General features: G+C 33.1%; 52 protein-coding genes and 1 tRNA gene (2 of these 53 running past the window's edge). 27 read left to right on the forward strand and 26 right to left on the reverse strand.

Annotated features, from left to right (window positions below; translation table 11 throughout):
* Positions 1-130 carry the end of a gliding motility protein GldC gene (gene gldC / locus Q0856_RS14340; protein WP_298479265.1) on the forward strand. The gene continues 212 nt to the left of window position 1, outside the view, so 130 of the gene's 342 nt are visible here — the last part of the coding sequence; its start codon lies off the left edge, out of view; it ends in the stop codon at positions 128-130.
* A 55-nt stretch (positions 131-185) separates the two neighbouring features.
* On the opposite strand, the gene Q0856_RS14345 is transcribed toward gldC, so the two are convergent.
* Positions 186-965: a universal stress protein gene (locus tag Q0856_RS14345; RefSeq protein WP_298479261.1), complete on the reverse strand. Its 780-nt coding sequence runs from the start codon at positions 963-965 to the stop codon at positions 186-188.
* 193 nt (positions 966-1,158) lie between these two features.
* On the opposite strand from Q0856_RS14345, the gene Q0856_RS14350 reads away from it, so the two are divergent.
* Positions 1,159-1,524 (forward strand): GTPase, encoded by a 366-nt coding sequence (locus Q0856_RS14350; protein ID WP_298506135.1) that lies wholly within the window; start codon positions 1,159-1,161, stop codon positions 1,522-1,524.
* Here Q0856_RS14350 and yihA read toward each other — a convergent pair.
* On the reverse strand, positions 1,516-2,142 hold the full coding sequence (yihA, locus tag Q0856_RS14355; RefSeq protein WP_298479255.1) for a ribosome biogenesis GTP-binding protein YihA/YsxC: 627 nt from the start codon (positions 2,140-2,142) through the stop codon (positions 1,516-1,518). The genes Q0856_RS14350 and yihA overlap by 9 nt on opposite strands.
* Before the next feature lie 10 nt (positions 2,143-2,152).
* Entirely contained in the window at positions 2,153-2,917 is a 765-nt protein-coding gene (locus tag Q0856_RS14360) for an alpha/beta hydrolase (RefSeq protein ID WP_298506137.1), read from the reverse strand.
* Between the two features lie 261 nt (positions 2,918-3,178).
* Here Q0856_RS14360 and Q0856_RS14365 point away from each other — a divergent pair, with 261 nt between their 5' ends.
* The 16 genes from Q0856_RS14365 (at position 3,179) to Q0856_RS14440 (ending at position 21,179) form a co-directional block, all read left to right on the forward strand.
* The gene (locus tag Q0856_RS14365) at positions 3,179-3,652 is read left to right on the forward strand and encodes a division/cell wall cluster transcriptional repressor MraZ (protein ID WP_298479249.1); all 474 of its coding nucleotides are present in this window, start codon (positions 3,179-3,181) and stop codon (positions 3,650-3,652) included.
* Entirely contained in the window at positions 3,639-4,535 is an 897-nt protein-coding gene (gene rsmH, locus Q0856_RS14370; RefSeq protein WP_298506139.1) for a 16S rRNA (cytosine(1402)-N(4))-methyltransferase RsmH, read from the forward strand. The genes Q0856_RS14365 and rsmH overlap by 14 nt, the downstream gene beginning before the upstream one ends.
* A gap of 2 nt (positions 4,536-4,537) precedes the next feature.
* Positions 4,538-4,867 (forward strand): FtsL-like putative cell division protein, encoded by a 330-nt coding sequence (locus Q0856_RS14375; RefSeq protein ID WP_298506142.1) that lies wholly within the window; start codon positions 4,538-4,540, stop codon positions 4,865-4,867.
* Entirely contained in the window at positions 4,868-6,877 is a 2,010-nt protein-coding gene (locus Q0856_RS14380; protein ID WP_298479243.1) for a penicillin-binding protein, read from the forward strand.
* Entirely contained in the window at positions 6,874-8,337 is a 1,464-nt protein-coding gene (locus tag Q0856_RS14385; protein WP_298506144.1) for a UDP-N-acetylmuramoyl-L-alanyl-D-glutamate--2,6-diaminopimelate ligase, read from the forward strand. The genes Q0856_RS14380 and Q0856_RS14385 overlap by 4 nt, the downstream gene beginning before the upstream one ends.
* A 15-nt stretch (positions 8,338-8,352) precedes the next feature.
* A complete protein-coding gene (mraY, locus tag Q0856_RS14390) occupies positions 8,353-9,573 on the forward strand; it encodes a phospho-N-acetylmuramoyl-pentapeptide-transferase (protein ID WP_298479235.1) in 1,221 nt (406 codons plus the stop codon).
* On the forward strand, positions 9,573-10,907 hold the full coding sequence (gene murD, locus Q0856_RS14395; protein WP_298506148.1) for a UDP-N-acetylmuramoyl-L-alanine--D-glutamate ligase: 1,335 nt from the start codon (positions 9,573-9,575) through the stop codon (positions 10,905-10,907). Before mraY ends, murD begins: the two co-directional genes overlap by 1 nt.
* Before the next feature lie 2 nt (positions 10,908-10,909).
* Positions 10,910-12,112 carry an FtsW/RodA/SpoVE family cell cycle protein gene (locus Q0856_RS14400; RefSeq protein WP_298506151.1) on the forward strand — a complete coding sequence of 401 codons (1,203 nt, stop codon included), beginning with the start codon at positions 10,910-10,912 and terminating at the stop codon, positions 12,110-12,112.
* Positions 12,099-13,190, forward strand: a complete 1,092-nt coding sequence (gene murG / locus Q0856_RS14405; protein WP_298506153.1) for an undecaprenyldiphospho-muramoylpentapeptide beta-N-acetylglucosaminyltransferase — start codon at positions 12,099-12,101, stop codon at positions 13,188-13,190. The genes Q0856_RS14400 and murG overlap by 14 nt, the downstream gene beginning before the upstream one ends.
* Position 13,191: 1 nt before the next feature.
* Entirely contained in the window at positions 13,192-14,544 is a 1,353-nt protein-coding gene (gene murC / locus Q0856_RS14410) for a UDP-N-acetylmuramate--L-alanine ligase (protein ID WP_298506155.1), read from the forward strand.
* On the forward strand, positions 14,534-15,253 hold the full coding sequence (locus Q0856_RS14415; RefSeq protein WP_298506158.1) for a cell division protein FtsQ/DivIB: 720 nt from the start codon (positions 14,534-14,536) through the stop codon (positions 15,251-15,253). Before murC ends, Q0856_RS14415 begins: the two co-directional genes overlap by 11 nt.
* 6 nt (positions 15,254-15,259) lie before the next feature.
* Positions 15,260-16,591, forward strand: coding sequence for a cell division protein FtsA (gene ftsA, locus Q0856_RS14420; protein ID WP_298506160.1), 1,332 nt, complete (start codon positions 15,260-15,262; stop codon positions 16,589-16,591).
* Positions 16,592-16,638: 47 nt separating this feature from the next.
* Complete coding sequence (ftsZ, locus tag Q0856_RS14425) at positions 16,639-18,549, forward strand: cell division protein FtsZ (protein ID WP_298506162.1); 1,911 nt, start codon at positions 16,639-16,641, stop codon at positions 18,547-18,549.
* 89 nt (positions 18,550-18,638) lie between these two features.
* Positions 18,639-19,088: a GatB/YqeY domain-containing protein gene (locus Q0856_RS14430; RefSeq protein ID WP_298506164.1), complete on the forward strand. Its 450-nt coding sequence runs from the start codon at positions 18,639-18,641 to the stop codon at positions 19,086-19,088.
* An 11-nt stretch (positions 19,089-19,099) separates the two neighbouring features.
* Positions 19,100-19,173 (forward strand) — tRNA-Arg (locus tag Q0856_RS14435).
* A 299-nt stretch (positions 19,174-19,472) separates the two neighbouring features.
* Entirely contained in the window at positions 19,473-21,179 is a 1,707-nt protein-coding gene (locus Q0856_RS14440; protein ID WP_298506166.1) for a PQQ-dependent sugar dehydrogenase, read from the forward strand.
* Between the two features lie 75 nt (positions 21,180-21,254).
* Here the strand turns inward: Q0856_RS14440 and Q0856_RS14445 are convergent, their stop codons facing one another.
* From Q0856_RS14445 to Q0856_RS14490, 10 genes are all read right to left on the reverse strand, one after another.
* Complete coding sequence (locus Q0856_RS14445; RefSeq protein ID WP_298506167.1) at positions 21,255-21,863, reverse strand: zinc-ribbon domain-containing protein; 609 nt, start codon at positions 21,861-21,863, stop codon at positions 21,255-21,257.
* A 43-nt stretch (positions 21,864-21,906) separates the two neighbouring features.
* On the reverse strand, positions 21,907-22,293 hold the full coding sequence (locus tag Q0856_RS14450) for a hypothetical protein (protein ID WP_298506170.1): 387 nt from the start codon (positions 22,291-22,293) through the stop codon (positions 21,907-21,909).
* Between the two features lie 114 nt (positions 22,294-22,407).
* Entirely contained in the window at positions 22,408-23,052 is a 645-nt protein-coding gene (locus tag Q0856_RS14455; RefSeq protein ID WP_298479202.1) for a response regulator transcription factor, read from the reverse strand.
* On the reverse strand, positions 23,049-25,004 hold the full coding sequence (locus Q0856_RS14460; protein ID WP_298506173.1) for a sensor histidine kinase: 1,956 nt from the start codon (positions 25,002-25,004) through the stop codon (positions 23,049-23,051). The genes Q0856_RS14455 and Q0856_RS14460 overlap by 4 nt, the downstream gene beginning before the upstream one ends.
* Before the next feature lie 187 nt (positions 25,005-25,191).
* On the reverse strand, positions 25,192-26,157 hold the full coding sequence (locus Q0856_RS14465; protein ID WP_298506176.1) for a YpdA family putative bacillithiol disulfide reductase: 966 nt from the start codon (positions 26,155-26,157) through the stop codon (positions 25,192-25,194).
* Positions 26,157-26,816, reverse strand: a complete 660-nt coding sequence (gene rpe / locus Q0856_RS14470; RefSeq protein ID WP_298506181.1) for a ribulose-phosphate 3-epimerase — start codon at positions 26,814-26,816, stop codon at positions 26,157-26,159. The genes Q0856_RS14465 and rpe overlap by 1 nt, the downstream gene beginning before the upstream one ends.
* Positions 26,817-26,883: 67 nt before the next feature.
* Positions 26,884-27,333: a tRNA (cytidine(34)-2'-O)-methyltransferase gene (locus Q0856_RS14475; protein ID WP_298506184.1), complete on the reverse strand. Its 450-nt coding sequence runs from the start codon at positions 27,331-27,333 to the stop codon at positions 26,884-26,886.
* 5 nt (positions 27,334-27,338) lie between these two features.
* Positions 27,339-27,578 (reverse strand): VF530 family protein, encoded by a 240-nt coding sequence (locus Q0856_RS14480; RefSeq protein ID WP_298506186.1) that lies wholly within the window; start codon positions 27,576-27,578, stop codon positions 27,339-27,341.
* Between the two features lie 164 nt (positions 27,579-27,742).
* A complete protein-coding gene (locus Q0856_RS14485) occupies positions 27,743-28,606 on the reverse strand; it encodes a sigma-70 family RNA polymerase sigma factor (protein ID WP_291870356.1) in 864 nt (287 codons plus the stop codon).
* Positions 28,607-28,881: 275 nt separating this feature from the next.
* Complete coding sequence (locus Q0856_RS14490) at positions 28,882-30,252, reverse strand: glycosyltransferase family 2 protein (RefSeq protein ID WP_298506188.1); 1,371 nt, start codon at positions 30,250-30,252, stop codon at positions 28,882-28,884.
* A gap of 267 nt (positions 30,253-30,519) precedes the next feature.
* On the opposite strand from Q0856_RS14490, the gene Q0856_RS14495 reads away from it, so the two are divergent.
* Positions 30,520-32,400 carry a hypothetical protein gene (locus tag Q0856_RS14495; RefSeq protein WP_298506190.1) on the forward strand — a complete coding sequence of 627 codons (1,881 nt, stop codon included), beginning with the start codon at positions 30,520-30,522 and terminating at the stop codon, positions 32,398-32,400.
* 113 nt (positions 32,401-32,513) lie between these two features.
* Here Q0856_RS14495 and Q0856_RS14500 read toward each other — a convergent pair whose 3' ends face one another.
* From Q0856_RS14500 to Q0856_RS14520, 5 genes are all read right to left on the reverse strand, one after another.
* Complete coding sequence (locus tag Q0856_RS14500) at positions 32,514-34,760, reverse strand: polyribonucleotide nucleotidyltransferase (protein WP_298479135.1); 2,247 nt, start codon at positions 34,758-34,760, stop codon at positions 32,514-32,516.
* Positions 34,761-34,971: 211 nt separating this feature from the next.
* Positions 34,972-35,241, reverse strand: a complete 270-nt coding sequence (rpsO, locus tag Q0856_RS14505) for a 30S ribosomal protein S15 (RefSeq protein WP_298479133.1) — start codon at positions 35,239-35,241, stop codon at positions 34,972-34,974.
* Positions 35,242-35,342: 101 nt separating this feature from the next.
* A complete protein-coding gene (gene accD, locus Q0856_RS14510; protein WP_298479131.1) occupies positions 35,343-36,209 on the reverse strand; it encodes an acetyl-CoA carboxylase, carboxyltransferase subunit beta in 867 nt (288 codons plus the stop codon).
* A 36-nt stretch (positions 36,210-36,245) separates the two neighbouring features.
* Positions 36,246-37,313 (reverse strand): class II fructose-bisphosphate aldolase, encoded by a 1,068-nt coding sequence (gene fbaA / locus Q0856_RS14515; RefSeq protein ID WP_298479129.1) that lies wholly within the window; start codon positions 37,311-37,313, stop codon positions 36,246-36,248.
* A 151-nt stretch (positions 37,314-37,464) separates the two neighbouring features.
* On the reverse strand, positions 37,465-40,029 hold the full coding sequence (locus Q0856_RS14520; RefSeq protein WP_298506192.1) for a BamA/TamA family outer membrane protein: 2,565 nt from the start codon (positions 40,027-40,029) through the stop codon (positions 37,465-37,467).
* 24 nt (positions 40,030-40,053) lie between these two features.
* On the opposite strand from Q0856_RS14520, the gene Q0856_RS14525 reads away from it, so the two are divergent.
* Complete coding sequence (locus Q0856_RS14525) at positions 40,054-40,782, forward strand: TrmH family RNA methyltransferase (RefSeq protein ID WP_298506194.1); 729 nt, start codon at positions 40,054-40,056, stop codon at positions 40,780-40,782.
* Between the two features lie 105 nt (positions 40,783-40,887).
* Here Q0856_RS14525 and Q0856_RS14530 read toward each other — a convergent pair whose 3' ends face one another.
* The gene (locus Q0856_RS14530; RefSeq protein WP_298479123.1) at positions 40,888-41,631 is read right to left on the reverse strand and encodes a porin family protein; all 744 of its coding nucleotides are present in this window, start codon (positions 41,629-41,631) and stop codon (positions 40,888-40,890) included.
* Between the two features lie 32 nt (positions 41,632-41,663).
* Positions 41,664-42,392 (reverse strand): bifunctional demethylmenaquinone methyltransferase/2-methoxy-6-polyprenyl-1,4-benzoquinol methylase UbiE, encoded by a 729-nt coding sequence (gene ubiE, locus Q0856_RS14535; protein WP_298479120.1) that lies wholly within the window; start codon positions 42,390-42,392, stop codon positions 41,664-41,666.
* A 260-nt stretch (positions 42,393-42,652) separates the two neighbouring features.
* Between ubiE and trkA the strand changes: the two genes are divergently transcribed.
* Together trkA and Q0856_RS14545 are read left to right on the forward strand one after the other, a co-directional pair.
* Entirely contained in the window at positions 42,653-44,002 is a 1,350-nt protein-coding gene (gene trkA, locus Q0856_RS14540; RefSeq protein ID WP_298479118.1) for a Trk system potassium transporter TrkA, read from the forward strand.
* 1 nt (position 44,003) lies between these two features.
* Positions 44,004-45,494, forward strand: coding sequence for a potassium transporter TrkG (locus tag Q0856_RS14545; protein WP_298506197.1), 1,491 nt, complete (start codon positions 44,004-44,006; stop codon positions 45,492-45,494).
* A 154-nt stretch (positions 45,495-45,648) separates the two neighbouring features.
* On the opposite strand, the gene Q0856_RS14550 is transcribed toward Q0856_RS14545, so the two are convergent.
* Both Q0856_RS14550 and Q0856_RS14555 read right to left on the reverse strand, forming a co-directional pair.
* On the reverse strand, positions 45,649-46,836 hold the full coding sequence (locus tag Q0856_RS14550) for a pyridoxal phosphate-dependent aminotransferase (protein WP_298506199.1): 1,188 nt from the start codon (positions 46,834-46,836) through the stop codon (positions 45,649-45,651).
* A 109-nt stretch (positions 46,837-46,945) separates the two neighbouring features.
* The gene (locus tag Q0856_RS14555; RefSeq protein WP_298479109.1) at positions 46,946-48,046 is read right to left on the reverse strand and encodes an acyl-CoA desaturase; all 1,101 of its coding nucleotides are present in this window, start codon (positions 48,044-48,046) and stop codon (positions 46,946-46,948) included.
* Between the two features lie 117 nt (positions 48,047-48,163).
* Here Q0856_RS14555 and rsmG point away from each other — a divergent pair, with 117 nt between their 5' ends.
* Positions 48,164-48,799: a 16S rRNA (guanine(527)-N(7))-methyltransferase RsmG gene (rsmG, locus tag Q0856_RS14560; RefSeq protein ID WP_298479107.1), complete on the forward strand. Its 636-nt coding sequence runs from the start codon at positions 48,164-48,166 to the stop codon at positions 48,797-48,799.
* 154 nt (positions 48,800-48,953) lie between these two features.
* Here the strand turns inward: rsmG and pruA are convergent, their stop codons facing one another.
* From pruA to Q0856_RS14580, 4 genes are all read right to left on the reverse strand, one after another.
* The gene (gene pruA / locus Q0856_RS14565) at positions 48,954-50,582 is read right to left on the reverse strand and encodes an L-glutamate gamma-semialdehyde dehydrogenase (protein ID WP_298506203.1); all 1,629 of its coding nucleotides are present in this window, start codon (positions 50,580-50,582) and stop codon (positions 48,954-48,956) included.
* A 239-nt stretch (positions 50,583-50,821) separates the two neighbouring features.
* Positions 50,822-51,208, reverse strand: a complete 387-nt coding sequence (gene apaG, locus Q0856_RS14570) for a Co2+/Mg2+ efflux protein ApaG (RefSeq protein WP_298479103.1) — start codon at positions 51,206-51,208, stop codon at positions 50,822-50,824.
* A gap of 5 nt (positions 51,209-51,213) precedes the next feature.
* Positions 51,214-52,332 (reverse strand): DUF3667 domain-containing protein, encoded by a 1,119-nt coding sequence (locus Q0856_RS14575; RefSeq protein ID WP_298506204.1) that lies wholly within the window; start codon positions 52,330-52,332, stop codon positions 51,214-51,216.
* Between the two features lie 25 nt (positions 52,333-52,357).
* Positions 52,358-53,602: a DUF5103 domain-containing protein gene (locus Q0856_RS14580; RefSeq protein ID WP_298506207.1), complete on the reverse strand. Its 1,245-nt coding sequence runs from the start codon at positions 53,600-53,602 to the stop codon at positions 52,358-52,360.
* Positions 53,603-53,756: 154 nt separating this feature from the next.
* Between Q0856_RS14580 and Q0856_RS14585 the strand changes: the two genes are divergently transcribed.
* The 4 genes in view from Q0856_RS14585 to Q0856_RS14600 are tightly spaced (at most 6 nt apart) and all read left to right on the forward strand, a layout consistent with a single transcriptional unit that may run on beyond the window.
* Positions 53,757-55,109, forward strand: a complete 1,353-nt coding sequence (locus tag Q0856_RS14585) for a Na(+)-translocating NADH-quinone reductase subunit A (RefSeq protein ID WP_298506210.1) — start codon at positions 53,757-53,759, stop codon at positions 55,107-55,109.
* Positions 55,109-56,335, forward strand: coding sequence for an NADH:ubiquinone reductase (Na(+)-transporting) subunit B (locus Q0856_RS14590; RefSeq protein WP_298506212.1), 1,227 nt, complete (start codon positions 55,109-55,111; stop codon positions 56,333-56,335). Before Q0856_RS14585 ends, Q0856_RS14590 begins: the two co-directional genes overlap by 1 nt.
* A gap of 2 nt (positions 56,336-56,337) precedes the next feature.
* Positions 56,338-57,081 carry a Na(+)-translocating NADH-quinone reductase subunit C gene (locus Q0856_RS14595; RefSeq protein ID WP_298479097.1) on the forward strand — a complete coding sequence of 248 codons (744 nt, stop codon included), beginning with the start codon at positions 56,338-56,340 and terminating at the stop codon, positions 57,079-57,081.
* A 6-nt stretch (positions 57,082-57,087) separates the two neighbouring features.
* Positions 57,088-57,671, forward strand: the 5' portion of a protein-coding gene (locus Q0856_RS14600) for an NADH:ubiquinone reductase (Na(+)-transporting) subunit D (RefSeq protein ID WP_298479096.1). 61 nt of this gene lie beyond the right edge of the window; the window shows 584 of its 645 coding nt (coding positions 1-584); the start codon lies at positions 57,088-57,090; its stop codon lies off the right edge, out of view.

Below are 57,671 nucleotides of genomic sequence, written 5' to 3' on the forward strand. Positions count from 1 at the left end.
TTTTCACCAAACTCTTGTGGCTATGTCCGATACGTTTATGAAAGCAACTCAAGACGAAAAGATGACCGCTACAATGAAGGACTTTTGCGATTATTTTGCAGAAAAGTTAGAGTTAAAGAAAGGAAAATAATTAGATTAGATTAATAAAAAAATAACCGCTATAAGCGGTTATTTTTTTATTTTACTTAGTTTATAGCTAATAGTGGTGCTTTGGATTGTAGTGTAAGAGCTTCGGTTAATTTGCCTTTTGAGTGGGTGTTATTCTCTTGGTTACTTGGTAGAATAGATATAAGGTCTATTGCTTTTTCAGAAACGTAATTAGATATGCCTTCTACCACATCTTTATTTTCTATAAACATATGGTCTTGGTAAAATGACTCAAGGTAGTATTCTAATAAGTTTTCATTTTTTTCATCTGTAGAAGAATAACCATACATTCCTGGTTCGTTTTCTATAGTTAAAACATGAACTTTAGCATTGAATTTACGAGCAACATCTAAAAGGGTACTTAGTGCCTGTTTATTGTTAATTTCGTCTTTTCCTAAAACAAGAGCTATGTTTTTTAATTGAAAATCTTCAATAGTGTTAGGAACAACTAAAACGGGGCAATTTGCTGCTTTTACTAATTCTGAAGTATTACTTTTTGTAATAGAAGACTTGCTGGGAGCGGAAGTACCCATAATGATTAAGTCTATTTGTCGACTTTTTTGTACCTCTAATACAGAATCGGTTATAGATCCATTCTTGTTTATTAATTCTATCGGAGAACGTAGTGTTTTTGAGTGTTTTAGTTTTATTTCTTCAAACCTTGCATTTATGCTATCGGACTCGCTGGATTCGGAAATATGTACTAGTATTAATCTCATATTGGTTTTTAGCCCAATAAAATCCACAGCATAATCCAAAGCTTTTTCAGCTAAAGGAGAAAAATCAAAAGGTACTAATAGGGTTGAGATTTTGTCCATGATATAAAGTTTGTTGTTTCTAATGTCAAAGCTAGTACCCGCCTTCGATGAAAAATATGACGCTTATCATATTTCGTTTTTTTTATGATTGGACAAACAAAAAACAAAGAGAATGTTGTAAAATTGTCTCTTGTTGTGTAAGTTTTACGGTATAGGGGCGATTAATATTGTAGCCTTGTAGAAGCTATATAATATGGAAAAATTAATTTTTGTCTATAATGCGAATTCTGGATGGCATAATAGTGTTCTAGATAGTCTTCATAAAGTAGTAAGTCCTAATACCTATGCTTGTAGTTTGTGTGATGTTACGTATGGTGCTTTTTCTGAAAATGAAATATGGAAAAAATTTAGGGAAAGGAGTACTGTAAAAATGGAATTTTTGCATAAAGATGAATTTGTGAAAAAATATAAAGTCCCTAAAGTAAATGTGTACGACTATCCGGTAATATTAAAAAGTGTAAATGGAGAGTTGGAGTCTTTTGTTAATGCAAGCGAAATAAATGACTTAAAAAAAGCACAAGATTTAATTAATGTGCTACAAGCTAAATTTTTAAACTAAGTTTTCTTTCTTGTTTTTAAAGTAATCAAAGTTTATATTTTCTATAAAATAAAGAACTTCGTCTCTGCCTAATCTTTTGCTAGATGAGGTTACAAAATGCATGGGAGCTTCTTCCCAAATATCCTCTAATAATATTTTTAAATACTGATTTACTTGTTTTTCTATAGCTTTTGGTTTCAGCTTGTCTGCCTTCGTGAATATAATACAAAAGGGAATACCGTTTTCGCCCATCCATTGCATAAATTCCATATCTATTTTTTGTGGGCTATGTCTTATATCTACTAAAACAAAAGAACAAACGAGTTGTTCTCTTTGCGTAAAATAATTAGTAATATACTTTTGAAAAGTATTTTTTTCTTTTTTAGAAACTCTGGCGTAGCCATATCCGGGTAAATCTACCAAAAACCAGTTTTCGTTTATTTTAAAATGATTAATTAACTGTGTTTTTCCTGGTCTTCCGGAAGTTTTTGCAAGACTTTTTCGTTCCGTTAACATATTAATTAACGAAGATTTTCCAACATTAGACCTACCGATAAAGGCGTATTCTGGCAAAGGTTCTTTGGGACACCTAGAAACATCTGTGTTGCTAATTACAAAGTCTGCAGACTTTATTTTCATTGAAAAATATTTAGAAATTTCTTTTTTCTAACCAGGAATCTAAAATAGTGTTGAATTCATCTGGGTGTTCCATCATAGGTGCGTGCCCGCATTTTTCTATCCAAAATAAATCAGAATCAGGTAATAGTTCGTGAAACTCATTAGCTACATTAGGCGGGGTAACATTGTCATTTTCTCCCCAAATAATGCAAACAGGAGTATTCATTTTTGGTAAATCTTTAGCCATATTGTGTCTAATAGCACTTTTGGCTATTGCTAAAGTTTTTACCAATTTTATTCGATTGTTTACAGTGCTGAATACTTCATCAACTATTTCTTTTGTAGCTACAGCGGGATCATAAAAAACATCTTGTGCTTTTTTCTTTATAAATTCATAATCTCCACGTTTTGGATACCCATCACCCATGGCGCTTTCGTATAAACCGGAGCTTCCAGTAATAACTAAAGCTTTAACATTTTGAGGATACAATTTGGTATGCAAAAGTCCAATGTGTCCTCCTAGTGAGTTCCCTAAAAGAATAACATCTTTTAATCCTTTAAATTTTATAAAATTATCCAGGTATTTTGCAAAATTCTTAACAGTGGTCTTGATTAGGGGCATGTCATAAATTGGCAATTCAGGAACTAATACTTTATATCCTTTTTCAGGAAAATATTCTGTAACTCCTTGAAAGTTGCTTAAACCGCCCATTAGACCATGTAGTATGATAATTGCAGTGCCTTCCCCTTTTTCTATATACCTGTATTTTCCTTCAGTAATTATTTCTTCTTCCATTAAGGATGCTTCTGGTCTTAAGTGACAAATATAGGCAAATATATAGAAAAGCTAATTACGCTCTTGTGCATATTAAAACTTAAATGTCGCGTATGTAAAGTATAAAATTAAAGAAATTATTTATTTAAAAAGAATCGATTTTCTTGTTTTTGAGCTCTAATGAATGAAAAATAACTAGAATTTATTAACAAAGTGGTATTTTGTGGTAAATAGTGGTAATAAAATATATATATTTGAGTTGTAAAAGGTAAATACAAGACTTTGGATATTTTTTTCTTTGGGGTTTTTAATTGTAAAGCAGATGCTAAGGGCAGGGTAATGTTACCTGTGAGCCTAAGGAATCAGATTGCGCCTGTATTGAATAATGGTTTTGTAATTAAACGATCTTACTATGAGGATTGTTTAGAGTTGTATCCTATGAACGAGTGGAATACGGTAATGCGAGAGCTTAATGAATTAAGTAGGTACGAAGAGGAGAATATTGATTTTATAAGAAAATACACAGCTAGTCTAAGGCAAGTGGAAATTGATGCTAATGGTAGGTTGTTAATTCCTAAAGATGTTATTACGGCAGTAGGTATTACAAAAAACGTTGTGTTAGCGCCTATAGGAAAACGTATTGAGATTTGGGATAAAGACCTTTATGATGCTAGAATTTCAGCTTCGAAAGAAGAGAAGGTGAGTCTTGCGAGAAAAGTACGAAACACAGATAAATCTACTAATGAGTTATCATAATCCAGTATTGCTAAAGGATTCCGTTGATGGATTAGCTGTAAAAGAAGATGGTGTCTATGTAGATGTAACTTTTGGTGGCGGCGGACATTCTCGTGAGATATTGAGTAGATTAGGTAGTGAGGGTAGGTTGTTTGCTTTTGATCAAGATGAAGATGCTTTGGCTAATGCGATAGATGATGAAAGGTTTACGTTAATTAATGAGAATTTTAGGTATATAAGACAGTTTTTAAAGTTCTATGGTGTTCGGAAGGTAGATGGGATTTTGGCAGATTTTGGTGTTTCTTCTCATCAATTTGATAAAGCGGAAAGAGGTTTTTCGACTCGTTTTGATGCAGATTTGGATATGCGGATGAGTAAAAAAAATACTATTTCAGCTTATAGTGTAGTTAACGAGTATGTGTTTGATGATTTGAGGAGAGTTTTGTTTCAATATGGCGATTTGCGAAATGCAAATGCCATGGCAAATAAAATTATAGAGAAGAGATCGGAGAGTGAGATAAGAACAACGGAAGAGTTAAAGGAGGTTTTGAGGTCTTTTTTGCCAAAACATAAAGAACATAAAATACTAGCGCAGATATATCAGGCAATTAGAATTGAGGTAAATCAAGAAGTGCAGGTTTTGGAGGAATTTTTATTGCAAACACCAGATTTGCTTCATAAAGCAGGTAGGTTAAGCGCAATAAGTTATCATTCCTTAGAAGATAGATTGGTGAAGAGATTTATAAGAGCTGGACAATTTGAGGGAGAGCCAGAAAAAGATTTTTACGGTAACATAGATGTGCCTTTTAAAAAGGTGGGTGGGTTAATAGTTCCGTCAAGAGAAGAAATTAAAGAGAATAATAGAGCAAGGAGTGCTAAACTTAGAATAGCGGCTAAAATATGAAAATGAAAAAAGGCTTATTAGATATCCTAAAGGGGAAATTCCTAGTAAGTGGAGATGCCCCAAAAAATTGGCTCTTCATCATTTTTGCTTCGTTTTTGGCTACAGTAATGATAGGTAGTTCACATAGCGCAGATACCAAGGTGCATAAAATAGCAGCATTAAATGAGCAAGTACGCGAGCTAAGAAGTGAGTTTGTGGATGTACGTTCCGACGTTCAAAGGTTAAAGTTAGAATCTAAAATAACAGAAATACTGGCGGAAGAAGATTTGTATCCATCAGAAACGCCGCCAAAAAAAATAAGAGTTAAATCGAACATCAATAAAAATCTCTAGATGCCTACCACGGACAAAGGAATTTTAACTAGACTATATGTTGTTGCAGGAGCATTTTTTGTTTTTGCAGGAATTGTTATGTTTAAGATGGTGAGTATTCAAATGGTGCACGGAGATAAGTATAAAGATATTGCGGATAAGCGGACCTCGAAAATGTTTACTATAGCTCCTAATCGTGGAAACTTGTATTCTGATGATGGTAGCCTTTTGGCAACTTCGGTATCTAGATATACTATTCGTTTCGATGCCGTTACTGTAAAGGAGAAGACTTTTAATGAAAACGTAAAGCCATTAGCAGCAGCTCTTGCTAAGTTGTTGGGCAATACGCCATCTCATTATCAGCAAATATTACGTAAGGCAAAGGCAAATAAAAATAGGTACACCTTGTTGGCAAGGAACCTGGATTATTCCGATTATATGGAAGTGAAAAATTTTCCTTTGTTAAAATTAGGTCCATATAAAGGTGGGATAATAGTAGAGCAGAAAACGGTAAGAGAACACCCGCTAGGTAAAATCGCGGAGCGAAGTGTTGGGTATGAGCGTGTAGATGAAAATGGATACTATACGAGGGTAGGTTTAGAAGGCGCTTTTGGTCAGTATTTAGGAGGGGTAGAAGGTAAGCGTTTAAAGCAAAAAATAGCCAAAGGACAATGGAAGCCTATAGGTATGGATAATATTGTAGAGCCGCAAGATGGTTATGATGTTATCTCAACGATAGATGTAAATATTCAGGATATAGCGCATCATGCTTTACTAAAGCAATTAGATTATTACAAAGCGGATCACGGATGCGTTATTGTAATGGAGACTAAAACAGGAGAGGTAAAGGCAATTTCAAATTTAGGAAGAACCAAAGAAGGTAAATATTATGAGCGTCTTAATTATGCTATAGGAGAGTCTCATGAACCTGGTTCTACTTTTAAGTTAATGAATATTGTAGCTGCTTTAGAAGATGGTATAGTAGATACTAGTACTATAAAGGATACGGAAAAAGGAGTTTGGAAAATCTATAAACATCGTGTGAGAGATTCTCATAGAGGGGGTTACGGTAAAATTACTATGTCTAAAGCTTTTGAAGTTTCTTCTAACACGGCATTTGCTAAAATGATTCATAATGGCTATAAAGAGGATCCAGAGAAATATGTGAATAGGTTAATGAACATGAACTTACATAAGGAATTGGGAATGCCTATTAAAGGAGAAGGAAAACCTGTTATACGCTATCCTGGAGACAAAGGTTGGTCTGGTCTTTCCTTGGCGCAAATGGCTTATGGTTATGAAGTTGCGGTAACACCAATGCAAACCTTGGCGTTTTATAATGCTATTGCTAATGATGGTGAAATGGTGAAGCCAAGATTAATAAAAGAAGTAAAAGAATGGAATAGAACTGTAGAGGTTTTTGATAAAGAAGTTCTTAACCCGTCAATATGTTCTAAGGAAACAATTTCTAAGGTAAGGCAACTATTAAAAAATACAGTTGAGAAAAAACATGGTACCGGACATGGGTTGTATTCGTCTAATTTTTCTATGGCAGGTAAAACAGGAACATGTCAAAAAGATTACGTTTCTAAAGATCCAGATAAATTAAAATACATATCCACATTTGCAGGTTACTTCCCGGCAGATAATCCTAAATATTCTTGTATTGTGGTTATTCATGAACCAGATAAAAGTGTGGGTTATTACGGGGCGGATGTTGCTGGACCTGTATTTAAATCTGTTGCTCAAAAAATTTATGCTACATCGCCAATGGTAGATGAGATTGATATGGAAAATGCTCAGGATGAAAATTTAGAGAAAGCCTATCAACAATTTTACACCCAGGCTCAGAAAAAGCAAAGTACTGTGCCAAATGTAAAAGGGATGAGTGGAATGGATGCTGTGGCAATTTTAGAAAATTTGGGATTACGTGTAGAGGTAAAGGGGAATGGCAGAGTAAAAAAACAATCCGTATCTCATGGTACAGATATTAATAAAGTAGAACATAAAATAGTATTGGTGCTTTCATGATGTTGCTAAAAGACATATTGTTTGGGGTAAGTTTGTCTGCGGTTAGTGGAGACACTACCTGTTTGGTAAATGTGGTGTGTTTTGATTCTAGAGAAGTAAGCTTGGATGATGTTTTTGTGGCTATAAAAGGTACATTAACAGATGGTCATAAGTTTATTGAAAAGGCAATAAATTCTGGAGCTAAAGCTATTATCTGTGAAACATTACCTGAGGTTCTGGTAAATGGGGTTACTTATGTAGAGGTGGATAATGGAAATAAGGCCTTAGCAATAATGGCTTCTAATTACTACGGAACGCCTTCAAAAAATTTGAAACTTGTTGGTATAACAGGAACTAATGGAAAGACAACTATTAGTAGTTTGTTATTTCAATTGTTTAAAAAGGCAGGTTTTAAAGTAGGGTTGATATCTACCATAAAAATTATGGTAGATGATAAGAATTATGCGACAACACATACCACGCCAGATGCTTTAACTATAAATAAGTATTTAAGTTTAATGAATGATGCTGGGGTGGAGTATTGCTTCATGGAAGTAAGCTCTCACGGTATTCATCAAAAAAGAACAGAAGGTTTAGTTTTTGAAGGAGCAATTTTCACCAATCTATCCCATGATCATTTAGATTATCATAAAACCTTTGCAGAATATAGAGATACAAAAAAAGTATTGTTCGATAATTTAGGTAAAAAAGCTTTTGCTCTAACCAATGTAGATGATAAGAATGGAGGGGTAATGCTTCAAAATACAAAAGCAAGGAAATATTCCTATGCCTTAAAGTCGTTTGCAGATTATAGAGCACAGATTCTAGAGAATCGTTTTGATGGTCAATTACTTAAGGTAAATGATCAGGAGTTATGGACAAAATTAATCGGTCATTTTAATGCCTATAACATGCTGGCCATTTTTGCTACGGCGGAGTTATTGGGACTAGAAAATTTGGAGACACTTAGATTGTTAAGTGAGTTAGATAACGTAGATGGCAGATTTCAATATTTTATATCTAAAGAAAAAATTACGGCTATAGTGGATTATGCCCATACGCCGGACGCCTTAAAAAATGTCTTGGAGACAATTCAGACATTGAGGACTGGAAATGAAAACGTCATCACCGTTGTGGGGTGTGGTGGCGATAGAGACAAGTCTAAGCGTCCGGTAATGGGTAATATCGCAGCTGAAATGAGTAACAAAGCCATTTTTACATCAGATAACCCTAGGACAGAAGTTGCTAGTGTTATAATTGAGGAGATGGAAGCGGGCGTGGAGCCGCAAAATTTTAAAAAAATCCTTTCTATAGAAAATCGTAAACAGGCTATAAAAACTGCTTGTCAATTTGCGGAAGCGAACGATATTATTTTGGTGGCGGGAAAAGGACATGAGACCTATCAGGAAACCAATGGTGAAAGAGTGGATTTTGATGATTTTAAAATAGTAAAGGAGTTATTAGAAAGCTTAAATAAGTAAAAGAATAATAAAAGAATGCTGTATTATTTATTTGAATATTTAGAAAAACAATACCAGTTTCCTGGAGCAAGCCTGTTTCAGTTTACCACATTTCGTGCGGCAATGGCTATTCTTTTTTCTTTAATAATAGCAACGGTTTATGGTAAGCGTATTATCCTGTTTCTTCAGAAAAAACAAATAGGGGAAACGGTGAGAGACTTAGGTTTAGATGGTCAGAAACAAAAAGCAGGAACACCAACAATGGGTGGCTTAATTATAATTATGTCCACCTTAATACCAGTTTTGTTATTTGCTAAATTGGATAATATATACATCATCTTATTAATAGTAACCACTGTTTGGATGGGTGTCATTGGCTTTATAGATGATTATATAAAGATTTTTAAAAAGGATAAGGAGGGTTTAAAAGGCCGTTTTAAAATATTAGGTCAAGTAGGTTTAGGTTTAATTGTTGGAGCAACACTTTATTTTCATCCAGAAGTAACAATGCGAGAGCATAATAAAACAGTAATAACAGAAAATTATACGGTAGAAGAAGTTCAAGGGCAAGATATAAAGTCAACCATGACGACAGTTCCTTTTTTTAAGAACAATGAACTGGACTATAGTAGTTTTATTTCATGGATGGGAGATGGGGCTAAGGAGTATGCTTGGTTAATATTCATTCCAATGATTATTCTTATTGTTACAGCGGTTTCCAATGGGGCTAATCTCACGGATGGTATTGATGGTCTTGCGGCTGGGAACTCTGCAATTATTGTGTTTACTCTTGGTGTTTTTACTTGGGTTTCTGGTAATTATTTTTTTTCAGATTATTTAGATATTATGTTTATTCCGCGAGCAGGTGAATTGCTAGTTTTTGTAACTGCGTTTGTTGGGGCATTAATTGGTTTTTTGTGGTACAATGCTTTTCCTGCCCAAGTTTTTATGGGAGATACAGGGAGTTTAACTATAGGGGGTGTTATTGCAGTTATTGCTATAATTATAAGAAAAGAATTGTTGATACCTATTTTATGTGGCATCTTTTTCGCCGAGTCAATTTCTGTAATGTTACAAGTGGGTTACTTTAAGTATACAAAGAAAAAGACCGGAGAAGGAAAACGTATTTTCTTAATGGCTCCATTGCATCATCACTATCAAAAGAAAGGATATCACGAGAGTAAAATAGTAACTCGTTTTTGGATTATAGGAATTTTGTTGGCAATTGTAACGGTTGTTACTCTTAAAGTAAGATAATGCAAAGGCTAGTAATATTAGGGGGTGGAGAAAGCGGTGTTGGAACTGCAATTTTGGGAAAGAAGAAAGGATATGAAGTTTTTGTTTCCGATAAAGGGAAAATAAAGAACAAATATAAAGACGTTCTTAAACATTTTGAGATTGATTGGGAAGAAGAAAAGCATACAGAGGCTAAAATATTAAATGCCGATGTGGTTATGAAAAGCCCTGGAATACCAGATAAAGTTGCTTTAATACAAAACATAGCAGGGCTAGGTATTCCTGTAATTTCTGAAATAGAATTTGCAACTAAATATACCGATGCTACTATTGTTGGTATAACTGGGAGTAATGGTAAAACTACGACAACTATGCTTGTAAATCATCTTTTTAAAGAAGCAGGTTTACATGTAGGTATGGCAGGTAATATTGGGGATAGTTACGCTAAAATGGTTGCAGAAAATAACTACGATTATTATGTTTTAGAGATTAGTAGTTTTCAGTTAGATGGTATTATTGATTTTAAGCCACATATCGCAATATTAACCAATATTACACCAGATCATTTAGATCGCTATGATTATAAGTTTGAAAACTACATAGCTTCTAAATTTAGAATAGCAAAAAATCAAGGACCAGAAGACTTCCTTGTATATGATGCCGATGATGAAGTAATCGTAAAATGGTTACAAGAAAACCCAATACAATCGAAATTAATTCCTTTTTCAATAACTAAAAAGTTAGAAGAAGGAACATATTCAGAAGACAAGAAAATTAAAATAAAGACACAAAATAATACTATAGAAATGAATACAGATACCTTGGCCTTAGAAGGGAAGCATAATCTTAAAAATACAATGGCGGCATCTACTGCAGCTAAATTGGTGAGCATAAGAAAAGAAACTATACGTAATAGTATAGCTACTTTTCAAGGTGTTGAACACCGATTGGAAAAAGTTCTAAAAATAAACCATGTGCAATACATTAACGATTCTAAAGCAACAAATGTTAATGCAACGTATTATGCTTTAGATAGCATGAAAACGTCTACGGTATGGATAGTGGGTGGTGTAGATAAAGGTAATAATTACAAAGAGTTAATGCCTTTGGTTAGAGAAAAGGTAAAAGCTATTATTTGTTTAGGAGAAGATAATTCTAAAATTAAAGATGCTTTTGGTAATGTAGTAGATTTAATGGTAGAAACATATGCCATGGAAGAAGCTGTGAAAGTAGCTTATAAAATTGCAGAACGTGGAGAAGCTGTTTTGCTTTCACCAGCATGCGCAAGTTTCGATTTGTTTAAAAATTACGAAGACAGAGGAAATCAATTTAAGGCGGCGATTAAAAATTTATAAACGTGTTAAAACTTTTAAATACTATTAGTGGAGATAAGGCTATTTGGGCAGTTGTTGCTCTTTTGGCTCTATTTTCGTTTTTGCCAGTATATAGCTCTAGTAGTAATTTAGTTTATGTGGTTGGTAACGGTACTACTATGGGGCATTTAGTGAAACATGCTCTGCTTTTATTTTTAGGTTTTGGTATTATTTATGGGGTGCATAAAATTCCAACACATTTCTTTAAAGGATTGTCCCTTATAGCAATGCCAGTAGTTTTAATGCTTCTTGTGTTAACATTGGCGCAAGGAACCTCTAGTGGAGGTACTAATGCTAGTAGGTGGATTCGTTTGCCACTCGTTGGTTTAGGTTTTCAGCCATCTAATTTGGCGGCAGTGGTTTTAATGATTTATGTAGCAAGGTATTTAACAAAAATAAAGGATAAGGTAATTACTTTTTCGGAAAGTATACTCCCGTTATGGATTCCTGTTTTTTTAACGATTGTCTTAATTCTTCCAGCGAATTTCTCTACGGCAGCAATAATATTTTCTATGGTATTAATGCTTTGTTTTTTAGGAGGATATCCTATAAAATATTTACTAGGAATTATTGGTACAGGTGTTGCATTTTTAGCCATTTTTATATTAACAGCTAAAGCAGCTCCAGATTTATTCCCGAATAGAGTAGATACTTGGATGAGCAGAATAGATAACTTTGCTAATCCAGAGGACACAGAAGCGGACTATCAAATAGAAAAAGCAAAAATAGCCATAGCTACTGGTGGGGTGTTTGGTAAAGGAGCAGGTAAGAGTGTACAAAAGAATTTTTTACCGCAAAGTTCTTCCGATTTTATTTATGCAATTATAGTAGAAGAATATGGCCTTGTTGGAGGATTTGTATTGATGTTTTTTTATCTATTACTGCTTTTTAGAATAATAGTAGTAGCAAATGGGAGCACAACAATATTTGGAAAATTACTGGTTTTAGGAGTGGGTTTGCCAATTGTTTTTCAAGCTTTAATTAATATGGCTGTAGCAGTAGAATTATTTCCTGTTACAGGGCAAAACTTACCATTAGTTAGTATGGGAGGAACCTCTAGTTGGATGATATGTTTGGCTATAGGTATTATACTAAGTGTTAGTAATAAAGACACCGAAATAGAAGAAAGTGTGTCTGATGATATAGATGAGACAAACCCTTTAGAAATATTAAGTGGACAATTATAAATTTATTCTTTCTGGAGGTGGTACTGGCGGACATATTTATCCGGCTATCGCTATTGCTAATGAGTTAAAGAAAAGATATCCAAATGCGGAATTTCTTTTTGTTGGTGCAAAGGATAGAATGGAGATGGAAAAAGTGCCCCAGGCAGGGTATAAAATAGAAGGTTTGTGGATTACTGGGTTACAACGTAAGTTGACCTTTAAAAATTTAATGTTTCCTTTTAAACTAATAAGTAGTTTGTTAAAAGCGCGTAAAATAGTGTCTAAATTTAAACCCAATGCCGTAATAGGTACCGGAGGTTTTGCTAGTGGACCGCTTTTAAAAATTGCATCAGGAAGAAAAGTACCTTGTTTGTTGCAAGAACAAAATTCGTATGCGGGTATAACCAATAAGTTGCTAAAAGATGCAGTTGCAAAGATTTGTGTGGCTTATGATGGTATGGAAAAGTTTTTTCCTGCTCATAAAATTATAAAAACAGGAAACCCAGTTCGTGAAGATTTAATAAAGATGGACGCTACAAAAGAAGAAGCGTTGCATTTTTTTAAGGGGAGTACAGGTAAAAAGACAGTACTTGTTTTGGGAGGTAGTTTAGGAGCTCGTAGAATAAATCAACTAATAGAGCAAAAGCTAGATTATTTTAAAGAATTAGGAGTGCAATTGTTGTGGCAATGTGGAAAACTATACTTTGAAGAGTATAAAAAATACAACTCAGATACCGTAAAAGTAATGGCTTTTATTAATAAAATGGATTTTGCATATGCGGCCGCAGATTGTATTATATCTAGAGCTGGGGCAAGTTCTGTTTCTGAATTGAGTATAGTTGGGAAGCCAGTTGTGTTTATTCCGTCGCCAACGGTGGCAGAAGATCATCAAACCAAAAATGCGATGGCTTTAGTCCGTGAGAACGCTGCTATAATGATTAAAGAAAAAGAATTGAATGCTAATTTTAATTCTGTTTTTTCAGAGGTAATTACATCTAAAGAAAACCAGGAAGAATTAGGAGTAAATATTAAAAAGATGGCATTACCAAATGCTACAAAAGATATTGTGGATCAGGTAGAATTATTGTTGCAAAAGTAAAATGGATTTAAAGCAAGTACATAACGTTTATTTTATAGGTGTAGGAGGCATAGGAATGTCTGCTTTAGCTCGTTACTTTAAATTCATAAATAAAAATGTAGCAGGTTATGATAAAACGGAAACACCATTAACAAAAGATCTTCAGAATTTAGGTATAACAATACATTATGAAGATGATAAAAAAAATATTGCTACAGAATATTTAGATGCTTCAAAAACCTTAATAGTATATACACCTGCAGTGCCAACTAGTCATGAAGAATATCAGTATTTCTTAAATAATGGTTTTGCGATAAAAAAACGCTCAGAGGTATTGGGGCTTATTACAAAAGATACTTTTTGTTTCGCAGTGGCTGGCACACATGGAAAAACTACAACGTCGAGCATTTTGGCTCATTTGTTAAAAGAAACGGGAACTCCAATAACTGCTTTCTTAGGAGGTATATCCGAAGATTTTAATAGTAATTTCCTTTTAGAAGGGGTGGATTATTCTGTGGTAGAAGCGGATGAGTTTGATCGCTCATTTTTACAATTATCGCCCAATGTTTCATGTATTACTTCTATGGATGCAGACCATTTGGATATTTATGGAACAGAAAAAGAATTACAAAATTCATTTAACGATTTTGCAAAACGTTTAAAGCCAAATGGTAAATTGTTTGTGCGTAATGGGTTGCCAATTAATGGTATAACCTATGGAATAGAAGACGATTCGGATTTTTGCATCCGAAATTTAAAAATAGAACATGGTGCCTACATTTTTGATTTGGGAACTCCTGATACGCTTATAACAGGGGTTACTTTTAACAAGCCAGGAAGACATAATTTGTTAAATGGTTTAGTTGCTTTTGCGATGGCGATACAAGCTGGTTCCCCTGCTGATCGCCTTGCTAGAGCATTAGGTACATTTAAAGGAGTGCAAAGAAGGTTTTCTTATCAAATTAAAAATAAAAATTTAATTTATATAGATGACTATGCGCATCATCCTACGGAAATTAATGCGGTAAATAATGCGGTTTATGAAATGCATCCAAATAAAAAAGTAGTTGCAGTGTTTCAGCCACATTTGTTTTCTAGAACAAAAGATTTTGTGGAGGATTTTGCAGAAAGTTTATCAAAATTTGATTCAATTTTGTTATTAGATATTTATCCAGCTCGGGAAAAACCTATACACGGGGTAACCTCGGAATGGTTGTTGGGTAAAATCAAAAATCCAAATAAAAAATTAATTAATAAAACAAATATTCTTTCAGAAATTAAAGAACAAAACCCAGAAGTGTTAGTTACAATGGGTGCAGGAGATATAGGATTAGAAGTACAAAAAATAAAAAAAGAGTTACAAGATGCAGATTAATTGGAACATTATGAAAATGCTTGGTTTATGCTTTGTTTTGCTGGGTTTGTATGCGTTTTCCGGTTATAGAAGTGGCCTTAAAAAGATAAAAAATAGTAGTATAGAATTCGTCGGAGATGAGAATTTATACCTAACACAGGGGACGGTTAATAAATTGTTAATACAAAATTATGGAAACCTTCAAAACGTCTCCAAAGAAAAATTAGATTTGAATAACGTGGAGAAAGCCATTGAGGCTAACGAAATGGTAAAAAGGGCTCAAGTGTATCTTGCTGTGGATGGGGAGCTTACGTCTAGAATTGTGCAACGTAAGCCAATTGCAAGGATTACAAGTGATGCAAGTTTTTATTTGGATGACGAAGGAAAACGCATGCCTTTGTCTAAAAATCACTCTGCAAGAGTGCCAATTATCACAGGAAAAGTATCGGGTGATACTTTGGAAGATGTATATGAAATATTAAAATATATAAATAGCGATGAGTTCTTGAGAAAGAATGTAATTGGTGTTCATATTAAAGATGTGGCAAATTATCAACTAAAGTTCCGGATGGAGCAATTTGTTGTTAATTTGGGTGGAGTGGATAATTTAGAAGAAAAGTTTAATAATTTTAAAGCTTTTTACGCTAAAGCAAATAAAGATAAAACATTGGAAAATTTTACAATGGTTAGTCTAGAGTTTAATAATCAAGTAGTGTGCACCAAAATATAGAGAACAATGGAACAAGGTAATTATTCAGTAGGTTTAGACATCGGTACTACCAAAATTGTTGCAATCATTGGTAAGGAGAATGAATATGGGAAAATTGAAATTCTTGGGATAGGAAAATCTAAGAGTTTAGGTGTGCATAGGGGTGTTGTAAATAACATTACCCAAACTATTAAATCCATTCAGCAAGCCGTAGAAGAAGCTGAGGCAAGTTGTGGCTTAAAAATTAGTTCCGTTGTTGTTGGTATAGCAGGGCAGCACATACGTAGTTTACAGCATAGCGATTATATAACAAGAGAGGATTCTGAAGAAGTTATTAATGATGATGATTTGGATACGTTATGTAATCAAGTTTATAAATTGATAATGCTTCCGGGAGAAGAAATTATACATGTTCTTCCGCAAGAATATAAAGTGGACGGGCAAGCCGAGATAAAGCAACCAATAGGAATGTATGGCGGAAGGTTAGAGGCTAATTTTCATGTAGTGGTTGGGCAAGTTACATCTATAAAAAATGTAGGTAGATGTATTAAAAGTGCTGGCCTGGATTTAGGGAATATTACCTTAGAACCTTTAGCATCTTCTAATGCTGTATTAAGTCAAGAAGAAAAAGAGGCAGGTGTTGCCTTAATAGATATAGGAGGAGGAACTACTGATTTGGCTATTTTTAAAGATGGAATTATTAGGCATACTGCCGTTATTCCATTTGGAGGTGGTGTAATAACAGATGATATTAAAGAAGGCTGCTCTATTATAGAAAAACAGGCAGAATTATTAAAAATAAAATTTGGTTCTGCGTGGCCAGGAGAAAATAAGGATAATGAAATAGTTTCAATACCAGGATTAAGAGGTAGAGAACCTAAAGAAATATCACTTAAAAATCTTTCTAAAATAATTCATGCTAGAGTAGTAGAGATAATTGAGCAAGTATATGTAGAGATTAAAAACTACGGTCATGACGATCAGAAAAAGAAGTTAATTGGCGGAATTGTACTTACAGGAGGAGGTAGCCAGTTAAAACACTTAAAGCAATTAGTAGAATATATAACAGGAATGGATACAAGAATAGGGTATCCAAATGAGCATTTAGCAGGAGATTCGGATAAAGAAGTAGTAAGTCCGTTGTATGCAACGGCAGTGGGTTTATTAATGAATGCTGTACAAAACGATGCTAAAAACAAAAAAATAGAAGAAGTTGTTGAGCAGGAAGAAGAACCGGTGTTAGTTGAGGAATCGGTTTCGGAAAACACAGCGGCGCAAACTAAGGAAAGTTTTCCTAGGAAATCTGTCTTTGATAAATGGTCCGATAAGTTGAAAGACTTTTTAGATAACGCAGAATAAATAAAATTTTAAAGAACATACACATTAACCAGTAATTTTTAAACAGGATGAGTAACACTGAATTTGAAAGTATCGCTTTTGATTTACCTAAAAATCAAAGTAATGTTATTAAAGTAATTGGAGTCGGTGGTGGCGGAAGTAATGCCATTAACCACATGTTCCAAGCAGGAATTAACGGAGTAGATTTTGTTATTTGTAATACAGATTCGCAAGCTCTAGATAATAGCCCTGTGCCGAATAAAATTCAATTAGGTGTTTCCCTTACAGAAGGCTTAGGTGCTGGTGCAAATCCTGAAGTAGGTGAACAAGCAGCTTTAGAAAGTATGGAAGATATAAAAAGCATGTTGGGTACCTCGACCAAGATGATTTTTATTACTGCTGGTATGGGCGGTGGAACAGGTACTGGTGCTGCTCCCGTGATCGCTAGATTAGCAAAAGAATTAGATGTTCTTACTGTTGGGATTGTTACAATGCCTTTTCAGTTCGAGGGTAAAATGAGATGCCAACAGGCACAACTCGGTATAGAAAAATTACGCTCCAATGTAGATTCTTTAATTGTAATTAATAATAATAAGCTTAGAGAAGTCTATGGAAACTTAGGATTTAAAGCCGGTTTCTCTAAAGCAGATGAAGTATTAGCTACTGCTGCTCGTGGAATAGCAGAAGTAATTACACATCACTATACACAGAATATTGACCTTAGGGATGCTAAAACAGTACTTTCTAATAGTGGTACAGCTATTATGGGTTCTGCAATCGCATCTGGATCAGCAAGAGCAAATGAAGCTATCATGAAAGCTCTAGACTCTCCATTACTTAATGATAATAAAATTACAGGTGCTAAAAATGTATTATTGTTAATCGTTTCTGGTTCGCAAGAAATTACTATTGATGAAATTGGAGAAATCAATGATCACATACAAGTAGAAGCTGGTTATGGAGCAAACATCATAATGGGTGTTGGTGAAGATGAAGAATTAGGAGAGGCTATTGCAGTAACTGTTATAGCAACGGGATTTAACATTGATCAACAAGATGATATTGTTAATACTGAATCTAAAAAAATAATTCACACTTTAGAAGATAGTCAAAAAGCAGAAAAAGATTTAACACCTGGAAATATAGTACATCACCTTGTGGAAGAAAATGAAAACGCTGAAGAAAAGGTGGTGAAGCACAATTTAGGAGATGTTGATGATTTAGATTTAATACCAACAAATAATTATATAAGAAATTTTAATGTTTTTTATGAGGAAGTTGTAGCAGAGAATGTAAGCGAGGATGATTTTATTATTGTGGACTCGTCAGATGCTTTAAAAAGTATAGAGGTTGTAGAAGCAGAAGAAGTTTCTTCTAAGCCGCAAGAGGAGGACGATATGTTTGCTATGAGTTTTGATATGCCTTTAAATACTACTAAGAAAGAAGAGCAAGAGAACGTTATTACTTTTAGTTTAGATGATGATGTTAAAGATCTTAATGTTAATGATCATGTAGAAGTAATTCCAGTATTAGAATATAGTAAAGAAGGAGAAACTAGGTATAGTTTGGATGACTATATGGAGTTAGAGAACAAACTTACTGGCGCAAAATCTAAAGCGGAAGAATTTGAGCCAAAAATTGTAGAAGATGAGTTGGTTTTTCAAAAGAAAACAGTTCATCCAGTTGCCAGAACGGTAGTAGAGGAAGAGGTAGATCCAATGGATAAGCCTATTGAAGAGTTGCTTAAAGAAAGAGCAGATGAACGTAGAAGAAAATTGAAAGATTATAATTACAAATTTCAAAGCGGACATACTAGTGTTGATGAAATAGAAAAAGAGCCCGCATATAAGAGACAAGGCGTAAATTTAAATGATAATGGAGGGGAAAATAAAGTTTCTAGGACTACTTTGAGCTCGGATAGTAACGATGAAATTCAATTACGTTCTAATAATTCTTTTTTACATGATAATGTAGATTAAGAAACACTTTAATAAGTTTATTAAAACCCGAAAATAGAAACTGTTTTCGGGTTTATTTTTTATCTTCGCATTTCTAAATTTTTACAGTTATGAGCTTACAATCAAAGGTTATGGAACAGATGAAAATTGCTATGAAAGCAAAAGATTCTGTTGCTTTAGAATCGTTAAGAGCAATAAAGTCGGCATTGTTATTGGCCCAAACTGAAACAGGTTCTGGTACAGGAATTTCAGAAGAAGAGGAAGTAAAATTGGTGCAGAAACTTGTAAAGCAAAGAAAAGATAGTGCTGCTATATTTTCTGAGCAAGGAAGAGAAGATTTAGCCGAACCAGAATTAAAACAAGTAGCTGTTATTGAACAATTCTTACCGGAGCAATTAACAGAAGAAGAAGTAGAGAAAGTAGTTGTGCAAACCATAGAGTCTATTGGAGCATCTGGTATGAAAGATATGGGGAAAGTTATGGGAATGGTTTCTAAAGAATTATCGGGTCAAACAGATGGTAAAACGATTTCTACTATAGTTAAAAAAATACTTTCTTAAAACATTGTAATGGCCGCGTGGCGCAACTGAATAGCGCATCAGATTTCGGCTCTGAGGGTTGGGGGTTTGAATCCCTTCGCGGTCACTAATATAGTGCTTAGACTTTAGGGTTTAAGCACTTTTTTATTTTCTTCTATTTTGTTGTTAAATAGATTGTTTATGCTATAAAATCTTCCATGCTCAAGAATAAATATGACTTTTTAAGTCAAATTTGTGAAAAGGGTTTTTTGTAAAATTGAAAAATGTTATGTGGTTGTTTGTTTAATTGGGATTGTAGAGATTAGTTATTAAAATAAGTTTTTCTTGGATAATTAAGTTTTGTTGTTTATTGTTTTTCGATTACCTATTTTAACACTTTCTTGAAACAAAATCCAAATGATTAAAATGAAAACTACATGTTTTTTTAAAATTATTGTGCTAACAAGCTTATTAGTAGGTATTTCTTGTAAAGATCAGAAAATAGAAAAAACAACAGATGTTGTTTCGGTATTGCCTAGTCCAGATAGTAATAACGGGGATATTATTTTTCCTAATAATTTCGGGGCTATTGTAGTTCATGAAGGCATAGGAAAAGCGGCAAGACATATGGTTGTTAGAAATAATGGAGATATTTATGTGAATATGCATAAACCTGTAAATGGAATCGGCTTATTTGCATTAAGAGACACAACGGGAAATGGGAAAGCAGATATAAAAGAGGGTTTTACCGATTATATAGGCACAGGAATAGATATTAACGATGGATATTTATATGCCTCTTCTCCAATGGAGGTGTTTCGTTATCCTTTAGTAGATGAGCAACTTTTGCCAGATAGTAAGGAAGAGTTGGTAGTGTCAGGATTTTTAAAACAAAATGATCATATTTCTAAGCCTTTTACTTTCGATAATGAAGGTAATATATATGTTACTGTTGGTTCCCCAACGAATGCTTGTCAGGAAGAGACTAGAAGCCCTGGTTCAAAAGGGATGAACCCTTGTTTACAATTAGAGTTACAAGCAGGAATTTGGAGTTATAAAAAGGATCAATTGAATCAGGTGCATGGTAAGGATGGTTTTAGATATGCTACAGGAATACGTAATGCCATGGGGATTGATTGGAATTTTGAGACTAATAGTTTGTATGCCATGCAGCATGGTAGGGATCAATTAAATCAATTATGGCCAGATTTATACACAGAAGAACAAAATGCAGAACTCCCTGCCGAAGAGTTTTTGCAAGTGGACAAAGGGGATGATTTTGGATGGCCATATTGTTATTATGATCAAATTCAAAATAAAAAAATATTAGGACCTGAGTATGGAGGAGATTCTAAAAAGCAAGGTTTATGTGCAAATATTAAAGAGCCTATAATTGCTTTCCCTGGACATTTAGCACCAAATGATTTGTTGTTTTATACTGGAGATCAATTTCCGAGTAGATATAAAAATGGTGCCTTTGTAGCTTTTCATGGTTCATGGAATAGAGCTCCTCTGCCCCAACAAGGATTCTTTGTAGCTTTTGTGCCTTTTAAAAATGGCAAACCTACAGGAGATTGGGAGATATTTGCAAATGGTTTTGCTGGAATGGAGGAAGTTAAGAACCCTGCTGATGCCGTTAATAGACCCATGGGGTTAGCACAAGGGCCAGATGGTTCATTGTATATTGTATCCTCGTCTAATGGGAAAATATGGAGGGTAATGTATTATGGTGAAAATGCAAATATTAAAAAAACAGTAATAGTAAATAATACTAATAAGGAAGATAAAGTAGTAGAAAGCGAAAACATAAAAGGTAAAAAAGTATACGAAACGTATTGTTTAGCATGTCATCAATCTAATGGAAAAGGAGTACAAGGTCTAAACCCTCCTTTAACGCAAACGGATTGGGTCAGTGGGGATAAAGAAAAACTAATAGGTGTTATTCTTAATGGAATGGAAGGAGAGAAAGTAGATGGAGAATCATATAGAAATATAATGGCTTCTCATCGTTTTCTTTCAGATGAAGATATTGCAGATGTTTTAACATATGTAAGATCTAGTTTTGGAAATGATTATGAAAAAATCACTTCTAAAGAAGTTGGGGTTGTTAGGAGTAAAATAGGTGCAGAATAATATATCTTAAAAAAGCCTAAGCGTTATGTTTAGGCTTTAATTTTTGAATTATGTTAGGTTTGTTTTTAATATAATTTATTCTCTATCAATGTCTATTATTATTCGTTGATCATACATAGTTTTTATTTCATCTATAGAATAACCGTATGCTTTTTTAGAATAGTTCTCTTCTTTGTCTATTTTATAAATTTTAGAACTTCTTCCAATTTCAAAATCGTTTAGTTGTACATAGACAGAGTCTGCACTAACGTGAATAATCCTCATAGTTGAATATTGAGAATTTTCAGTTTTATAATCGTAAATATCCCCAGCAAGTGGACTGGAGAGGTATTGAGCTTCGTTTTCTTTATCTTTTTTCCCTGCAAAGCCGGCAAAAACAATTAGTAGGGCAAAAATAAAGAGACCAGAAAATTGCCAAATGGGACCCTTAATCTCATTTTTTACAGTGTTACATTCCTTTTTCATTTCAGGAGACATTTCCTTAAAGCTTAGTGTTTTCTTGCAATGTTGACATTCTGAAACTGCTCTTTTTCCTATAGGAAATACTGGAATCCAAAAAATATGCGCATGACTTCTAAAAACACTGTAAATAATTTCTCCTTTGGTTTCGCAATGAGTACAAATAATATTATTGGAGGATGTTTTGGAGCCAATGTATGCTGTTCTTTTTCCGAATATAATCATGGTACTTTGTAATTTTTTGGTTGGTTTTTATTAAAGTAATTTACTATAAATTATGAAATTTTGGATTATCTTCTTCCATAAAGAAACCTTCTACTACTTCTCTTAAATGTTGTGCTTTTAGAGTGGAATTCGCAGTTTTGTATTCTTCTTGTATAAGTTTAGCAGCTGGGAATGTCTCACAATTTAATTCTTCTCCTTTTTCGTTAGTTACTTTATAAGTAGCTGTTCCTTTTAGGAGATTTTTTCCTGAAATAAAAAGTGTTTTGTATTCTTTATTTTTTCCTGAGTTTAAAGAAAGATAAGAATTACTTTCCAGTAAAATATCCGATTTTAAAGAAGATACTTGTTTTGTTATTTCTGTAGTTTTTTTGTCATTGCTACAAGAAACAAATAAGGCTGTAATAGTAATAAATAGAATTTGGTATTTCATAATTGTAATGTTTTATAACACTACAAAATTGTGAAATATCAGTCTTAAAAAAACCACTCCAAAAAGTGAAATGTTTCTCCCTGTTTTCAGGGGTGTTATTTTAATTGTTGAAATTTAATTTTCTAAAAGTCCCATTTTAATTGCATGTTTGGTTAAGCCTGCAAGGTTTTTTACTTGAAGTTTAGATATTAAATTTTTTCTATAGCTCTCAATAGTATGTTTACTTAAAAATAAAATATCAGCAATTTCTTGAGTAGTATTTTCTTCTGCAATTAGTTTAAGAACTTCTTTTTCTCTAGAAGTAAGAACTATCTCTTTATTCTTTTTTTCTTCAAACATTGCGTCGGTATAAGCTTGTTTAATCTCTTTAGAAAAATATTTCTCTCCTTTTATTATAGTTCTTATAGCAGAAACAAGTTCTTCTTTTTCAGCATTTTTTGGCACATATCCGTCTACATTATTACGAATAAGTTTGTCAATCATACCGCCATCTATATGCATGCTAACTACTAGTGTTTTTAGTTTGGGATATTTCTCTTTTACAATTCTATTAAGTTCTATACCATCCATTTCGGGCATAGTTAAATCTGTAATTAATAAATGAATATCATCAGCGCTATTTATACTTAAATATTTTACAACTTGCGCACCATTTTTTGCCGTTAATGTTACGGAAAACTCGGGAGCATCTTTTAAAATACTTAAAAGACCATCAATAAACATTTTATGGTCATCGGCAATGATTAGATTATATTTCATGATTTTTGTTTTTTGCTAATAGGTATGTCTATAGAAATTATAGTACCTCTGTTTTTTAAAGAATCTATGTGTATTTGTCCTTCTAATTGCGATACTCTATTTTTAATATTCTTAAATCCAATTCCGTCATTAGCTATTTTACTATCAAAGCCAACACCATTATCTTCGAACATTAGAGAAATTTCTTTTTCTACGAAGTTTAATTGTATATCAACTTTTTCTGCTTTAGCATGTTTTAGAGTGTTAGTCATTAATTCTTGAATTATTTTAAATAATTCCATTTGAATATTGTCGTTTATGCCATTTAATTCTTCTACTCCATGAGGATGAAAAGCAACATTTAGCTGACCTGTCTTTTTGATGTTGTTTAAGTATTCTTTAATAAGACCAGTAAAATTATTCTGTTTATATTTTTTAGGAACTAATGTGTGGGAAATGTCTCTTACTAGTTGATAGGTATCATCTAGTTGTTGCGATATATTTTTCAATTTGCTTTTTGAATCTGGGATACTCGAGATTTGAAGTTTTATGCCTGCAAGATTACCTCCGATACTATCATGTAATTCTTGAGCAATACGTTTACGCTCTTCATCTTGTCCGGCAATAGAAGCCTTTATTAAATTCAACTCTTGTTCTTGTTTTAGAGAGGTAACTTTTTGCTCATTAATTTCTTTTTGTTTTTTTGTAAGCTCACTTTGTGTTTGTAGTTTTTGGTAATACATATATAAAAGACCAATCACTGGAACTAGTATTATTAGGAAACCTATTAAAAAAGCATTTTTTATAGTTTTTTGCCTTTTTAATTCGGCCTCTTTTATAATTTGATCTTCTTCTAGTTTAGATATTTCTTTTTCTTTTTCTAATGTTTCATATTGTATTTCGAGCTCTTTAATAATCTCTCTTTGCTGACTGGATTTTATTTTATTAAGAACACCAAATAATTGGGTCATTATAGCATAAGAATTTTTATAGTCTTTTTGTTTTGCAAAATTTTCGGCTTGTAGAATAAGTGCTTCTCTTTGAAATTGCAAGTTTTCACTATCTATAGCATTTATGTATGCCATGGATAGGCCAATTAAAGCAAGTTCGTGATACTCCTGGCTATAATAATATTTAGCCAATAATAAAGAACCTTCAAAATAGATAGCGTCGAAACCATTTTTTTTGGCTTCATTTCTAGTAGATTCATAACCTTGAAAGGCGGGCTCTAATTTTTGTTGCGCTTCATTTAGTTTAGCTAGTTCTAAATTTGAGGTTAGTTGCATCTCTATATCATGTAAAGAGTCAGCAATTTTCAAAGCATCTTTATAAAATAGGTGCGCTTTATTGTATTCTTTTTGAAATCGATATGCCTTTCCTAAAAGGATATTATTTTTTATTTTAAGAGACGGGAATTCTGGAGAAAATTCATCTAAAGATTTATTTAGGATAGTTATGGCTTTATCATTTTTAGATTGCTGAATATAACATTTTGCTAAGCCTAATTTGTTTTTATACCTGTATTCCGTATAATTAGAATTTTCAGCATCTTGTAGGCCTTTAATGTGCCATTTTATAGCATTGTCTATAAGGCCATTCATAAAACTTCCTGTACCTAAGTAAAAATGAACTTTTGCGTAGTGTCTTCGCTTAACATGTTCCGTTTCTTCCCAATTTCCAATTTCTTTTAAGTATAAGTTACTATAATGTAAAATAGAATCGGTGTTACTTTTTTGGGTGTGATGTATTATTAATTGCTCAAATACAGAGAATCGTTGCACTCCATATTCGGTGTTTTTTAATTGTTGAAAATATGGTTTTAATGATTTTGAATTTGTTCTTTTAGACCAGCCAAAGTATATTTTTTTATCGTTATTATTAGTGGTGTCTATGGATGTGTCTTGGCCAAGTGCCAAAATAGGAAATAATACCATATAGAAGAATATGTTCTTTAATTGAAAAATTAAACTCATATAACTTCTATTTTTTTGAACCTGCATTATGTGTGTTTGACTCTTTATGACTTTTTATTTTTTTGAATACATATATTTTAATATTAACCATTATGGTTAGTAAAAGACAAATTTGGTACTTTTTAATCCATAAGAAAACACCGTGGTTAGTATTAAATATATCCCTGAAAATAGGGATTTTATTTCGTTATTTATTTTGTAAGATAGAACTCATGATTTGTATAGCATGAATTCTAGAATTCTCTATAAACCATTTATGAGTTTCCATACCACCGCAAATAACGCCAGCTAAATATAATCCCGAAACATTAGTTTCCATGGTGTTGGGATTATATTTTGGTAATTTTTTTTCATCCTGGGATAATTCAATACCTGCCATTTCTAGAAATTTAAAATTGGGGCGGTATCCAGTTAAGGCAATTACAAAATCATTTTGCAAGACTGTTGCTCCATCGGTATTTTCGATGACAATAGTATTCGGAGTTATTTCTTTAACTGTTGTGTTGTAGTGGACACTAATACTTCCTTCTTCAATACGATTTATAATATCAGGTCTTACCCAATATTTAACTCTAGGTCCAATTTCAGTGCCTCTAATAATTAGGGTAACTTCTGCTCCTTTTCGCCAACATTCTAATGCTGCATCAACAGAAGAGTTACTCGCGCCAATTACTGCAACTTTTTGACCAGAGTAGTAGTGCGGGTTTTTGTAATAGTGGGTCACCTTTTTTAAGCCTTCACCAGGGACCTGAAGTAAATTTGGAATATCATAAAACCCTGTGGCAATTACAATTTGCGTTGCATTGTAGGTGGTTTTATTTGAAGAGATAGTAAATACATTTTGTTCTTTCTGTATGTTTATAACCTCTTCAAATAAATTTATGTGCAACTTGTTGCTTGTAACAATTCTTCGATAATACTCTAGCGCTTCGTCTCTTTTGGGTTTGGCTTCAGTAGATATAAAAGGAATATCATCAATTTCTAATCTTTCGGAGGAAGAAAAGAATTGCATTTTATCGGGATAATTGTATAAAGAGTTTACTATGGGGCCTTTTTCTAAAATTACGTAACTAAGTCCTTTCTTTTGAGCTTCCAAACCACAAGCAATTCCTATCGGACCTCCTCCAATAATAACAACATCCCAAATATTCATTAACCTGCTATGTTTTTTAATTCTTGTATTGTAGTTATTGGGTCATTGCTTTTAAAAACAAAACTACCAGCTACTAAAACATCTGCTCCTGCTGCAGTAAGTGCAGCAGCATTTTTAGAGGTTACACCGCCATCAATTTCTATTAATGTTGTGGCTCCTTTTTTTACAATTAGCTCTTTTAAAGATTTTACTTTATTGTATGTGTTTTCTATGAAAGACTGTCCTCCAAAACCTGGGTTCACACTCATTAAACAAACCACATCAATATCATTTATAATATCTTCTAATAGATTAATATTAGTATGAGGGTTTAGTGCTACACCAGCCATCATCCCTTCCGCTTTAATTGCTTGTAGGGAACGATGTAAATGCGTACACGCTTCGTAATGTACCGTAAGAACAGCTGCACCTAAATTCGCAAAAGTAGTAATATAACGGTCTGGGTCAACAATCATTAAATGTACGTCTAATGGTTTTGTAGCATGTTTTTGTATAGCTTGTAAAACTGGCATTCCGTAAGAAATGTTGGGTACAAACACGCCGTCCATAATATCTATATGGTGCCAGTCTGCATCGCTATTATTAACCATTTCAACATCTTGTTGTAAGTTGCCAAAATCGGCAGCCAATAGGGATGGGGCAATCTTTGTTTTGCTCATTTGGTAGAACCTTAGTTTGTTTTACACAAAAGTACGTAAATGTATGTTCTTAATTAAAACCTAGGTCTTATAAGTGTTTTAATCCTTCATAAACTACAATACTAACTGCGTTGGCTATATTTAAACTTCTAATATGTTTACTGTATAAAGGTATTTTGTAAAGTTGTTCTTTGTTTTTTTCGAGGATAGATTTAGATAGTCCCACCGATTCTTTCCCGAAAATGAAAAACATATCGTCTTTAAAAGGAATGTCCCAATGATTTTTTTTTCCATGACTGGATAAAAAAGCCATTTGTTTGCCTTTATGTTGGCTAAAAAAATCATCAGCATTTTCGTAGATTAGAACATTTAAGTGCTGCCAATAATCTAACCCAGCACGTTTTACTCGTTTATCGCTAAGTTCAAAACCAAATGGCTTTACTAAGTGCAATGTTGATCTAGTTCCAAGGCTTAATCGGCCAATATTTCCTGTGTTATTTGGAATTTCAGGCTCTATAAGGACAATATTAAAAGGCATATGTTTTATTTTTTAATACTGTAAAGATATAGTTGTTCTACTTTTTCTCGCGCCCAAGGTGTTCTCCTTAAAAATTTAAGACTAGATTTTACAGAAGGATTACTTTTAAAGCAATTAATATTTATTTGATAGGCTAATTCTTCCCAGCTATAAAGTTTGGTGAGCTCTTCTAGGATTGTAACTAGTTTAACACCATGCAATGGGTTATTTGGTTGATTTTCAGGTGTTTTTTTAAGGTTGTTCACTTTGGGGTTATTTTTTTAATTAAAAAACTCCGGTAATCAGCCGGAGTTTATTCATCAATCAAAAAACGAACAGTCATGATAAACTGTTGTTATGTTTCACAAATTACAATTTATATGCCAAATTTCCAATTTAAGGAATGTTTAACAGGTAATTTGCGTCTTGTTTACCCAAGATAAGTCTTTAATATTTTACTTCTAGACGTATGTTTTAATCTACGAATTGCCTTTTCTTTAATTTGACGAACTCTTTCTCTTGTTAAGTCGAAAGTTTCACCAATTTCTTCCAAAGTCATAGAATGTTGTCCTGCTAAACCAAAATACAAACGGATAACATCTGCTTCTCTAGGAGTTAACGTTTCCAAAGCACGTTCTATTTCCGTACGTAATGATTCATGCAACAATTCTCTATCTGGGTTAGGAGATTCACCGCTACGAAGTACATCATATAGGTTAGAATCTTCCCCGTCAATTAACGGCGCATCCATAGATACATGGCGACCAGAATTTTTTAAGGACTGTTTTACATCATCAACCGTCATATCCAATTCTTTTGCTATTTCTTCCGGAGAAGGTTGGCGCTCATGCGCTTGCTCCAAAAATGCAAAAGTTTTGTTTATTTTGTTTATTGAACCAATTTTGTTCAATGGTAAACGAACAATACGCGATTGTTCTGCTAATGCCTGTAGGATAGATTGGCGAATCCACCATACTGCATAAGAAATAAATTTGAAACCACGAGTTTCATCAAAACGTTGTGCCGCTTTTATCAATCCTAAGTTTCCTTCATTGATTAAGTCTGGCAGAGTAAGGCCTTGGTTTTGGTACTGTTTAGCAACCGATACTACGAATCTAAGATTGGCTTTTGTAAGTTTTTCAAGAGCGATCTGGTCGCCTGCCTTGATTCGTTGTGCCAATTCTACTTCTTCATCTGCAGTAATAAGGTCTACTTTTCCAATTTCTTGTAAGTACTTATCCAAAGATGCGGTTTCCCTATTGGTAACCTGTTTTGTAATCTTAAGCTGTCTCATTTAATGTAATTAAGTTCAATTTGCATGGACTGCATATACTTATACGTAAAAAAGCTACGAATGTTACAAAAGCATTAAAAAAAAACCATTTTTTAGTTAAACTGCATAAAAAGAAGGTTTTTTTGTACTCTGTAGTATTTAGTCTTAGTCGGAAAAAGAGAATAAAACTTTCAAAAAAGGGAATAAGAAAATGTATGTTGACGAAAAATTGCTAGTTCGTATTTCTTTTATAAATTTAAAACAAACTAGCAATGTTGTATAATAGGCGGCCCAAATTATTTTTTTATGGGTAAATCTCTTGTTAACCAGCCCCTTTTACTTGCCGTCGCGATTGCATAAGGTGTAATCCAAAATAAACCAAAGGTGTATAGAATACTATAAGAATATGCCCAAAAAGATTCCTTAAAGTCATATTGTTTTGCGTAAAATATAACCGGAAAAGAGGATAGGATTAGTATGCTTAATAATGTAGAGCTTATATATAGTAATGGGTGTGATAGTATAAAGAATAGCATGAATAATAAAAATGGATAACTCATTATAATCTTTAAAGATTGATTTATAAATAATACTCTTGTTCCTGTCTTTGGGCCTTCTCTAAAATCTGTAAATACATATTTAGCCATTTGAATGTTTTCTCTAACATTACTTCTTCCCCAGCGAATAAACATTTTATATAAACCGGTGTATTCTTCTGGAACATTAGTATAAGCAACTGCATTTTTTTGGAATAGCACGTGGAACCCTTGCTTTAAAATCATATTGGTCATTGCTCTGTCTTCACCAATATCGGACGGTTGTCCCATAAATGTCTGATTAATCCATTCTGGTAAGCATGCAAATACAGCAGTACTACGGTAAGCTGCTAAAGCACCTGGAGTACAGAAAACAGAATTTAAACTACTCTCTGCAGAACGTACAAATTCAAAGCTTAATACAAAGCTTACGTCTAACATTTTTGGTAAAAGAGCTTTAGCTTTATTTAAAACTCTAATGTTCCCAGCCACAGCACCGCATTTTTCATTAGTTACAAATGGACTTACTAAGATTCTTAGTGTATCAGGGGCCACAATAGAATCGCTGTCTACAGTAACAAATACTTCTCCTTTTCCTAAATTAAAGCCACGGTATAAGGCGTGTCTTTTTCCTTTGTTTTCTGGTTGTTGGTATATTTCAACTAAATCTCCTAATTTATTTTTAGCTTTTTGCATCCATTGCCAAGTGTCATCACCACTACCATCGTCAATAGAGATTATTTGTATTTTTTCATTAGGAAAATCACTATCAGCTAAACTCATTAAAGTATCGTACACTTGCTTACCTTCATTGTATGCTGGCACTATTACGGTACACGTAGGTAATTCTTCATCAGATACAGATGCTATAGCTTTATATTTAAAATATCTAAATAATACATATATAAAATAGATTGCTTTTAACACAAATAATACTCCAGCAATGGTCATAAAAGCTCTCCCTATAATAGAACTTGATTTTTCTGCATTAAATTGGTCAAAATCGCTTTGAAATACATAAACTAAATATGTAGCACCTAGCATTAATAAAAATGTGCTTACTAAAACTATTAGACCCCATGGGTTTTTAGTTTCATCTGATTGTGTTGGATTAGTGTTCTCCGTTTTCATTTGTGGGTTTTAGTGTTCTGTTCTTCTTTTATTACGGAGTAAATAGTCTTTTGGATTTTTAATTTTTTAGAATTATGGATATTTTATGAATATGGTATTTAACCGATATTATTCAAACTTCATATGTTAAAAAGCAAGAAATCCTGAATTCAATATTTTTTAATTTTATATGATTTTTCTTTATAATTTATATGTAAATTCAACAAGATTAAAATTGCGTTATTGTCGCATATATAAAAGTGATTTCTGATATTTAAATTGTTAATAATGAACCAAAAACTAACCATTCTATTTTCTTTTCTTTTTCTAAGTATATGTAATCTTACTGCGCAATATGATATTGTTTACCCAAAGTCAGAATCTATAAGAAACCAACATTGTAAGGATTGTTTTAGCGCTTTTCAACAAAAGCCAAAAGAGGTAAGTTTCTCTATTAAAAGAGAGGGTGATAACCTTTATTTTGTAACCAATGATAAAAAATGGTTTCAGTTATTATTTAAAAATCCTACAGATGGTATAGCGGTAGATATTGTGGATAAAGAACGTTATGATTGTGACATGATATTTCCAGAGAGTACTCAAATTAAGGGAGAAGTATTAAAACCTGTATATGCTGAAAGATTAAAAAAATCTTTAAAACCTTATGATAGAGATAAATTTAGAGTTTTGGTAGGTAAATTACCATCAAGCCTTATAGGTAAGGAGTTGGAATATAATATTTTGTTTTTAGGGAATAAGAATTTATGTAATTATTATACCATATATAATTTAAAATCTTATGGTTTTGATTTGTTAGATATGGGTATGTATTTAGATTCCATTCAATACAATGATAAAAAGGTAGCTTCATTAGAAGAAGGTTATAAAATAAAATATAAAACTCTTAGATTCAAAATTCCATTTCAAAAGAATAAGTCGCAGTATATAGCTGAGGATATAAAACCTTTATATGATTCTTTACGTCTTACGGATTTTAATATTAAAACGATTGACATTAAGGCGTATTCATCTATTGAAGGGAGTTTGGAGCGTAATTTAGAATTACAGAAACAACGTGCTAATAGTATTGCTAATGCGTTACAAAGTTATCAGACTCCAGTAATTAAAACCACTATATCCACATCTGAGAATTGGGTAGAATTTCTAAACGATATTGAAGGGACTAAGTATAATAGTTTAAAGAACCTTAATAAGCAAGAGTTAAAAAGTAAGCTAGTAGGTGGTTTTTCTGCAGAAATGGAGCCGATTCTTAAAAATCATAGAAAAGCAGTAATTACTTTGTCATTGGAAAAGAAAGATAAGTACAAAAAAATGAAGGCAGAGGAGCTTGTTAATGTATTTAATACGGAGCTAAAAGCTGGTAATTTAGAAGAAGCTACTAAAATACAAAATTCATTGTTTAATAAATTGAAGTATTTAGAAGGCTCACCAGACTTATTACGTAAGATGGAGGTTCCTGAACAGTTGTCTTATGTTAGGTTTCTTAATAATAGAAGCATATTTAAGTATGAACTTAGCGATAAGCAATTGTTGATTGTAAATAATGAGCTAGAAAAATTATTAAAACTAGACCCAAAGAATAGTAGAGTTAAGTATAATTTAGCAGTTTTAAAATTTAAAATTTGGAGATATAATGCCCAACCTGTAGATGAGAATAAGTTTAAAAATGAGATAATGGAACTTAAAAATTACGGAATTTCTCAATCTTTAATAAATAGAATGTTGGTTAATTATCACATTATTAAAAGTGAAAGATATATGAGGAAAAGGGATTATGAAAATAAAGACAAATCTGTTGCTTATATAAATGACAACTATAAAAAAATTCCGTTGAGGGATATAGACTATTTTAATCTAGCTCAGTTTTTAACATATTATGCTAATACAGATAGAGCGGCAAATTTATTAATTGATAAAGCAAGAAGTATTGATGTAAATGAGGATTTGCTGTTTTATTATATAAACCTAACTGTGGTAGATGAAGATTTAACACAAACAGATGATTACAGAGCTATTATGTTGAATGCTATAAATTTAAATAAATCTAGGTATTGTGAATTGTTTAGTTCTCCAGAAAAAGATGGGATTACTTTTCAGTTATTAGAAGATGAATATCTTAGAGACACCTATTGTGAAAATTGTAAGTAGTATATTAAATGTAATTCAGTATTAGCAATACCTTGTTTATTAAAATATAGGAATAAAAAACCCCAATTAGAAATTTCTAATTGGGGTTTTTGTCTTTATAAGATTAGTAAGATTTAATCCTCTTTCTTATTTTCTCTAGGTTTTCTATCGTCTCTACGGTTATCGCGTCCACGATTATCTCTACCTCTGTTGTCACGTCCACGATTGTTATCTCTTGGTGGTCTTTCTACATAACCTTCTGGTTTTGGTAAAAGAGCTTTACGAGAAACTTTTTCTTTACGTGTTCTAGGGTCTACACCAAAATATTTTACATCAAAAACATCTCCCATGTTTACAACATCTGTAACATTTTCAGTGCGCTCCCAAGCTAGTTCAGAAACATGTAATAAAACTTCATTTCCAGGGGCATCTGTATATTCTACAACTGCGCCAAAATCTAACATTTTAATTACTTTAACTTCATAAACGCTACCTTTTTCTGGCTTAAACAATAAAGAGTCTATTTTAGCTAAAACAGCATCAATACCTTTGTTGCCAACGCCTAAAACTTCAACGATACCTTCTTCTGTAACTGGATCCTCATTAATTACAATAGTAGTTTCTGTTTCTTTTTGAAGTTCTTGAATTACTTTTCCACCAGGACCAATTAATGCTCCAATGAATTCATTAGGAATTCTTCTAGTTATCATTGTTGGTGCATGATCTTTAACATCCGCATTAGGAGTAGAAATAGTATCTGTGATTTTTCCTAATATATGTAAACGACCATCACGAGCTTGCTTCAATGCATTTACAAGAATTTCGTAAGAAAGACCTTTTACTTTAATATCCATTTGGCATGCAGTAATTCCATCTTCGGTACCTGTAACTTTAAAGTCCATATCTCCTAAATGATCTTCATCACCTAAAATATCAGATAATACAGCATATTTTCCAGAATCAGCATCAGAAATTAATCCCATTGCAATACCAGATACGGGTTTCTTTAATTGTACACCAGCATCCATCATTGCCATGGTACCTGCGCATACAGTAGCCATAGAAGAAGAGCCATTAGATTCTAAGATTTCCGAAACTACACGTACTGTGTATGGGCAATCTGCAGGAACCATTCCTTTTAAAGCTCTTTGTGCTAAGTTACCATGACCTACTTCTCTACGAGATGTACCTCTAATTGGTCTAGCTTCTCCTGTTGAGAAAGGAGGGAAGTTATAATGTAGATAGAAATTTTCTTCGCCTTCATAAGATGGCATATCTATTTTATTTGCCTCTCTAGATGTTCCTAAAGTTACTGTGGCTAGTGCTTGTGTTTCTCCACGAGTGAATATAGAAGAACCATGAGTTGATGGTAGGTAATCTACCTCACACCAGATAGGTCTAATTTCATCTGTTTTACGACCATCTAAACGTAAGCCTTCGTTTAGGGTTAAATCTCTAACTGCTGCTTTTTCAGCTTTGCTATAGTATTTAGAAATTAATGCGCCATAATCTTCTTGCTCTTCTTCAGAGAAAGAAGCTTTTATTTCTTCTTTTATTTCTCCAAAAGCAGCACTACGCTCATGTTTTGCAGAACCTGCTTGTGCAACGGCATATACTTTATCGTATGCCATACTATGAATTTTTTCAGCTAATTCAGCATCTTCTCTTTCTGGTTCGTACTCACGAACTTCTTTTTTGCCAAAGGCTTTAGCTAAAGCTTCTTGCGCAGCACATTGTACTTTAATAGCTTCGTGTGCAAACTTAATAGCTTCGGTCATTTCTTCTTCGGAAATTTCATCCATTTCACCCTCCACCATCATAACAGAATCTGCCGAGGCCCCAATCATCATATCAATGTCTGATTCCTCTAATTGTGCTCTAGTTGGGTTAATGATAAATTCGCCGTTTACACGACCAACTCTAGCTTCTGAAATAGCACATTCGAATGGAAAATCTGATAATTGAATCGCTGCTGATGCGGCTAAACCAGCCATAGCATCTGGCATAACGTTTTCGTCATGAGACATTAGCTGAATCATAACTTGTGTTTCTGAATGGTAATCTTTTGGAAATAACGGACGTAATACACGATCTACTAAACGCATAGTTAATACTTCGCCATCACTTGGTCTTGCTTCTCTTTTAAAGAAGCCGCCAGGGTAACGACCGGCAGCAGCAAACTTTTCGCGATAATCTACCGTTAACGGTAAAAAATCCACATCTGCTTGTTTGTAGTTGGAAACAACGGTACATAGTAACATACATTTCCCGGATGTAACAACAACAGAACCATGGGCTTGTTTTGCTAACTTTCCTGTTTCGATAGTAATTTCTCTACCGTCACCAAGGTCTATGACCTCTTTAAATACTTTTGGAATCATAAATTCGATTTTACCCATGCTCTTTTATTGGCATAGGTGTTAAACAATGGTCTTTTGCCACGATATGGCAAATTGTGTGTTGTGTTGTTGTGCGGACCAATGAAAAACTATACGTAGCTTTTTGTGTTTGTTCTTCCTAAATGAAAAAGGGTTTTACCTCCTGAACAGTGGAGCATAATAGAAAGGGGAAGCATTGCTTCCCCTTTAAAATTTATTTTCTAATGCCTAATTCTACGATAAGCTCACGATATTTTACAATATCTTTCTTCTTTAAATAGTCTAAAAGGCTTCTTCTTTTACCTACTAATTTTACTAGAGAACGCTCTGTGTTAAAATCTTTGTGGTTTTTCTTAAGGTGACCAGTTAAGTGGTTAATGCGATGTGTAAACAATGCAATTTGACCTTCAGTAGAACCTGTGTTCTCTGCTTTACCGCCGTGTTTTGCAAAAATTTCGGCTTTTACTTCTTTTGTTAAATACATTCCAATATTGGTTTAATGATTTTTATGTATACGATTGATTTTCAATCAAGCCGCAAATATAGAAATAATTATTGTTAGAAATACGTTTTTTTAGAAAAACCTTAGATAGCTTTACGAACAGTGTTGTTTGTTATTAAGTCTATATACAAGTTAATGTTCTTTTTTAAATCTCTTCGGTGAGAAATAAAATCTAAAAATCCATGTTCTAATAAAAATTCCGAAGTTTGAAAGCCTTCAGGAAGGTCCTGACCTGTAAAATCTTTTACAATTCTAGGTCCAGCAAATCCTATTAGAGCTCCTGGTTCCGAAATGTTAATATCGCCTAGCATGGCGTATGATGCGGTAGTTCCTCCAGTTGTTGGATCTGTGCATAAAGAAATATAAGGAACTTCTGCCTCCGCTAGCTGCGCTAGTTTGGCAGAAGTTTTTGCTAGTTGCATTAATGATATAGCAGCTTCCATCATACGGGCGCCACCAGATTTAGATATCATTAAAAACGGAATCTTATTTTTAATAGAGTAATCTACCCCTCTTGCAATTTTTTCACCAACAACACTTCCCATAGAGCCACCAATAAAGGCAAAGTCCATGCAGCAAATTACTAAGTCTTTACCAAGCGATTTACCTACTGCTGTTCTCACAGCATCTTTTAAACCTGTCTTTTTTTGTGCAGCTTTTAAGCGGTCAGAATATTTTTTAGTGTCTTCAAATTTAAGCGGGTCTTTAGAAGATAATTTGGCATCCAGTTCTTTGAACTTATTTTCGTCAAAAAGAATTTCAAAATACTCTTTGCTTCCAATTCTTACATGATAATCGTCTTCTGGACTCACGTAAAAATTTTTGGCTAACTCATCAGATTCAACAATTTTACCTGTTGGGGATTTATACCATAATCCTTTTGGAGTGTCTTTCTTTTCTTCTGTTGAAGTTTGTATTCCTTTTTCTGTTCTTTTAAACCAAGCCGTCATATATTCTATTTAGGTACTGTTAGATTTATTTTGGGGCTACAATGTATTAACATTGTTTAAATCTTCAAAGGCTTTTTTCAATCTTTCTACAAAACTTTTTTCTCCTTCGCGTAACCAAACTCTTGGATCATAGAATTTTTTGTTAGGTTCATCAGCTCCTTTTGGGTTGCCAATCTGGCCTTGTAAATAGTCCTTATTGTCTTGAACATAGTCTCTTACGCCTGATAAGAAGGCATATTGTAAATCTGTGTCAATGTTCATTTTTATAACCCCGTAACTAATACCTTCACGAATTTCTTCGACTGTAGATCCAGATCCGCCATGGAATACAAAATCTATATGGTTATGCTCTACGTTATATTTTTTCGAAATAAATTCTTGCGAATTCTTAAGAATTTTCGGAGTTAATTTTACATTTCCTGGTTTATAAACACCATGAACATTACCAAAAGCTGCTGCGATAGTAAATTTAGGACTTACTTTAGAAAGTTCTTCGTAAGCATATGCTACTTCTTCTGGTTGTGTATATAACTTAGAATCATCTACATCAGAATTATCAACACCATCTTCTTCTCCACCAGTAATTCCTAATTCAATCTCTAAAGTCATGTCCATTTTACTCATTCTTTCTAAGTAGCCTTTACATATTTCTATGTTTTCTTCTAGGGGTTCTTCAGAAAGGTCAATCATATGAGAACTGAAAAGTGATTTTCCTGTTTCTGCATAATGTTTTTCGCTTGCATCTAAAAGACCATCAATCCATGGTAGCAATTTTTTAGCACAGTGATCCGTATGTAAAATAACAGTAGCTCCATAAGCTTCTGCTAATTGATGTACATGTTTTGCTCCAGCAACAGCTCCTTGTATGGCGGCATTTTGGCCTTCGTTAGAAAGACCTTTACCAGCATTAAATTGAGCTCCACCATTGGAAAATTGAATAATTACAGGTGCATTTAGGCTTGCTGCCGTTTCTAATACTCCGTTAATAGTATCTGAACCTATTACGTTTACAGCAGGCAAAGCAAATCCTTTTTCTTTTGCATAATTAAATATTTCTTGAACCTGATCTCCTGTTGCAACTCCTGGTTTAATGTTGTGAGCCATTTTTTTGTATGTTAAATGTTTAAAAAAAATTGAATCACAAAAGTAACTAAAATTATTAATAGATAATCGTCTTTTGGACTGTAAACGAGGAGGTTTGCTAATATACGGTATCTAAAACGATTGCGTTAATAGGTAAAAATACAAATAGAATTTAAAAAGGATAATTTATCCCTATTTGCAATACAGAATTTGCAAAATTATAATCTCTAAACCATCTTTTTGAAGCTATTTCGGCAGGATTATAAGTTTTAAAGCCGAGGTCAACTCTAAAAATAAAATAAGTTGCGTCATACCTTATTCCAAAACCAGAGCCGAGGGCTATATCTTCTAAAGATTGTATTCCAGAAAAAGTAGCATCTGAATCATCTACATTATCAAAAACATTCCAAATATTACCAGCATCGGCAAAAATGGCACCATTAAAATCCCCCGCAATCGGAAACCTGTATTCTATATTTAATGCTATTTTAAAATTTGCTTCGTTAAAATCGTTTGCGGCATTCGTTCTTCCTGGACCTAGGGAGTATGGGAACCAGGCTCTATTGTCATTGGGGCCGCCGGCAAAGTAGCTACGTACAAATGGGATGTTGTCGGAATTACCATAAGGAATAGCAATTCCTGTAAAACTTCGAAAAGCTAAAACGTTAGATCGGTTTAAATCCCAATATTTAACGTAGTCTAATTCTGTTTTAATATATTGGGAGTAGGGGAGGTCAAAAGCTTGAAGTTTACCATCTTTTTCATCGAATTTCATAAGGTAAGATAGTCCGGAAAGGAAATTTCCTGCGCTTTCTAACTTAAATCTAAATTGATAAAAGTTATTGTCTTTGATTCCTTTTTTGTTGTTTTTAGAATACGTGTAATTGCTAGCAAATATTAAGTTATTTTCTGTTAGCCTTTCTTGTCTTTCTTGAATACTTCTAACGTCGTCTTTATCTTCTGTTGTGGTTGCTATTTCGTTATTTAAAACAGCATTAATAAAACCAGTTGTACCATTTGGAATTATTAAACTAGAGTCTGCGTTGAATAAGGTTGTTGGGAGTTCTGACTCATAATTATTGGCAATTTCATCTAGTTGGCTATAAGAACTCTGGTATACTTCAAAAAAGCGATTTTCATTCTTATTATTTACGTACTGTATATTTAATAACTCTAATGTGTTTTGTGTAAAATCAGATGGTTTCCAATTATAACTAAGAATACTATTCACAGTTTGTTTGTCTAAACCTATATTTTTTTGAAAACTTGTACCTATAGTTACGGTAGTTTTAGGTAAATAGTAATTGGGTATAATCCTATCTGTATTTATAAACGGAAGCCAAATTCTTGGAAAATTTAAGTTTATATCTGCTCCTATTTCAGAAAATGAGTTACTCGCTAAGGAGGAGTTGCTTAGTCTACCAAAGGAACCATTTGCAGAAAGGCTTAATGTTTCTGCTCCTTGAAAAATATTACGCATTAAAAGCGAGCTTCCAAAACCTATTCCTATGGTTCTAATATTTGATCTTGTTACCTCTAAATCCGTTTCTAAAGCATATTTAGGTCTGCTAGCAAGATATATGTCGGTATTTAGTTGGTGCGTAGAATTATTCTGTTCAATGTTTATTCCAGGATACTTAAATGCGTTAAGACTATTTATTTGTCTGTAAGTTCGTATTTTATCTAACTCTCTGTAAATACTGTCTTTTTTAAAAAATATGGCATTAATTAGAGTTTTGGGCTTATATTTTAGTTTTTCTTTAAAATATATAGTGTACCCTTTATAGTCCAAAGACTGTAGTTCTTTTTTTTCATCACTAAAAAGGTAGTCCGTATAAATATTAATATTGTTATAGCGGGCAATATTATAGTTAGATGTGGTTACGGTGCTATCTCCTCTTATTTTAAGACCAGCTATGTTGAGTTCTATATTCATTAATTGGTCATTGTCGGTTTTGGCTGTATCTGTTGCTACGGTATAGGATATAGAGCTTTCCTGAAAATTATAAATTCCGTTATTTCTAAAAATAGAAGTTAGTCTTTCTCTTTCTTGGTTAAAATCACCAACATTAAATTGTTGTCCTGACGTAATAAAAGAATGCGTTTCATAAACTTTATAAATAGAATCTATGACTGTTGAGGAAATATTTTTTGTTACTGTGTCTAGCATAAAAGGTTTTCCTAAAGCTATGTTGTAGTTAATTTTAATTCTCTGTTTTCTTTTACTACTATCTATTTTAAAAGTGGTATTGTTATTAAAATAACCTTTACTACGATAATAAGCGCTAAGCCTTTCTAACGATTTTTTTGTTTTTAAAGAGTCTAAAATAGCAGGGGCTTCACCAATGTTTTTAAGCCAAACGCTTAGCCCTTTTACAACAAAGGATTCACCAAGTCTATTTACTTGTTTTTTGGAAAGTAAATTAATTAGTTTTTGTTCTCTATTTTCTTTTTTATGAAGCCAGTTTTGAAAAGAAGAATCTGGGTTTTTTTTAGCTAAATTATATAAGTTTAATCGTAGTGGGTATCCTAAAAGGGTGCTATTGGGTTCCTGTACAATTAGGCTTTCAATGTCTTCATTGTTTATTTTTTCGTCGTTGGCGTAAATATTATTTTTGGTAATAAGAAGTTCATTTTTACCGACTCTTTTAAGAGTATTGCAAGATGTGATTGCTATAGCTAAAAATAATAAGCTTATTTTAGCAAGGTATTTTATAAATCGCAATACTATCTTCATAGAAATCAAAAATACATTATTTGAATGGTTGGTAAAAGCCAAATAAAACTTATCAAAAGCTTACAGCAAAAAAAATGCCGAAATCAGCAGAAATTGTTTGTGGTTGAAGGAAAAAAAACGGTAGAGGAGTTATTGGCGTCTAAAGTGGAGCTGCATAAAATTTTTAGCACTGAAGAAAATTTTGCTGCCCAATTAGGGGAAATTTGCAAGCTAGTAGATGGTAATGAAATGAAACAAATGAGTTCTTTGAAAAACCCTAGTTCGGTGTTAGGAGTTTTTAAAATTCCTGATAATAAAATAGCAGAAGTTAAAGATTGGGTGGTTGTGTTAGATGATGTCAGGGATCCTGGAAATCTTGGAACAATAATTAGATTGTGCGATTGGTTTGGAATTAAAAATCTATTTTGTTCATTGACTACGGTAGATTGTTATAACCCTAAAGTTTTACAAGCAACAATGGGGTCTATTTCTAGAATGAATATTGTTTATACAGATTTAAAGCATTTCTTAGAAGAAACAGAATTACCAATATATGGTGCTTTTATGGATGGAAATGTCATTTATAAAGAAAAGATTCCTGAAAAAGGAGTATTGGTAATGGGGAACGAAGCAAATGGAGTTTCTAAAGAAATAGAGATGCTTTGTTCTAATAAAATATCGATACCACAATTTGGAGATAAGACTACAGAGAGTTTAAATGTTGCAACGGCTACTTCTATTTTGTTAAATGAAATAAGAAGGTCGGTTTTCTAAAAAAAAAATACTCGATTATCGAGTTTAGTTTTAAATGTTCCGATGCTTGCTGTAAAATAAAAATTGAATATTAATTAGTGTGTAGGCGGCTTGCTCTGAGGTAGTTTACTCAAATGTAAAATTTATAAAAAGACCACGGGTTTGCATTACATCTATGTTGCCAGTCCAAGGACTATTAACATCTGTATCTCTTACTAATTCATCTGTTAGAGCAAATACTCCACGAATAGAAGGAGAAAATTTAAAGTATTCTAAGTAAAAATCAATACCAAACCCTATCTCATAGTTGTAAACCGATTTTTTCATTCTAAAAGTTCCTGCGGAATTATCATCTAAACTAGTTTCATTACTTCCTAAGTTCATAGAGGTAGATACACCTCCGACCAAATAAGGTTTCCAGTTGCCTAGCCTTTTTGCACTAGCTTTTAATAGTAAGGGAAAATTGATATAAGTAGATTTTACTTCCCTTATAGCGTCGCGTTCTTCAGTAAAACCTGTAAATCCGAGGTTTCTAGAGGTATAGCTTAAGCCTGGTTCAAATCTAAGGTCTAAGTGTTTGTTTAGTCTTAATTCGCCTATTAGACCAACATTAAAGCCTATACTTTTCTGAACTAGAATATCTGGGGCGTTATTTATATAGCTAAACTTAAAATCATATTGATTAAATCCCAAATAATATCCCCAGTTCAATAAAGGTTCATCTTCATTTTCTAAATTAAGAACTGGTCTTTCATTAAATTGAGCTTCTGTTTTGTGGCTAATAAAAAAGAAACTAATTATAGTAGCGAAAAGAAAAGCTTTTCCAATGAATTTGGATAAGAAACTATTTTTTATATCTAATTTTGTCATACCGCTATTGCCGTGTACTGGCTTTATAACCTTTATTTAGAAGCAACATATATAGATGCTACTCCAAAAGTTTGTGGTTTATTCACTACATCTATAAACCCGATTTTGCTTAAAATATTGTTGAACTTTTCTCCATGTGGAAAAACAGAGGCTGATTCACTTAAATAAGCGTATGCAGAGCGGTCTTTAGAGAATATTCTCCCTATTAATGGTAGGATGTATTTAGTATATAAATGATACCCTTGTTTAAAAGGTGTTTTTGTTGGTACTGATGTTTCTAAAACAACAAAAGAGCCGTTGGGTTTAAGTACTCTATATATTTCGGATAAACCTTTTTCTAAGTTTTCAAAATTACGAACACCAAATGCCACAGTAATAGCGTCAAAGGAGTTTTCTTCAAAGGGCAAATTTTCACTATCTCCAACAACCATATCAATAGTATGGTTTAAATTTTTGTCTGCAATTTTGTTTTTACCTACTTCAAGCATTCCAGGAGAGATATCTAACCCAACAATTTTTGTGGCACCAGTATCTACCATATTAATAGCTAGATCACCTGTGCCTGTTGCGATATCTAAAATAGAAGCAGGTTTCTTTTTGGATAAAATCGAAACTACTTTTTTGCGCCATTTTATATCAATTCCAAAAGAAATAACTCTGTTTAAGCCATCGTAATTCTTAGAAATGGTGTTAAACATTTGGGTAACCTGTTCTTTTTTACCTAAATCTGAGTTTTTGTATGGAGTAACCTTTTTGGTCATTTTTTTGCAATTTTGGGCAAATATACAATATAGGAGAATGCTAATACTCCTTTATTTACACAATAAAAGAAGGTAATCTTATGTTCTTTAAAAGGTTAAAGTAGATGGTAACCAATTTAATTATGTAATTTTGCCTTGCAAAATTTTCTAATTTTTGTAAAATGAGCCATGTTGAGCTAAATATACCAAAGATGGTATTTCTTTCTAGATGTTTGGATGGGACCTGTGTTCTTACCTATGATAAACAATATAAGTAATAAATGAAAATAATAATTGCAGGAGCAGGTGAAGTAGGGTTTCATTTAGCAAAATTGCTGTCTTATGAATCCCAGGATATTACATTAATAGATACGCGAAAAGATAGTTTAGCTTATGCGGATAGCCATCTAGATATACGGGTAATAAAAGGAGATGCAACTTCAATCTCTTTATTACAAGATGCACAAGTTCAGGATTCGGATTTGGTGATTGGGGTAACCTCTTCGGAGACTACCAATATTACATTATGTATGCTTGCGAAGCAATTGGGGTGTAAGAGAACTATCGCCAGAATATCTAATACAGAATTTATTGATAATAAAGAAACGGTTAAGTTTTCGGAATTAGGGATAGATGAATTAATTTCTCCAGAAGAATTGGCTGCTGCGGAAATTCAGTTATTACTGAGTAAATCTGCTTTTAACGATACGTACGATTTTGAAGACGGTAAGTTAATTATGGTTGGGGTTTCATTATTGAAAACAGCTCCTTTCGTGGGTAAAATGGTAAAAGAGGCTGCAAAAATATTTTCGGAATTGCACTTTATGCCCATTGCCTTGAAGAGATTAGGAACCCAATTTACTGTTATTCCTAGAGGAGATACAATTTTTAAGGAAGGGGATCAAGTTTATTTCATAACCACAAGTGAGGGTGTAGATGAACTTTATAAGTTGTCCGATAAGAAAAAAGAAGAGATTAAGAATGTAATGATTCTTGGTGGTAGTAAAGTTGGTTTTAAGACCGCAAGAGATTTGTGTGTAAATAAATTCAATGTAAAACTCGTAGAAAAAAATAAAGAAAAAGCCTTTGATTTGGCTGATGATTTGCCAAACGCATTAGTAATTAATGGGGATGGTAGGAATGTAGAATTATTGCAAGAAGAAAGTTTAGAGTCTATGGATGCTTTTATAGCGGTAACTGGAAATTCAGAGACTAATATTATGTCTTGTTTGGTTGCAAAATCTAAACATGTAAAGAAGACTATTGCTTTGGTAGAGAATATGGATTACTTTCAATTATCTCATTCCATAGGTATAGATACTTTAATTAATAAAAAATTACTTGCTGCTAATAATATATTCAGACATATTCGTAAAGGAGAAGTAGTGGCTTCCATGCGATTAAATAATTTGAATGCAGAAATACTAGAATTTGTTGTGAAACCAAATTCTAAGGTGACAGGAACCATTATTAGGGAGTTAGATTTTCCAAAATCTGCAACAATAGGGGGAGTAGTAAGAGATGGTAAAGGGATTATTGCCCTTGGTGGTTTTGAGATTAAAGCAGGGGATAGAGTAGTTGTTTGCTGTTTGCCAAAAGTGATTGCTGAAATAGAAAAGCTGTTCTTGTAATATGAAACTTAATTCTAAAATAGTTTTTCACCTTATGGGCTTGCTGTTGCTTTTTAATGGCTTGTTTATGCTCATTGCAGCGATTGTAAGTGGAATATATAAAGATGGAGCAACTCTAGGAATTTCTTTAGCTTCTATTACAAGTATGTTTATTGGTACTTTTTTAATGTATTCTACTAGGGACCACAAAAAAGAAGTAAAGCGTAAGGAGGGGTATATTATTGTAACTTTTGGTTGGATGGTTATGTCCATCTCTGGTATGTTACCTTATTTATTTTCAGGTGCTATTCCAGATGTTACAAACGCATTTTTCGAAACAATGTCGGGCTACACTACTACAGGCGCTTCTATTTTAGATGATATAGAAGCTATGCCAGAAGGTATTTTAATATGGAGGAGTATTACTCATTGGATAGGGGGTATGGGGATTATTGTACTCACAATTGCTGTATTACCTTTGTTAGGTATAGGAGGTATGCAATTGTTTGCAGCAGAAGCTCCAGGTCCAAGTGCAGATAAGTTGCATCCTAGAATAACAGATACGGCAAAGCGCCTATGGTATATTTACGTTGGGTACACTGTGGCGGAGACTATTTTATTAAAATTGGCTGGAATGTCTTTTTTTGATGCTGTAAATCATTCCTTGTCAACCTTGTCCACAGGAGGGTTTTCTACAAAAAACGCGAGCTTAGCATATTGGAATGATTCCCCTTTGATACAATATATTATTATATTTTTTATGTTCTTGGCCGGAAGTAATTTTGTTTTGAGCTACTTTGTTTTTAAAGGAAAAGTTCAACGTGCTTTGAAAGATGAAGAATTTAAATTCTATTCTATTTTTGTTTTATTATTCTCTATAATTGCGGCTTTTGTTGTTTATTATCAGGCAAATGTAGAAATTTCGGAATATCATCCAATGGTGTTTGGAGCGGCCGAAAGTTCTTTTCGGCATTCTCTATTTCAAGTAATTGCAGTGGTTACTACTACGGGTTTTGTTTCCGCGGATTTTACTAGTTGGACTCCCTTTTTAACCGTATTCTTTTTTGGTTTAATGTTTTTAGGTGGCTCAGCAGGTTCTACTGCTGGTGGTATTAAAGTAATGCGACATTTATTGATAATTAAAAATGGATTGTTAGAATTTAAGAGAACTTTGCATTTAAATGCAATTATTCCTGTGAGATACAATAATAAGACGGTTAAGGAGCATATAGTGTATAATATTATAGCTTTTTTTGTTCTATATATGCTGCTGTTTATTATCGGAGCATTGGTTCTAGGAGCGATGGGATTAGATTTTATGTCTGCCATTGGTGGTGCAGCAACTTCTTTAGGTAATGTAGGTCCTGGTTTAGGTAGCTTAAACCCTTTAAGTAATTTTAATAGTTTACCAACTTTGGGTAAATGGTGGTGCGGTTTTTTAATGCTTGCAGGTAGATTAGAGCTTTTTACGGTGCTCATATTATTTACCCCTTATTTTTGGAAGAAAACATAAATATTGCTGACGAGCGAGGTGGGTCTATACAATAAAAGGAACTCTTCTTTGTTATTTTGATTAAGTATTAAGAGTCTTAACTTTACTGATTACGAGTAGTAATAAAAAAAAGCCTGCTTTTCGCAGGCTTTTTTTTATTATAGAAAGGTATGTTTTATAAAGCAGCTTTAATTCTACTAATTGCTTCAGTAATTTGTTCTTCACTAGCGGCATAAGATATTCTAATAGAATTTCCATTTCCAAAAGCATCGCCTGTTACAGTAGCAACGTTTGCATTTTCTAGTAAGTACATAGAAAAATCAGAGGCATTATTAATTTTGGTTCCGTTTATTGTTTTGCCAAAGAAATAAGTTACATCTGGGTAAACGTAAAATGCTCCTTCCGGTTCATTACATTTAAAACCTTCAATATCATTTAATAATCCTAAAATTAAGGTTCTACGTTCTTTGAATTTGTCAACCATATATTGAATACGGCTTACGGGCTCTTCTAATGCTGTTATTACTGCTCTTTGGGCAATACAATTTGCACCACTGGTTACTTGTCCTTGTAATTTGTTACAAGCTCTAGCGATATAAGTAGGAGCTCCAATATAGCCAATACGCCATCCAGTCATTGCAAATGCTTTGGCTACACCATTTACAGTTACAGTGCGGTCGTACATATCTTCAAATTCAGCCATAGAAGCATGCGCAGTAACTCCGTAGTTTATATGTTCGTAAATTTCATCACTTACAATAATAATTTGCGGATATTTTTTTAGTACATCTGCTAGCGCTCTTAATTCTTCTTTACTGTATATAGAGCCACTAGGATTACAAGGAGAGCTATACCAAAGCATTTTAGTTTTTGGAGTAATAGCAGCTTCTAGCTGTGCGGGAGTCATTTTAAAGTTGGTGTCAATAGAGGTTTCTATTTCTACAGGTACTCCATCCGCTAGCTTTACAATATCACTATAGCTTACCCAGTAAGGACATGGTAACAATACTTCGTCTCCTTTGTTAAGGCAAACTTGAGCCACATTATACAATGCTTGTTTGGCACCAGTTGAAACCACGATTTGAGCGCGGTCATAAGTAATTTTATTATCTCTCTTAAATTTTGTGATAATGGCATCTTTAAGCTCCACATAACCATCAACAGGTGTATATGAATTGTAATCGTCGTTTACAGCTTGTATTGCGGCTTCTTTAATGTAATCAGGAGTGTTAAAGTCCGGTTCGCCTAGGCTTAAGCCAATAATGTCTTTTCCAGAAGCTCTTAATTCTCTTGCCTTTGCAGCCATTTCTAATGTTGCAGAGGGAGCTAAACTGTTAATTCTGTCAGATAAATTGTTACTCATGAGTTAAAAAAATTTACTCGATAATCGAGATGTAAATGTTTCGAGGTTTGTCCCGAAATAAAAATTAATTTCCAATTAATACCTAGAGGAATTAGCTCTAGTTAGTTTATTAATATTGTAAGGAAGGCTTTTTGCCTAGCTCTTTTAAATGTTTAAAGTGCGAAATTATAGCTTTTCTTGTTGTTTTGTATTCGTTGTAAGGTAAATTAAACTCCTTTGCCGTTTGTTTAACAATTTCGCCAATTTTTGTGTAATGTACATGGCTAATATTAGGGAAAATATGGTGTTCTACCTGATGATTAAGCCCTCCGGTAAACCAGTTTATTAATTTACTTTTATTGCCAAAGTTTACGGTAGTAAATAATTGGTGAATAGCCCAAGTGTTTTTAATGTTTCCTTTCTCATCTGGCAATGGTGTTTCTGCATCATCAATTACATGTGCTAATTGAAAAACAACACTTAAAATAACACCAGCAACATAGTGCATAACAAAGAAGCCTATTAGTAGTTTCCACCAAGATATATCAAGAATTATAAAAGGAATTATTATCCAAATGGAAAAATATATTATCTTAAAAATCACAAGTTTACTCCAGTTTAAAACAGGATTCGGAAATTCACCATAGGACAATTTTCTTTTGGTGTATCTGTACATTTGTTGAAAATCTGTAGTTACGGCCCAGTTAAAGGTTAATAATCCATATAAAAAAATGGAATAGTAGTGTTGAAATTTGTGGTATTTATGCCATTTAGCGTGCTTAGAAAAACGTAAAACTCTGCCTGCGTCTAAATCTTCATCATGTCCTTGAATGTTCGTATACGTATGGTGTAATACATTATGTTGTACCTGCCAGTTGTAAACATTTCCGGCTAGAATATAAATACTGCCTCCCATAATTTTATTCACCCATTTTTTGTTGGAGTAAGAACCATGATTGCCATCGTGCATAACGTTCATGCCAACACCAGCCATACCCACGCCCATGACGATAGTTAATAGAAGATTAGCCCAATTCGGAAGTCCTAAAGTTAAGATGGCAAAGTAGGGTGCAAGAAATAGAGTAAACATTATTGCAGTTTTTAAATGCAATCGCCAATCTCCTGTTTTTTTTATTTTATTCTCTTTAAAGTATTGGTTAACCCTTTTGTTCAGGGTTTTAAAAAAATCGGTAGAGTCTTTTCTGGAAAACCTAATCGTTGTTTTTCCCATAACACATTTTTTTTGTAAAGGTAACTTAATTCTAAATAAAGTACTTATAATACTTTGCTAAAAAGAGAAAAATAATTGACTGTAAAAACCCTATTTTTGTTGAAAATTTTAGCAAAAATGAAGATTGATATTATTTTAAAATATTTCCCAGATTTGTCTGATGAGCAGATAAGTATGTTTGAGAAGTTAGAATTTTTATATAAAGATTGGAATCAGAAAATCAACGTGGTTTCTAGAAAGGATATCGATGAGCTTTATCTGCGGCATGTTCTTCATTCCTTGGGGATCGCAAAAATACATGCTTTTAAAGATGGGGCGCATGTGTTAGATGTTGGCACTGGGGGTGGATTCCCAGGAATCCCTATGGCTATTTTGTTTCCTAAAGTACAATTTACTTTGGTAGATGCTATAGGTAAAAAAATAAAAGTGGTACAAGAAGTGGTTGACGGTTTGGGTATAACAAATGTAAAGGCATTGCATTCTAGGGTAGAGGATTTGGATTCTCAATACGATTTTATAATTAGTAGAGCTGTGGCAGCAATGCCAACTTTTGTAAGATGGATAAAAGGGCGTATTAAAAAAGAATCGGTTCACGAAAGAAAGAACGGAATTCTGTATTTAAAAGGAGGAGATTTGTCCGAAGAATTAAAGGATTATAGAACTGCTGAAATTTTTAATTTAAGTACCTTCTTTAAAGAAGATTTTTATGAGACCAAAAAAGTGGTCTATCTGCCTATTAAATATAAGGGATAAAGCTATAAGGAGTACATTCAGTAATAGCTAATTTGCATTTTCTATCGCAGTTTTTTAATAAACTCCAATTAGGGATTTTTTTTAAATGTGTTTTTTGCACACTAAAAAACCCATACTTGTGAAGTATGGGTTTTAAGAATTTGTATAAGTTTTATTATCCTAAAAACGGGTATCTATAGTTTTCAGGGGTTACAAAAGTTTCTTTAATTAATCTTGGTGAAACCCAACGAAGTAAATTTTGCGCTGAACCTGCTTTGTCGTTGGTTCCAGAGGCTCTAGCTCCGCCAAAAGGTTGTTGTCCAACAACTGCACCAGTTGGTTTGTCATTAATATAAAAGTTTCCGGCACAATTTTCTAAGGCTGTAGTAGCTTCTTCAATCGCATATCTATCTGTAGATAGTACTGCTCCAGTAAGAGCATATTCAGATGTGCTGTCTATTAACTTTAGGGTGTCTTTCCACTCTTTATCTTCGTATATATATATGGTTACAACAGGTCCAAAAAGTTCTGTTTCCATAGTGCTATACTTGGGGTTTGTAGTTATAATAACCGTAGGTTCAATGAAATAACCTTTTGATTTATCATAATTTCCTCCAGCAAAAATTTCAGCATCTTTATCTACTTTAGCCTGGTCGATGTATTTGACTAGTTTGTTAAAAGAGCCTTCGTGAATTACAGCTGTAATGAAATTACTCATGTCTTCCGGCGAGCCAGGTTTATTAAAAGAATTAATATCCTTTTTTAGTATGTCTAAAATTTCCTTTGAAGAGGATTTCGGTAGGTAGACCCTAGAAGCAGCGCTACATTTTTGACCTTGAAATTCAAAGGCACCTCTAACTATAGCTGTTGCTACTTGCGCAGGTTTTGCGCTTGCGTGTGCTAAAATAAAGTCTTTGCCACCAGTTTCACCCACTATTTTTGGGTATGTTTTGTATGTGTGTATGTTGTTTCCAATTTGTTTCCAAAGTTCTTTAAAGACAAATGTGGAGCCTGTAAAGTGGAGCCCAGCGAAATCAGGATTGGCTAAAACTGTATCTGTGATCATTACGGGATCTCCGTAGACTACATTAATTACTCCGTCTGGTAAGCCAGCTTCTTTGAATACGTCCACAATAACTTTTGCAGAGAAAATTTGACTGTCACTAGGTTTCCATACTACTACGTTGCCCATCATTGCAGCACTAGCAGGAAGGTTACCTGCAATAGCTGTAAAATTAAAAGGAGTTACGGCGTATACAAACCCTTCTAGTGGTCTGTATTCTACGCGATTCCAAATACCTTCGGCAGAATCTGGTTGTTCTTCATAAATTTGAGACATATATTCTACATTAAATCGTAGAAAATCTATAAACTCACAAGCGGCATCAATTTCTGCTTGATGGATGTTTTTAGATTGTGCTATCATGGTAGCGGCATTTATTTTAGCTCTATACGGTCCGGCTAGTAAATTTGCAGCTTTTAAGAAAATTGCGGCACGTTGTTCCCATGTTAAACGGGCCCAATTTGCTCTAGACTCTAATACATTAGAAATAGCTTGGTCTATATGTTTTTTTTCCGCAATATGATATTGACCAACAATATGTTTGTGGTCATGCGGAGGAGACATCGGTTTCGTGATATTTGTTCTTACTTCTTTTGTTCCGATATACATTGGAACATCTACTGTGCCGTTGAAATAATCGCTATATTGTTTAAGAACTTCTGCTCTTTCTGAAGATCCAGGAGCATAGCTCTTAATTGGCTCATTTATAGCGGCAGGTACTTGAAAAAAACCTTTACCCATACTGTTGTTTTTAAAATTAAAATTAGCTTAGCAAAGGTATTAAATAGAAAGACGATTTATAGTATTCTTGGCTATTATTATTTCAATTACGAATTTAATAATTTTAGGTAGTATATTTTGTTTTTTATCTAATTTATAATGGAGCTTATGCGAATGATTCAGAAGGGTTAATATAAAAAACAAACAATCCCAAAACACAAGAATGCGTAATGGGATTGTTAAATATATAGTTGGTTTGATTAGTTCAAAGCAAAAGGAGCGCTAAATTTAAATGTTGGGATGTATACTCTAAATTTTTCTGATGTTCCAAAATTTACCATATTGTAATGACCTTTCATTGCGCCAATTGGAGATGCTAAAAGACAGCCAGAATTATAAGTGTGTGATTCTCCTGGAAGAATTACTGGTTTTTTGCCAATAACACCTTCGCCATCTAATAATTCTATATCATTTAAGGCGTCATATATTCTCCAATGTCTTGAATTCAATTGGACAGAATCTTTACTTTGGTTTTCAATAGTAATTGTATAACCAAAAGCGAAATGCATTTTATAGTTTTTAAAAAATGTACCTTCGAAGTTGGTGTTTACTGAAATTTTTATACCCTTAGTTACTAATGTTGTCATATATGCTAAAATGTAAAAATACTTCCTGTTAATACTACAATAATCGCAATGGTTGCCAAAATTACAAAAATTGTATTTAGAAATAAATATTTAATAATTGTGATGAACCTTCTTTGTTTGTAAAAATTTCGCATCGACTTATATAAGTAAATGAGAAAAATAAACAGAAAAATTCCTTGGCTATCTATCTTAAATATGTTGTTAATTAAATAGCTAACAATGAGCAAGATAAACAACAATGATTGATTATGAAAACTAAAAATGATATGATCGGTGTAAGTGTATTTTTTTCTGATGTAAATCATCCAAATAAAGAAAGCAAAGATTGGTAAAAAGAAAAATGTGGTAAAAGGCAGCTTTGATATTAAGGAGTTTAAGAAGCTTCCGGGTTGATTTTTTAATCTGCTTAAACCCTTGGCAGAGTTGAAGGCAGATTTATTTTCTCTGTTATTCTCAATTTGATATTTAGTTATTGCATCATTAAAACTGTAAATAGTATCCTTGGAAATTGTTGTGGTAAAAAAATCTATTTTATGAAAAAACCTCGAAAAAAATGAATGGTGATTATTGGAGGAAAAATATTTTTTAGGGTTTTTAAATAATAAAGAATCTTTAATTTTATCCTGCTCAAGTATTTTATTTATCTCCGATCTGTTAGATAAGGAGTCTATTGGGTTTTGGTTTAATTCTTCTTTATCATCAAAGTTGATGTTTTTAAACACATTAATGAATTCTTTTTTATCTTTTGCTCCATATCTATCTAAAGAGGAAAAGTCATTACTAAAACTAATGATAAAAAAATATATTAGCGATAAGCTTAGTAGAAATCTAAAAGGGTTAGTGTAGCTTATTCTTTTTCCTTGGATATAATCTCGAGTTATTTTTCCTGGTCTTAAAAGTAAGGCGGCAAGTGTTTTTAATAATTTGGAATCATAGGAAATAACGCTGGCAAAAAATTCATCAAAAAAATCTTTTATGCTAAGCTTTTTAATACTGTTTGCTTGTGAGCAATTTGGACAATACTTGTCACTTATATCTAAGGGATGCTTGCAGTTTTTGCATTCTACTCCTCTATATTTAAGTTGGTATCTACCGGAAGAAGATTTTGTTGGTTTGTTATCCATTGTTTCTCAAAAGGATAAATATACGTTAATTGCTTATGCTTCTAGAATTTGCTGAACCTACGCCTATAACACTATCATACAATTCTCCAAAAACTCTATAGTATACTAATATAGTATAATTGTTTTCTGTATTATGAAAATTTCCGCAAATTGTATTTAGATCAATAGTGCCATCTTTTCTTTTTATAATATACTTGTAATTGTAAAAACCTTGTTTTAAAGCAAGGGTTCCTTCCATCATGCCATTTTTTTCATTGTATGTCATGATGTTGTCTTCGTTTATACTGTAATTGTTGTGTTTGCCGTATATGTATACATCATCAAGAGCTAATTCTTCGGTATAAGGGAGGCTAAAATGAACTTTGGTGTATTCTGCTTCTCTCGAGGAATTTCTTCCTTGTAGTGTTCTAACAACAAAATCGCCATTAACATCAGGGTAGTAGCTATATGGTCTTTTGGATCTGTGTACGTTTGAGAATAGGTAGTGGTTATAAAGGTCGTTTAGTTCAATTTTTGCTATTGCAGCAGTTGGGGCGCGTAGGTCTTTGGTGTCAAAATTGTAAAACTCATTTCCGCCAAAAAAACTAGTTTCTTTATCATATTTATATACTAACTCCGAGCCTAAGGTAAATTGTGGGGCAATGTTGTTAATCGCAGTAGGCCAATGATAATTTTGTAAAATAGTGACTTTTATTTCTTTTTTTGGATTAACTACAGCATAATTGGTAGTGTTAATGTTAAATTGAACTACTTGTTTTTCGTTAAGAAAGTTAAAGTCTCTAGATCTTTTAACAGTAGCTCCAACCGTAACTAAATCTGTGTAGACTACGAATCTTCGGGAAAATTGTAGCTCATAATCATTGTTGTAGATTTCTAAAATATAATTTCCACTTACCTTTAGTTTAACGTTCTCATTTGGAATTGTTAATTGGTAGTTAGAGTATGGTTGAAGGGTGGAGTAGCTATTTTCGTAGTTGGTAATACGTTGGTTGTCTACGCCTTTTAAATATTGAGATTTTAAAAGGGAAGATTTGCTCCAGTCGTAATTACAATGTATTATTTTGTAATAATAATCTTGTTCGTTTGCAAGAAGATCATCAAATTCTAAATAAATAGGATTGCCCAATTTTAGTAAAGGAAATTGGTCTTCAGTAGGACCTTTGAAAATAATAGACCTAATATTGTATGGTTCGCTTACTTCTTCTATTGTTTGGCTTATGGTTTTTAAGGAAGACAAAAGAAGCATTATGATAAAAAATAGGTGACGCATTACATTGTAACTTTTTTTTGTAAAGGTAAACAAAAAGCATACCTAAAAAATTAACATCGACGTATTGCCTAAATTTCTGTATAATAATTATGAATACTTTTTTTTAAACATTACTTTTGCAGCAAATTTTGTTAACCAAAGGTCTACATCAATTATGTCTAAAGACATTCGTATTAAAAAAGGCTTGAACATTAATCTTGTCGGCATCCCGGAAAAGACTACTTCCAAAGCTGTTTTAAGTAATGTTTATGCAATCAATCTAGATGATTTTCACGGAATAACACCTAAATTGTTAGTAAAACAAGGTGCTCAGGTAAAAGCTGGGGAGCCATTGTTTTTTAATAAAAACCAGGAAGATATGTTTTTTGTTTCTCCTGTAAGTGGTGAATTAGTGGAAATTATTAGAGGAGAAAGAAGAAGAATATTAACATTGAAAATTCAGGCAGACAAGGAACAGGCTGTTTTGGAACATGCAAAGTTAGATTTATCCTCTGCTTCCGGAGAAGAAATTAAAAGCTATTTGTTAAAAGGTGGTTGTTGGCCATTCGTAAAACAAAGACCGTATGACGTTATTGCAAACCCTGCTATAGCACCAAAAGCGATTTTTGTTTCGGGTTACGCAACAGCTCCATTGGCATTGGATTTAGATTATGCATTAAAAGGTAAAGAAGGGCAGTTACAAGCAGCTTTAACCGCATTGTCTAAGTTAACTTCAGGAAAGGTTCATGTTTCTGTAGGAGCTTCTGGTACTTCACCTTTATCTGGTTTAAGTAATATAGAATTACATAAAGTATCTGGGCCGCACCCATCAGGTTTGGTTGGTACGCAAATAAATAAAATAAGTCCTATTAATAAAGGAGAAGTTGTTTGGACGGTAAGTGCACAAGATCTTGTTATTATTGGAGAGTTGTTGCTTTCAGGGAAGTTTAATGCAGAAAGAATAGTCGCATTAGTTGGCTCTTCGGTAAAAGCACCTAAATATTATACTACTACTATTGGAGCTGAAATTTCTACCTTTTTATACGCTAGTGGTGTAAATTCTGAAAATATCAGAGTAGTAAATGGGGATGTTTTAACAGGATCTAAAAGTAGTCCTGACGGAAATTTAGGATATTATAATGGTACCGTTTCTGTTATTCCAGAAGGCGATGATTATGAGCTTTTTGGTTGGAATAAGCCAGTTTTTAATAAGGTTTCTACTTCTAGGGCATTAACATTTTCTTGGTTAACACCAAATAAGAAATTTGATTTAAATACAAATACGAATGGCGAGCACCGTGCATTTGTAACTACAGGGAGTTATGAAGAGGTTTTCCCGTTAGATATATTTCCAATGCAAATTCTAAAAGCTTGTATGTATAAGGACTTAGATGAAATGGAGGCGTTAGGAATGTATGAAGTTGCACCAGAAGATTTTGCATTGACAGAATTTATTTGTGTATCTAAACAACCACATCAGAAAATTATAAGAGAAGGTTTAGACTTAATGCTTAAAGAGATAGGATAATGGGTTTAAAGAGTAATTTACATAATTTAAAAGAAAAATATAAAGGAACAAAGATGGCTCCTGCGTTTAACGCAATCCATACCTTTTTATATTTGCCAAATGAGACTACCCATAATGGTACTCATATTAAGGCGGCCGATGATTTAAAAAGAACCATGAATATTGTTATCATGGCGTTGGTTCCTTGTTTATTGTTTGGAATGTTCAATGCTGGTTACCAGCATAACTTAGCTTTTGGAACAGGTTCCGCAGTAACAGGAGGTTTTTTAAGTCCTGAGTTTTGGACTTTAGATAATTTTCTAATAGGAGCATGGAAAATTTTACCATTAGTAGTTGTTTCTTATGGGGTTGGTTTAGCCGTAGAATTTGTTTTTGCAATAATAAAAAAACATGAAGTAGAAGAAGGTTACTTAGTAACAGGTATGTTAGTGCCTCTTATTGTTCCTGTAGATATACCACTTTGGATGCTAGCTGTAGCTGTTATTTTTGGGGTAGTTATAGGAAAAGAAGTTTTTGGAGGTACAGGCATGAATATATTAAATCCGGCCTTAACTATTAGAGCTTTTTTATTCTTTGCATATCCTACTTGGATGTCCGGAGATAAAGTTTGGGTAGAAGGAGCTGTTAAGCAAGATCAACTTATTGCAGCTGGAGAGAATTTGGATGCTATTTCTGGAGAAACTATACTTGGTAGTTTAGCACAAGGAAAAGAAGCGGGTTACGATGTAATGGATATGTTCTTTGGTTTTATTCCAGGTTCTGTAGGAGAAACATCAACCTTACTTATTTTATTGGGAGGTTTGTTCTTAATCTTTGCAAAAATAGGAAGCTGGAGAATTATGTTATCCTCTGTAATAGGAGCATTGGTAATGGGTCTAATTTTTAACGGAGTTGTAAGCTCTGGATGGATAACAGAAGGAAGTAAGTTTTATACTTTAATGAATACTGAATTTTGGCATCACCTATTAATAGGCGGATTTGCTTTTGGTACAGTATATATGGCAACGGATCCTGTAACTGCTTCACAAACAAATAAAGGAAAATGGATATATGGTTTTTTAATAGGGTTTATCTCTATACTAATTCGTGTATTTAATCCTGCTTATCCAGAAGGTGTTATGCTAGCCATTTTATTAATGAATGTATTTGCACCAACAATTGACCATTATGTGGTTCAAGGAAATGTAAAACAAAGAATGAAACGTCTAAAAGCAAAAACAGCCTAACGATGGAAAATAGAACAGATAAAAATTCATATACAATTCTATTTGCTATAGGTATGGTGCTTGTAGTAGGTGCTTTATTAGCATTTGCAGCATCATTTTTAAAGCCTAATATTGATGAGAATAAACGCCTAGAAAAGCAACAAAATATTTTGTATGCTATGGGCGTTAATGAAAATGATGAGAGTAATGCAAATTTTGTTTCTACAGCAGATGCTCCAGAATTGTTTCAAAAGTATATAGAAAAGCAATTGGTTATTCAAGGGTCAGATGTAGTAGAAAATGACCAAGCATATTTAATTGATGTAAAAAAAGAACAAACCAATGCTAAAGCCGGTATAGGAAGAAAACTTCCTTTATTTGTTGGGAAGAAGGATGGAAAAACATTCTATATAGCGCCAATAAGGGGGAAAGGTCTTTGGGATGCTATTTGGGCATATGTAGCTATGAATAAAGACATGGTTGTTCAGGGTGTTTTCTTTGATCATAAAGGAGAAACAGCAGGACTTGGGGCTAACATTAATAAAAGATTCTTTATGGATGATTTTATTGGAGAAGATTTAAAAAATAATGGAGTCTTTAAGGGGATTGATGTAGCAAAAGGCAATGCAGACCCTTTAAACAAAGATAAATCGGATAACGAGGTAGATGCTATTGCAGGTGCTACTATAACAGGAAATGGTGTTTCAGCAATGCTTAAAAGCGAGTTGAAATTATATGAACCATATTTTGAAACTTTAAAAAATTAATTATTTATGGGACTTTTATCAAAAAAAGACGCAAAGTTAATTACAGACCCATTAGCAGATAATAACCCTATTACTATTCAGGTATTAGGTATTTGTTCGGCATTAGCAATTACTGCAGAGCTAAAAGCATCTTTAGTAATGGCAATTTCAGTACTTTTTGTATTAGGAATTGGTAATGTTGTTATTTCTTTAATGCGAAATATAATACCATCAAAAATTAGAATTATTGTTCAGCTAATTGTAGTTGCTGCTTTAGTAATTATAGTAGATTTAGTACTTAAAGCTTTTGCTTATGAATTAAGTAAAACCTTGTCTGTTTTTGTTGGATTAATTATTACAAACTGTATTATTATGGGACGTTTTGAAGCTTTTGCTTTAGGTAACGGGCCATGGAAATCCTTTTTAGATGGCATTGGTAATGCAGTAGGTTATGGTGTTATCTTAATCATTGTCGGTTTCTTTAGGGAGTTATTAGGTTCTGGTACCTTGTTTGGAATTCCCGTATTAGGAGACCCAATTGCTAAAACAGGGTTTTACGCTATAGGTTATGAAAACAACGGATTTATGATTATGCCTCCAATGGCATTAAT

Source organism: uncultured Maribacter sp., from assembly GCF_947496775.1.
In the GTDB taxonomy this organism is placed as follows: domain Bacteria; phylum Bacteroidota; class Bacteroidia; order Flavobacteriales; family Flavobacteriaceae; genus Maribacter_B.

Coding starts and splice junctions, on each gene's coding strand:
- Q0856_RS14345 (WP_298479261.1), bottom strand. CDS start 965: ATGGACAAAATCTCAACCCTATTAGTACCTTTTGATTTTTCTCCTTTA.
- Q0856_RS14350 (WP_298506135.1), top strand. CDS start 1,159: ATGGAAAAATTAATTTTTGTCTATAATGCGAATTCTGGATGGCATAAT.
- yihA (WP_298479255.1), bottom strand. CDS start 2,142: ATGAAAATAAAGTCTGCAGACTTTGTAATTAGCAACACAGATGTTTCT.
- Q0856_RS14360 (WP_298506137.1), bottom strand. CDS start 2,917: ATGGAAGAAGAAATAATTACTGAAGGAAAATACAGGTATATAGAAAAA.
- rsmH (WP_298506139.1), top strand. CDS start 3,639: ATGAGTTATCATAATCCAGTATTGCTAAAGGATTCCGTTGATGGATTA.
- Q0856_RS14375 (WP_298506142.1), top strand. CDS start 4,538: ATGAAAAAAGGCTTATTAGATATCCTAAAGGGGAAATTCCTAGTAAGT.
- Q0856_RS14380 (WP_298479243.1), top strand. CDS start 4,868: ATGCCTACCACGGACAAAGGAATTTTAACTAGACTATATGTTGTTGCA.
- Q0856_RS14385 (WP_298506144.1), top strand. CDS start 6,874: ATGATGTTGCTAAAAGACATATTGTTTGGGGTAAGTTTGTCTGCGGTT.
- mraY (WP_298479235.1), top strand. CDS start 8,353: ATGCTGTATTATTTATTTGAATATTTAGAAAAACAATACCAGTTTCCT.
- murD (WP_298506148.1), top strand. CDS start 9,573: ATGCAAAGGCTAGTAATATTAGGGGGTGGAGAAAGCGGTGTTGGAACT.
- murC (WP_298506155.1), top strand. CDS start 13,192: ATGGATTTAAAGCAAGTACATAACGTTTATTTTATAGGTGTAGGAGGC.
- Q0856_RS14415 (WP_298506158.1), top strand. CDS start 14,534: ATGCAGATTAATTGGAACATTATGAAAATGCTTGGTTTATGCTTTGTT.
- ftsA (WP_298506160.1), top strand. CDS start 15,260: ATGGAACAAGGTAATTATTCAGTAGGTTTAGACATCGGTACTACCAAA.
- ftsZ (WP_298506162.1), top strand. CDS start 16,639: ATGAGTAACACTGAATTTGAAAGTATCGCTTTTGATTTACCTAAAAAT.
- Q0856_RS14430 (WP_298506164.1), top strand. CDS start 18,639: ATGAGCTTACAATCAAAGGTTATGGAACAGATGAAAATTGCTATGAAA.
- Q0856_RS14440 (WP_298506166.1), top strand. CDS start 19,473: ATGAAAACTACATGTTTTTTTAAAATTATTGTGCTAACAAGCTTATTA.
- Q0856_RS14445 (WP_298506167.1), bottom strand. CDS start 21,863: ATGATTATATTCGGAAAAAGAACAGCATACATTGGCTCCAAAACATCC.
- Q0856_RS14450 (WP_298506170.1), bottom strand. CDS start 22,293: ATGAAATACCAAATTCTATTTATTACTATTACAGCCTTATTTGTTTCT.
- Q0856_RS14455 (WP_298479202.1), bottom strand. CDS start 23,052: ATGAAATATAATCTAATCATTGCCGATGACCATAAAATGTTTATTGAT.
- Q0856_RS14460 (WP_298506173.1), bottom strand. CDS start 25,004: ATGAGTTTAATTTTTCAATTAAAGAACATATTCTTCTATATGGTATTA.
- Q0856_RS14465 (WP_298506176.1), bottom strand. CDS start 26,157: ATGAATATTTGGGATGTTGTTATTATTGGAGGAGGTCCGATAGGAATT.
- rpe (WP_298506181.1), bottom strand. CDS start 26,816: ATGAGCAAAACAAAGATTGCCCCATCCCTATTGGCTGCCGATTTTGGC.
- Q0856_RS14475 (WP_298506184.1), bottom strand. CDS start 27,333: ATGCCTTTTAATATTGTCCTTATAGAGCCTGAAATTCCAAATAACACA.
- Q0856_RS14485 (WP_291870356.1), bottom strand. CDS start 28,606: ATGAGACAGCTTAAGATTACAAAACAGGTTACCAATAGGGAAACCGCA.
- Q0856_RS14490 (WP_298506188.1), bottom strand. CDS start 30,252: ATGAAAACGGAGAACACTAATCCAACACAATCAGATGAAACTAAAAAC.
- Q0856_RS14495 (WP_298506190.1), top strand. CDS start 30,520: ATGAACCAAAAACTAACCATTCTATTTTCTTTTCTTTTTCTAAGTATA.
- Q0856_RS14500 (WP_298479135.1), bottom strand. CDS start 34,760: ATGATTCCAAAAGTATTTAAAGAGGTCATAGACCTTGGTGACGGTAGA.
- rpsO (WP_298479133.1), bottom strand. CDS start 35,241: ATGTATTTAACAAAAGAAGTAAAAGCCGAAATTTTTGCAAAACACGGC.
- accD (WP_298479131.1), bottom strand. CDS start 36,209: ATGACGGCTTGGTTTAAAAGAACAGAAAAAGGAATACAAACTTCAACA.
- fbaA (WP_298479129.1), bottom strand. CDS start 37,313: ATGGCTCACAACATTAAACCAGGAGTTGCAACAGGAGATCAGGTTCAA.
- Q0856_RS14520 (WP_298506192.1), bottom strand. CDS start 40,029: ATGAAGATAGTATTGCGATTTATAAAATACCTTGCTAAAATAAGCTTA.
- Q0856_RS14525 (WP_298506194.1), top strand. CDS start 40,054: ATGGTTGGTAAAAGCCAAATAAAACTTATCAAAAGCTTACAGCAAAAA.
- Q0856_RS14530 (WP_298479123.1), bottom strand. CDS start 41,631: ATGACAAAATTAGATATAAAAAATAGTTTCTTATCCAAATTCATTGGA.
- ubiE (WP_298479120.1), bottom strand. CDS start 42,392: ATGACCAAAAAGGTTACTCCATACAAAAACTCAGATTTAGGTAAAAAA.
- trkA (WP_298479118.1), top strand. CDS start 42,653: ATGAAAATAATAATTGCAGGAGCAGGTGAAGTAGGGTTTCATTTAGCA.
- Q0856_RS14545 (WP_298506197.1), top strand. CDS start 44,004: ATGAAACTTAATTCTAAAATAGTTTTTCACCTTATGGGCTTGCTGTTG.
- Q0856_RS14550 (WP_298506199.1), bottom strand. CDS start 46,836: ATGAGTAACAATTTATCTGACAGAATTAACAGTTTAGCTCCCTCTGCA.
- Q0856_RS14555 (WP_298479109.1), bottom strand. CDS start 48,046: ATGGGAAAAACAACGATTAGGTTTTCCAGAAAAGACTCTACCGATTTT.
- rsmG (WP_298479107.1), top strand. CDS start 48,164: ATGAAGATTGATATTATTTTAAAATATTTCCCAGATTTGTCTGATGAG.
- pruA (WP_298506203.1), bottom strand. CDS start 50,582: ATGGGTAAAGGTTTTTTTCAAGTACCTGCCGCTATAAATGAGCCAATT.
- apaG (WP_298479103.1), bottom strand. CDS start 51,208: ATGACAACATTAGTAACTAAGGGTATAAAAATTTCAGTAAACACCAAC.
- Q0856_RS14575 (WP_298506204.1), bottom strand. CDS start 52,332: ATGGATAACAAACCAACAAAATCTTCTTCCGGTAGATACCAACTTAAA.
- Q0856_RS14580 (WP_298506207.1), bottom strand. CDS start 53,602: ATGCGTCACCTATTTTTTATCATAATGCTTCTTTTGTCTTCCTTAAAA.
- Q0856_RS14585 (WP_298506210.1), top strand. CDS start 53,757: ATGTCTAAAGACATTCGTATTAAAAAAGGCTTGAACATTAATCTTGTC.
- Q0856_RS14590 (WP_298506212.1), top strand. CDS start 55,109: ATGGGTTTAAAGAGTAATTTACATAATTTAAAAGAAAAATATAAAGGA.
- Q0856_RS14595 (WP_298479097.1), top strand. CDS start 56,338: ATGGAAAATAGAACAGATAAAAATTCATATACAATTCTATTTGCTATA.